General features: G+C 60.9%; 53 protein-coding genes and 1 other RNA gene (1 of these 54 running past the window's edge). 15 read left to right on the top strand and 39 right to left on the bottom strand.

Translation table 11 applies throughout. From position 1 onward, the window contains the following. A protein-coding gene (gene glyA / locus C9411_RS20385; protein WP_107227809.1) for a serine hydroxymethyltransferase crosses the window boundary here: on the bottom strand, positions 1-469 show its start. 785 nt of this gene lie to the left of the window's left edge; 469 of the gene's 1,254 nt are visible here — the first part of the coding sequence; it begins with the start codon at positions 467-469; its stop codon lies beyond the left edge, outside the window. A 357-nt stretch (positions 470-826) separates the two neighbouring features. Between glyA and hmpA the strand changes: the two genes are divergently transcribed. After that, positions 827-2,017 (top strand): NO-inducible flavohemoprotein, encoded by a 1,191-nt coding sequence (gene hmpA, locus C9411_RS20375; RefSeq protein WP_107227808.1) that lies wholly within the window; start codon positions 827-829, stop codon positions 2,015-2,017. 37 nt (positions 2,018-2,054) lie between these two features. Here hmpA and C9411_RS20370 read toward each other — a convergent pair whose 3' ends face one another. The 15 genes from C9411_RS20370 to purL form a co-directional block, all read right to left on the bottom strand. Further along, positions 2,055-3,239, bottom strand: a complete 1,185-nt coding sequence (locus C9411_RS20370; RefSeq protein WP_107227807.1) for a cytochrome c — start codon at positions 3,237-3,239, stop codon at positions 2,055-2,057. After that, a complete protein-coding gene (locus tag C9411_RS20365; RefSeq protein ID WP_107227806.1) occupies positions 3,236-5,146 on the bottom strand; it encodes an FAD/NAD(P)-binding protein in 1,911 nt (636 codons plus the stop codon). Before C9411_RS20365 ends, C9411_RS20370 begins: the two co-directional genes overlap by 4 nt. An 80-nt stretch (positions 5,147-5,226) precedes the next feature. Beyond that, complete coding sequence (patD, locus tag C9411_RS20360; protein ID WP_063990549.1) at positions 5,227-6,651, bottom strand: aminobutyraldehyde dehydrogenase; 1,425 nt, start codon at positions 6,649-6,651, stop codon at positions 5,227-5,229. Between the two features lie 35 nt (positions 6,652-6,686). After that, positions 6,687-7,493 (bottom strand): ABC transporter permease, encoded by an 807-nt coding sequence (locus tag C9411_RS20355; RefSeq protein ID WP_033648928.1) that lies wholly within the window; start codon positions 7,491-7,493, stop codon positions 6,687-6,689. Beyond that, positions 7,483-8,427, bottom strand: coding sequence for an ABC transporter permease (locus tag C9411_RS20350; RefSeq protein ID WP_025303927.1), 945 nt, complete (start codon positions 8,425-8,427; stop codon positions 7,483-7,485). The genes C9411_RS20355 and C9411_RS20350 overlap by 11 nt, the downstream gene beginning before the upstream one ends. Before the next feature lies 1 nt (position 8,428). Then, on the bottom strand, positions 8,429-9,457 hold the full coding sequence (locus C9411_RS20345) for an ABC transporter ATP-binding protein (protein WP_063990551.1): 1,029 nt from the start codon (positions 9,455-9,457) through the stop codon (positions 8,429-8,431). Between the two features lie 53 nt (positions 9,458-9,510). After that, complete coding sequence (ydcS, locus tag C9411_RS20340; protein ID WP_033635611.1) at positions 9,511-10,665, bottom strand: putative ABC transporter substrate-binding protein YdcS; 1,155 nt, start codon at positions 10,663-10,665, stop codon at positions 9,511-9,513. A gap of 73 nt (positions 10,666-10,738) precedes the next feature. Continuing rightward, complete coding sequence (locus C9411_RS20335) at positions 10,739-12,202, bottom strand: gamma-aminobutyraldehyde dehydrogenase (protein ID WP_107227805.1); 1,464 nt, start codon at positions 12,200-12,202, stop codon at positions 10,739-10,741. A gap of 115 nt (positions 12,203-12,317) precedes the next feature. Further along, on the bottom strand, positions 12,318-13,241 hold the full coding sequence (locus C9411_RS20330) for a LysR substrate-binding domain-containing protein (RefSeq protein WP_094141987.1): 924 nt from the start codon (positions 13,239-13,241) through the stop codon (positions 12,318-12,320). Between the two features lie 331 nt (positions 13,242-13,572). Beyond that, positions 13,573-13,911, bottom strand: coding sequence for a nitrogen regulatory protein P-II (glnB, locus tag C9411_RS20320; protein WP_004847623.1), 339 nt, complete (start codon positions 13,909-13,911; stop codon positions 13,573-13,575). A gap of 11 nt (positions 13,912-13,922) precedes the next feature. Then, positions 13,923-15,545 carry an NAD+ synthase gene (locus tag C9411_RS20315; RefSeq protein WP_107227804.1) on the bottom strand — a complete coding sequence of 541 codons (1,623 nt, stop codon included), beginning with the start codon at positions 15,543-15,545 and terminating at the stop codon, positions 13,923-13,925. 130 nt (positions 15,546-15,675) lie between these two features. Continuing rightward, positions 15,676-17,016 (bottom strand): two-component system response regulator GlrR, encoded by a 1,341-nt coding sequence (gene glrR / locus C9411_RS20310; RefSeq protein ID WP_107227803.1) that lies wholly within the window; start codon positions 17,014-17,016, stop codon positions 15,676-15,678. Then, positions 17,013-17,885: a two-component system QseEF-associated lipoprotein QseG gene (qseG, locus tag C9411_RS20305; RefSeq protein WP_107227802.1), complete on the bottom strand. Its 873-nt coding sequence runs from the start codon at positions 17,883-17,885 to the stop codon at positions 17,013-17,015. Before qseG ends, glrR begins: the two co-directional genes overlap by 4 nt. Before the next feature lie 3 nt (positions 17,886-17,888). Further along, entirely contained in the window at positions 17,889-19,325 is a 1,437-nt protein-coding gene (locus C9411_RS20300; RefSeq protein WP_107227801.1) for a HAMP domain-containing sensor histidine kinase, read from the bottom strand. A gap of 887 nt (positions 19,326-20,212) precedes the next feature. Continuing rightward, positions 20,213-24,106, bottom strand: coding sequence for a phosphoribosylformylglycinamidine synthase (gene purL, locus C9411_RS20295; protein WP_199200146.1), 3,894 nt, complete (start codon positions 24,104-24,106; stop codon positions 20,213-20,215). 274 nt (positions 24,107-24,380) lie between these two features. Here purL and mltF point away from each other — a divergent pair, with 274 nt between their 5' ends. After that, positions 24,381-25,841 carry a membrane-bound lytic murein transglycosylase MltF gene (mltF, locus tag C9411_RS20290; protein WP_063990557.1) on the top strand — a complete coding sequence of 487 codons (1,461 nt, stop codon included), beginning with the start codon at positions 24,381-24,383 and terminating at the stop codon, positions 25,839-25,841. Here mltF and tadA read toward each other — a convergent pair whose 3' ends face one another. Next, positions 25,842-26,348 (bottom strand): tRNA adenosine(34) deaminase TadA, encoded by a 507-nt coding sequence (tadA, locus tag C9411_RS20285; RefSeq protein ID WP_063990558.1) that lies wholly within the window; start codon positions 26,346-26,348, stop codon positions 25,842-25,844. 117 nt (positions 26,349-26,465) lie between these two features. Between tadA and C9411_RS20280 the strand changes: the two genes are divergently transcribed. Then, complete coding sequence (locus C9411_RS20280) at positions 26,466-27,518, top strand: DUF2157 domain-containing protein (protein ID WP_063990559.1); 1,053 nt, start codon at positions 26,466-26,468, stop codon at positions 27,516-27,518. Positions 27,519-27,565: 47 nt separating this feature from the next. Here the strand turns inward: C9411_RS20280 and yfhb are convergent, their stop codons facing one another. Genes yfhb through murQ form a run of 3 tightly spaced genes read right to left on the bottom strand, consistent with a single transcriptional unit; the run spans position 27,566 to position 30,505 of the window. After that, positions 27,566-28,222, bottom strand: coding sequence for a phosphatidylglycerophosphatase C (gene yfhb, locus C9411_RS20275; RefSeq protein WP_063990560.1), 657 nt, complete (start codon positions 28,220-28,222; stop codon positions 27,566-27,568). 3 nt (positions 28,223-28,225) lie between these two features. Further along, complete coding sequence (locus C9411_RS20270) at positions 28,226-29,593, bottom strand: PTS transporter subunit EIIC (protein WP_107227800.1); 1,368 nt, start codon at positions 29,591-29,593, stop codon at positions 28,226-28,228. Positions 29,594-29,611: 18 nt separating this feature from the next. Continuing rightward, positions 29,612-30,505, bottom strand: a complete 894-nt coding sequence (murQ, locus tag C9411_RS20265) for an N-acetylmuramic acid 6-phosphate etherase (protein WP_107227799.1) — start codon at positions 30,503-30,505, stop codon at positions 29,612-29,614. 167 nt (positions 30,506-30,672) lie between these two features. On the opposite strand from murQ, the gene C9411_RS20260 reads away from it, so the two are divergent. The 3 genes from C9411_RS20260 to C9411_RS20250 all read left to right on the top strand — a co-directional run bounded on the left by C9411_RS20260 (position 30,673) and on the right by C9411_RS20250 (position 33,561). Then, positions 30,673-31,521, top strand: coding sequence for a MurR/RpiR family transcriptional regulator (locus C9411_RS20260; protein WP_016929788.1), 849 nt, complete (start codon positions 30,673-30,675; stop codon positions 31,519-31,521). Positions 31,522-31,664: 143 nt separating this feature from the next. Beyond that, positions 31,665-33,209, top strand: coding sequence for a phosphoethanolamine transferase (locus tag C9411_RS20255; protein WP_199200145.1), 1,545 nt, complete (start codon positions 31,665-31,667; stop codon positions 33,207-33,209). Positions 33,210-33,300: 91 nt separating this feature from the next. Continuing rightward, positions 33,301-33,561, top strand: coding sequence for a YfhL family 4Fe-4S dicluster ferredoxin (locus C9411_RS20250; RefSeq protein WP_033648939.1), 261 nt, complete (start codon positions 33,301-33,303; stop codon positions 33,559-33,561). 45 nt (positions 33,562-33,606) lie between these two features. Here the strand turns inward: C9411_RS20250 and acpS are convergent, their stop codons facing one another. From acpS to lepA, 7 genes are all read right to left on the bottom strand, one after another. After that, positions 33,607-33,987, bottom strand: coding sequence for a holo-ACP synthase (gene acpS / locus C9411_RS20245; protein ID WP_004929169.1), 381 nt, complete (start codon positions 33,985-33,987; stop codon positions 33,607-33,609). Next, entirely contained in the window at positions 33,987-34,718 is a 732-nt protein-coding gene (pdxJ, locus tag C9411_RS20240) for a pyridoxine 5'-phosphate synthase (RefSeq protein ID WP_025303943.1), read from the bottom strand. The genes acpS and pdxJ overlap by 1 nt, the downstream gene beginning before the upstream one ends. Positions 34,719-34,789: 71 nt before the next feature. Then, on the bottom strand, positions 34,790-35,521 hold the full coding sequence (gene recO, locus C9411_RS20235; protein WP_004929165.1) for a DNA repair protein RecO: 732 nt from the start codon (positions 35,519-35,521) through the stop codon (positions 34,790-34,792). 6 nt (positions 35,522-35,527) lie between these two features. Further along, entirely contained in the window at positions 35,528-36,436 is a 909-nt protein-coding gene (era, locus tag C9411_RS20230; protein ID WP_025303944.1) for a GTPase Era, read from the bottom strand. Then, complete coding sequence (rnc, locus tag C9411_RS20225) at positions 36,433-37,113, bottom strand: ribonuclease III (RefSeq protein WP_004929158.1); 681 nt, start codon at positions 37,111-37,113, stop codon at positions 36,433-36,435. Before rnc ends, era begins: the two co-directional genes overlap by 4 nt. Positions 37,114-37,348: 235 nt before the next feature. Beyond that, positions 37,349-38,326 (bottom strand): signal peptidase I, encoded by a 978-nt coding sequence (lepB, locus tag C9411_RS20220; RefSeq protein WP_063990602.1) that lies wholly within the window; start codon positions 38,324-38,326, stop codon positions 37,349-37,351. Between the two features lie 32 nt (positions 38,327-38,358). Beyond that, a complete protein-coding gene (lepA, locus tag C9411_RS20215; protein WP_060423862.1) occupies positions 38,359-40,158 on the bottom strand; it encodes a translation elongation factor 4 in 1,800 nt (599 codons plus the stop codon). Positions 40,159-40,676: 518 nt separating this feature from the next. On the opposite strand from lepA, the gene C9411_RS20210 reads away from it, so the two are divergent. After that, positions 40,677-41,513, top strand: coding sequence for a hypothetical protein (locus C9411_RS20210; RefSeq protein ID WP_107227798.1), 837 nt, complete (start codon positions 40,677-40,679; stop codon positions 41,511-41,513). Here the strand turns inward: C9411_RS20210 and rseC are convergent. Genes rseC through rpoE form a run of 4 tightly spaced genes read right to left on the bottom strand, consistent with a single transcriptional unit; the run spans position 41,510 to position 44,201 of the window. Next, positions 41,510-41,986: a SoxR-reducing system protein RseC gene (rseC, locus tag C9411_RS20205; RefSeq protein ID WP_004929144.1), complete on the bottom strand. Its 477-nt coding sequence runs from the start codon at positions 41,984-41,986 to the stop codon at positions 41,510-41,512. The genes C9411_RS20210 and rseC overlap by 4 nt on opposite strands. Continuing rightward, positions 41,986-42,942 (bottom strand): sigma-E factor regulatory protein RseB, encoded by a 957-nt coding sequence (rseB, locus tag C9411_RS20200; RefSeq protein ID WP_107227797.1) that lies wholly within the window; start codon positions 42,940-42,942, stop codon positions 41,986-41,988. The genes rseC and rseB overlap by 1 nt, the downstream gene beginning before the upstream one ends. Then, positions 42,942-43,595, bottom strand: coding sequence for an anti-sigma-E factor RseA (gene rseA, locus C9411_RS20195; RefSeq protein ID WP_107227796.1), 654 nt, complete (start codon positions 43,593-43,595; stop codon positions 42,942-42,944). The genes rseB and rseA overlap by 1 nt, the downstream gene beginning before the upstream one ends. 30 nt (positions 43,596-43,625) lie before the next feature. Continuing rightward, entirely contained in the window at positions 43,626-44,201 is a 576-nt protein-coding gene (gene rpoE, locus C9411_RS20190; RefSeq protein WP_004929136.1) for an RNA polymerase sigma factor RpoE, read from the bottom strand. Positions 44,202-44,415: 214 nt separating this feature from the next. On the opposite strand from rpoE, the gene nadB reads away from it, so the two are divergent. Further along, positions 44,416-46,017, top strand: coding sequence for an L-aspartate oxidase (nadB, locus tag C9411_RS20185; protein WP_199200144.1), 1,602 nt, complete (start codon positions 44,416-44,418; stop codon positions 46,015-46,017). A 38-nt stretch (positions 46,018-46,055) separates the two neighbouring features. Here nadB and C9411_RS20180 read toward each other — a convergent pair whose 3' ends face one another. Then, entirely contained in the window at positions 46,056-46,835 is a 780-nt protein-coding gene (locus C9411_RS20180) for a tRNA1(Val) (adenine(37)-N6)-methyltransferase (protein WP_107227794.1), read from the bottom strand. A 99-nt stretch (positions 46,836-46,934) separates the two neighbouring features. Here C9411_RS20180 and srmB point away from each other — a divergent pair, with 99 nt between their 5' ends. Next, entirely contained in the window at positions 46,935-48,257 is a 1,323-nt protein-coding gene (gene srmB, locus C9411_RS20175; protein ID WP_025303951.1) for an ATP-dependent RNA helicase SrmB, read from the top strand. A 52-nt stretch (positions 48,258-48,309) separates the two neighbouring features. Here srmB and C9411_RS20170 read toward each other — a convergent pair whose 3' ends face one another. The 3 genes from C9411_RS20170 to grcA form a co-directional block, all read right to left on the bottom strand. After that, positions 48,310-49,065: an ankyrin repeat domain-containing protein gene (locus C9411_RS20170; RefSeq protein WP_107227793.1), complete on the bottom strand. Its 756-nt coding sequence runs from the start codon at positions 49,063-49,065 to the stop codon at positions 48,310-48,312. Beyond that, complete coding sequence (locus tag C9411_RS20165) at positions 49,058-50,023, bottom strand: DUF2974 domain-containing protein (RefSeq protein WP_107227792.1); 966 nt, start codon at positions 50,021-50,023, stop codon at positions 49,058-49,060. Before C9411_RS20165 ends, C9411_RS20170 begins: the two co-directional genes overlap by 8 nt. Positions 50,024-50,206: 183 nt before the next feature. Continuing rightward, positions 50,207-50,590, bottom strand: a complete 384-nt coding sequence (grcA, locus tag C9411_RS20160) for an autonomous glycyl radical cofactor GrcA (protein ID WP_063990610.1) — start codon at positions 50,588-50,590, stop codon at positions 50,207-50,209. Positions 50,591-50,936: 346 nt separating this feature from the next. Here grcA and ung point away from each other — a divergent pair, with 346 nt between their 5' ends. Continuing rightward, a complete protein-coding gene (gene ung / locus C9411_RS20155; protein ID WP_033635636.1) occupies positions 50,937-51,620 on the top strand; it encodes a uracil-DNA glycosylase in 684 nt (227 codons plus the stop codon). Between the two features lie 56 nt (positions 51,621-51,676). On the opposite strand, the gene grpE is transcribed toward ung, so the two are convergent. Then, entirely contained in the window at positions 51,677-52,261 is a 585-nt protein-coding gene (gene grpE, locus C9411_RS20150; protein WP_025303955.1) for a nucleotide exchange factor GrpE, read from the bottom strand. A 125-nt stretch (positions 52,262-52,386) separates the two neighbouring features. On the opposite strand from grpE, the gene nadK reads away from it, so the two are divergent. From nadK to bamE, 3 genes are all read left to right on the top strand, one after another. Next, positions 52,387-53,265, top strand: a complete 879-nt coding sequence (gene nadK / locus C9411_RS20140) for an NAD(+) kinase (RefSeq protein WP_107227791.1) — start codon at positions 52,387-52,389, stop codon at positions 53,263-53,265. 86 nt (positions 53,266-53,351) lie between these two features. Continuing rightward, entirely contained in the window at positions 53,352-55,013 is a 1,662-nt protein-coding gene (gene recN, locus C9411_RS20135; protein WP_107227790.1) for a DNA repair protein RecN, read from the top strand. Positions 55,014-55,253: 240 nt separating this feature from the next. Continuing rightward, a complete protein-coding gene (bamE, locus tag C9411_RS20130; protein WP_004929101.1) occupies positions 55,254-55,592 on the top strand; it encodes an outer membrane protein assembly factor BamE in 339 nt (112 codons plus the stop codon). A gap of 117 nt (positions 55,593-55,709) precedes the next feature. Here bamE and C9411_RS20125 read toward each other — a convergent pair whose 3' ends face one another. Both C9411_RS20125 and C9411_RS20120 read right to left on the bottom strand, forming a co-directional pair. Continuing rightward, on the bottom strand, positions 55,710-55,994 hold the full coding sequence (locus tag C9411_RS20125; protein ID WP_063990612.1) for an RnfH family protein: 285 nt from the start codon (positions 55,992-55,994) through the stop codon (positions 55,710-55,712). Then, positions 55,987-56,421, bottom strand: a complete 435-nt coding sequence (locus C9411_RS20120) for a type II toxin-antitoxin system RatA family toxin (RefSeq protein WP_063990613.1) — start codon at positions 56,419-56,421, stop codon at positions 55,987-55,989. The genes C9411_RS20125 and C9411_RS20120 overlap by 8 nt, the downstream gene beginning before the upstream one ends. Positions 56,422-56,582: 161 nt before the next feature. Between C9411_RS20120 and smpB the strand changes: the two genes are divergently transcribed. Further along, positions 56,583-57,065 (top strand): SsrA-binding protein SmpB, encoded by a 483-nt coding sequence (gene smpB, locus C9411_RS20115; RefSeq protein ID WP_033654311.1) that lies wholly within the window; start codon positions 56,583-56,585, stop codon positions 57,063-57,065. A 49-nt stretch (positions 57,066-57,114) separates the two neighbouring features. Continuing rightward, positions 57,115-57,478: a transfer-messenger RNA gene (gene ssrA / locus C9411_RS20110) on the top strand. On the opposite strand, the gene C9411_RS26090 is transcribed toward ssrA, so the two are convergent. Next, a partial coding sequence (locus tag C9411_RS26090; RefSeq protein WP_233221935.1) for a hypothetical protein occupies positions 57,457-57,671 on the bottom strand: 215 nt, incomplete at its 5' end. The genes ssrA and C9411_RS26090 overlap by 22 nt on opposite strands.

Raw genomic sequence — 57,671 nt, 5'->3', positions numbered from 1 at the left:
CGTCATAGTCGATTTGACCTTTGTCGTCGATGCCGTAAGGCACCACGTTATACAGTTTGCCGGACAGGTTGACCGGGGAACCGTGGGTCAGGTGGCCGCCGTGCGCCAGGTTCATGCCCAGAATGGTGTCGCCCGGCTGCAGCAGCGCGGTGTACACGGCGAAGTTAGCCTGGGAGCCGGAGTGCGGCTGCACGTTGGCGTAATCGGCGCCGAACAATTCTTTGGCGCGATCGATAGCCAGCTGCTCAACGATATCCACGTATTCGCAGCCGCCGTAGTAACGCTTGCCCGGATAGCCTTCAGCGTATTTGTTGGTCAGCTGGGAACCCTGAGCCTGCATCACGCGCGGGCTGGTGTAGTTCTCAGACGCGATCAGCTCGATGTGCTCTTCCTGACGCACCACTTCCTGCTCCATGGCACGCCACAGTTCCGCATCGTAATCGGCAATGTTCATTTCACGCTTTAACATCCGGCATCTCCTGACTTAAATCAGCTAACTAAAAAATCACCAAATAACTACCCGTTTGGGTTCTGGGCCACAGTGTAAACCGTTTCGCCCCACCGAAGATAGGTCTTGACAGAGGTTTTTACGCAAACGATTGGCATAAGGTGGCGCAAGGCTTTGATCCGCGAAACACCGCCGTTTATCAACGGACATTTCCTCATGCGAACAATGCGCTTTTTTCATGTTCTGTGAGCGCGATCGACGCCCGAAGAACACCGCAACGAAAACAAGGGTATTTACAAGCGACGCGGAACCCAATAAGATGCATTTAAAATACATCATTAAAATTATCGTCAAGATCCCAACCCAAGGAGCGCTTCCATGCTGGATAGCCAAACCATCGCCACCGTGAAATCCACCATTCCCCTGCTGGCTGCGACCGGGCCGAAGCTGACCGCCCACTTTTACGATCGCATGTTCGCGCACAACCCGGAATTGAAAGACATTTTCAACATGAGCAACCAGCGCAACGGCGATCAGCGTCAGGCGCTGTTCGACGCCATCTGCGCCTATGCCGCCAACATCGAGAACCTGGCGGCGCTGCTGCCGGCGGTGGAGCGCATCGCGCAGAAGCATACCAGCTTCAATATCCAGCCGGAGCAGTACAACATCGTCGGCGGTCACCTGCTGGCGACGCTGGACGAAATGTTCAGCCCGGGTCAGGAAGTCCTGGACGCCTGGGGCAAGGCCTACGGCGTGCTGGCCAACGTATTTATCCAGCGTGAAGAGCAAATTTATCAGCAGAGCGAAACCGACAACGGCGGCTGGCGCGATCTGCGCGCGTTCCGCATCCTGAAGAAACAGCCGCAGAGCGACGTGATCTGCAGCTTCGTGCTGGCGCCGGTGGACGGCGGCCGGGTAGCGGACTTCAAACCGGGGCAATACCTGGCGGTCTACATCAAGCACGACAGCCTGGAACATCAGGAAATTCGCCAGTACTCGCTGACCACCTCGCCGAACGGCGAGTTCTACCGCATCGCGGTGAAGCGTGAAGATCAGGGGAAAGTGTCCAACTACCTGCACCAGCAGGCGCAGGAAGGCGACGTGATCTACATCGCCCCGCCGCACGGCGACTTCTTCCTCGACGTGGCGCCGACCACGCCGGTGGCGCTGATCTCCGCCGGCGTCGGCCAAACCCCGATGCTCGGCATGCTCAACACCCTGCACGACAACCAGCATCAGGCGCAGGTCCACTGGCTGCACGCGGCGGAAAACGGCAGCGTGCACGCCTTTGCCGATGAGGTGGCGGATATTGCCGGGCGCATGCCGAATCTGAGCCGCCATGTGTGGTACCGCGAGCCGGGTGCCGATGACGTGGAAGGCCGCGACTATCACAGCCGCGGATTGATGGATTTGAGCGCGCTGCAAAGCAGCCTGGCCGATCCGCAGATGCACTATTACTTCTGCGGCCCGGTGGCCTTCATGCAGTTCGTGGGCAAACAGCTGCTGGAAATGGGCGTAGAGGCCGAACGCATCCACTACGAATGCTTCGGCCCGCATAAGGTGCTGTAATGCTTGCGGAGCGCGGCCGTCAGACCGCGCTCCCCCTTCATTTCGCCTGCAGCTGACGCGCGTCCTGCACCTGCTGCACCGTCACCGGCGCCGCCTGGTTGCCCCAGCTTCCCCGCAGATAGCTCATCAGATCCGCCGCCTGTCGATCGTTCAACGCCCAGCCGTAAGCCGGCATGTCAAACGCCATCGCCTGCTGCGTGATCGGCGTATGCGCCCCCTCCAACACTACCCGCAGCGCGGTCAGCGGATTATCCGCCGTTACCGTGGCATTGCCCGCCAGCGCCGGTATGGCAAAGTCAGTGCCTTCGCCCTTGTTGCCGTGGCAAGTCGAGCAGTACATCGCGTAGGTCGCCTTGCCGCCCAGGTTATCTCCCTGCACGGCAGGCGCAGTGGCTTTGGCGGCGGTTTCCGGCGCCAGGCTGCGCAGGTACACCGCGATGGCGTTCAGATCGCCGTCGCTGAGATACTGCGTACTGTGGGTCACCACCTCGCTCATCGGCCCGGCGACCGCCGCATGGCGGCTGCGGCCGGTTTTCAGCAGCGCCGTCACCTCTTCCGGCGGCAGGCCGCGCAGATTGGAGGCGTACCAGCCGTCCAGCTCGGCGCCGCTCAGGAACACCGGCTCCTTACCGTCCAGCCCCTTCTCCTGCATCGCCCAGCCGCGCGGCGTGTGGCAACTGCCGCAATGGCCCGCGCCCTGCACCAGGTAGGCGCCGCGGTTCCACTCGGCGCTTTGCTGCGGATCTGCCTGATACGGCTGGTCGTCGTGGAACAGCTGGTTCCACACCGCCAGCGGCCAGCGCATCGACAATGGCCAGCTGATGTCGCTGTCACGGTTGGCGACGTTCTGCGCCGGCACCTCATTCATCAGATAGTTATACAGCGCGCGCATGTCTTCCGCGCTCATTTTGGCGTACGAGGTATACGGCATCGCCGGGTAGAGCCGGTGGCCGTCTTTGGCCACCCCCTGGCGCATGGCGCGATCGAACTCCTCGAACGAATAGGCGCCGATGCCGTGCAGCTTGTCCGGCGTGATGTTGGTGGCGTAGATAGCCCCGAGCGGCGTCGGGAACTTCATGCCTCCCGCCAGTTCAGCGCCGCCCGGCGCGGTGTGGCAGGCGGTGCAATCGCCGGCTTTGGCGACGTATTCCCCGGCCGACATCGCCTGGGCCGAGCCGCCGGCCGCCAGCAGGCTCAACAGGTACAGCGAACGCAGACTCATGCTCCCTCCTTGGCGGCAACCTTGCCGTAGGCCAGTTCGTTCACCGCACGCCACGCCTGATCGATCGCCGAGTTGGCGTACGGGCTCCAGTCAGAATCGGAGTTGGCGATAACGATCTTACCGATCGGCTGCCGCGCCGTTTCGATGATTTTCTTGGCTTCTTCTTCGTCGTCAAACAGCCCGTTAAGGAAGTAGGAATAACCGTGCGACCAGCGGTTGACGGTGATCGCCTGAATATCGCGCTGATGGTCGAAACCCGCCTCGCCCAGCATGCCCTGCAGCTGTTCGCGGATCATCTGCTCATGCACCTCGAACGGCGTGCCCAGCAGCAGCGCGCGCCCTTTACGCGACTGCTCGCGCGGGCTGAGGCCGCTGCCCGGCAGCGTCGGCACGTACACCATATGCAGACCGATTGGCCGATCCGGATCGCGCGGGTGCTGATAACCGCCCATGCTCACCGGGTAGTCCAGCTTCACGCGGCTGTACGGCGCGGCCGGCGAATAAATTTCGTGCACGCCCAGCTTGATGAACGGCTGCCAGTTGCGGATCACCACCTTGCTGTACACCAGCGGCGCCTTGACGTTCTGCTTCAGCGCCTCCTGCTGCTCGTGCGACATCTCCGGCACCAGGTACGGGATCATCATGTTGTAGCCGGCCATCACCACCTGCCCGGCGCGCACTTTGGTCATCTTCTCGCCGGTCATGTAGGTGACTTCCACCTTGTCGCCGACGTTGGCCGCGTGCAGCCCGGTGCTGTTCAAACGCAGCTTCACCGGCGACTCCGGCCGATCGAGCTGGCTGTAGTCGAATTTGGCCAGCACCACGTCGTTCATGTCTTTGCCGGCCGGCGCCACCGCCGGGATCAGCTTGCGCACCATCAGGCGCGTCAGCGTGGCGTTGCCGTCCGGGAAGTGGAACACGTAAGGATCGTCGAGATCCGCCTGCGACTCTTCATCCAGCGGCGGCAGATTCATGCCGCCGAGGCCCGGCAGATCGCAGATGCGCGCATCGCTGCACGACGTGCCGTCGATGCCCACCGCCTGGAAGTCGTTGGTGGTCTGCTGGAAATAACGGATCGCCAGCTCGCTCAGACCCACTTTTTCACGCAGGAACTGGGTGTAGCTGTGGGTATCGAGCCATTCGACCTTCTGCTCCAGCGTCATCTCCGGCAGATAATCTTTCTCCACCGTATGCAGCGCGATCAGCGCCTGGCGATCGCTTTCCGGCAGCGGGAAATCACCGATGAACGCTTCATAAGAGCGGCCGTTGAGACGATCGCGCGGAATATCGTCTGCCACCGTGCGGCCCGGATCGCCGCTCACCACCTTGTCGACGCCGAAGTTCTTGCGATCGAAGTAAACCCCGCGGCTCAGGTTCAGATCCGGGTAGAAGGTAGTGTCAAACGCCTGCTCCAGCCGATCGATATCGACGCCGAGCTTGCGCAGCAGCCCCATCGCCACCGGGCTGAAGTTGGAGCGCGGCGACTGCAGCGATTCGCTGCCGCCGTAGCCGAGCAGCATGCCGTCGTCGGTGTTGAATTCGTTGCGCTTGGCGTGGCCGCCGAAGTCGTCATGGTTGTCGATCAGCAAAATGCGCTGCTGCTCGCCTTTCAGCTGCTGCCAGAAACAGGCGGCCGCCAGCCCGCTGATGCCGGCGCCGACCACCACCAGATCGAACTCTTCAACGGCGGGCACGCTGCCGAAATCAAAGGTTTTACCGTCGCGCCCCAGTTGGTGCGCATGCTCGAACGAGCCCGGATGGTTGCCCCGCAGCCCGGTCAGCGCCGGCGGGTAGTACAGGGTTTGATTGGCGGTTTGCGGCGACGCGCGCAAGATTTGCAGCGGCGTCAACCCGGCGGCGATGGTGATCGCCACCCCGTTGAGAAAATCGCGTCGGGTGATACCCATATAGGCTTCCTTTTTTATTATCATCGGCCGGCCGGGGCCGGCCCGAAGGCCGCGCTATTGTGCGGATAATTATTGTAAAATCAATGTTTGAACATCACATGACGAATGGCGGTGTAATCCTCCAGCCCGTACATCGACATGTCCTTGCCGTAACCGGACAGTTTCTGGCCGCCGTGCGGCATTTCGCTCACCAACATGAAGTGGGTGTTCACCCAGGTGCAGCCGTATTGCAGGCGGGCGCTCAAGCGATGCGCGCGGCCCACGTCGCGGGTCCACACGGACGACGCCAGCCCGTAGTTGGATTCGTTCGCCCAGGCCAGCACCTGCTCTTCGTCGTCGAACGGCGTCACCGTCACCACCGGGCCGAACACCTCGCGCTGCACGATCTCATCCTCCTGGCGCGCGCCGGCCAGCAGCGTCGGCTGGAAGTAGTAACCCGGCCCCTTCACCTTCTCGCCGCCGGTCACCACCTGCACGTGCGGCAACGCTTTGGCGCGCTCGACAAAACCGGCGACCCGCTCCAGATGCTGGGCGGTAATCAATGGCCCCAGCTCGGTGCTCTCGTCGTCCGGCGCACCGACCTTCAGGCTGGCCACCGCCTCACCCAGCCGCTTCACCAGCTCGGGATAAATGCTTTTCTGCGCGTAGATGCGGCAGGCAGCGGTGCAATCCTGCCCGGCGTTGTAGAAACCGAAGCCGCGAATACCGTCCACCACCTGCTGCAGATCGGCATCGTCGAACACCAGCACCGGTGCCTTGCCGCCCAGCTCCATATGGGTGCGCTTAATGCCGGCGGCGGTGTGGGCGATGATGTGCTCGCCGGTGGCGATCGAGCCGGTCAGCGACACCATGCGCACCTTGTCATGCCCGGTCAGCCGATCGCCGACGCCGGCACCGCGGCCGAACAGCACGTTGAGTACCCCCGGCGGGAACAGCCCGGCGGCCAGTTCGGCCAGTTTAAAGGTGGTCAGCGGCGTCTGCTCCGACGGCTTGATCACCACGCAGTTGCCCGCCGCCAGCGCCGGCGCCAGTTTCCAGGCCGCCATCATCAGCGGGTAGTTCCACGGCGCGATCGAAGCCACCACGCCGAGCGGATCGCGGCGGATCATCGAGGTATGCCCGGCCAGATACTCGCCGGCCGCCATGCCGGTCAGGCAGCGGCTGGCCCCGGCGAAGAAGCGAAACACGTCGGCCACCGCCGGCAGTTCGTCGTTCAACACGCAATGATAAGGCTTGCCGCAGTTGAGCGATTCCAGCCTGGCGAAGGTCTCGGCATGCTCGTCGATCAGATCCGCCAGCTTGAGCAGATGCTCGGCACGCGCCTTCGGCGTGGTTTGCCCCCAGGCGGCGAACGCGGCGTCCGCCGCCAGCACCGCGCGATCGACCTGCTCCGGGCTGGCCTCCGCCACCTGCGCGATCACTTCGCCGGTCGCCGGGTTATACACCGGCTGGGTCGCGCCCTGGCCATTCACCAGGTGGCCATCAATCAACAGTTGGCTTTGCATAGGGTTATCCTTTTATCAGAGGTCGGGTAAGGAAATTATTTGCCGCTGCCGGCGACGCTTTCCCCACCTTTGGTCAGGTAGTAAGCGCCGAGGATCGGCAGCATGGTCAACAGCATCACCGACAGCGCCACCACGTTGGTGATCGGCACGTCGCGCGGGCGACCGAGCTGGTTCAGCAGCCACAGCGGCAGCGTGCGCTCGTGGCCGGCGGTAAAGGTAGTCACGATGATTTCATCGAACGACAGCGCGAACGCCAGCATGCCCCCGGCCAGCAGCGCCGAGCCGAGGTTCGGCAAGATCACGTAACGGAAGGTTTGCCAGCCGTCGGCGCCGAGATCCATCGACGCTTCGATCAGGCTGTACGAGGTGCGGCGGAACCGGGCGATGACGTTGTTGAACACGATCACCACGCAGAACGTCGCATGGCCGACGACGATAGTCAGGATGCCCGGCTCGATGTTCAGCGCCTTGAATGCCGCCAGCAGCGCCAGGCCGGTGACGATCCCCGGCAGCGCGATCGGCAGCAGCAACAGCAGCGAAATGCTATCCTTGCCGAAGAAATCGCGCCGATACAGCGCCGCCGCCGCCAGGGTGCCGAGCACCAGCGCGATGGCAGTCGCCAGGCAGGCGATCTGCGCCGACAGCAGCACCGCATCGAGGATATCCTGCCGCCCGGCGGCAACGTTGAACCAGTGCAGCGTGAAGCCCTTCGGCGGGAAGCTGAAGGCCGCGTCCTCGGTGTTGAAGGCGTAGATGGCGATGATCGCCAACGGGAAATGCAGGAAGATCAGTCCGCCCCAGGCGGCCAGCTTCAGCCCTAAGGGCGCGCGTTCAGAGTGCATCGAAAGCCCCCAGACGTTTGACGATGGAAAGGTAAATGGCGATCAGGACGATCGGCACCAGCGTAAAGGCCGCGGCCATCGGCATATTGCCGATCGCGCCCTGCTGGGCGTACACCATGCTGCCGATGAAATAGCCCGGCGGCCCCACCAGCTGCGGCACGATAAAGTCGCCCAGCGTCAGCGAGAAGGTGAAGATCGATCCGGCGGCGATGCCCGGTACCGCCAGCGGCAAAATGACGTGGCGGAAGGTCTGCGCCGGTCGCGCGCCCAGATCCGCCGAGGCATGCAGCAGCGAGGGCGGCAGGCGCTCCAGCGCCGCCTGGATCGGCAGGATCATGAACGGCAGCCAGATATAGACGAACACCAGAAAGCGCCCCAGCCCCGAGGTCGACAGCGTGTTGCCGCCGACGCCGGGCACCGTCAGCAGCGAAGCCAACAGCGGCTCCAGCCCCAGGTGCTGCAGGAACCACTGCGCCACGCCGTCTTTCGCCAGCAGCAGGGTCCAGGCGTAGGCTTTAACGATATAGCTGGCCCACATCGGCATCATCACCGCGATGTAAAAGAACGCCTTGACGCGGCCGCTGGTGTAGCGCGCCATGTAATAGGCGATCGGGAACGCCAGTACCGCGCTGGCCAGCGACACCAGCACCGCCATGGTCAGCGTGCGCAGGATGATGTCGTAGTTGGCCGGGTTGAACAGCGCCGCCAGGTTGGCGAAGGTCAGATCCGGCGTCACCGCCATGGTGAAATCGTCGAAGGTGTAAAACCCTTGCCACAGCAGCGTCAGCAGCGAACCGAGGTACACCGCGCCGAACCACAGCAGCGGCGGCACCAGCAGCAAAAGCAGATACAGCGTCGGCCGGCGATAAAGCCAGGTTGACAGCGCGCGCACGGTACCGCCGCGCGCCGAGGGGGAATCGATGCTCATGTCCATCTCACCTCTCCTCCAGCAGCGGCACCATCGCCGCGCGCGGCCAGCAGGCGACGATCGGCTGGCCGATCTGCCGCTGTTGCCCTTCGGCGAGCCACTGCGGATTGGCCTGGCTGACCAGCAGCTTCTCGCCGCCGTTCAGCGTGATTTCATATCGCGTGGCCGCGCCCTGGTAATGGATTTCCTGCAGCGTGCCCTGCACCTGGATCTCGTCCTGCGCCGCGCCGCCGTGCTCCAGCAGGCGGATATGTTCCGGCCGGATCGAGAAGGTTCGGCTTTCGCCGAGCAGGCGCTGCGCCAACTCGCTGCGCACCACGTTGGAGGTGCCGACGAACTCGGCGACGAACGGCGTTTTCGGCCGCATGTAAAGCTCACGCGGCGTATCCACCTGTTCGATGCGGCCGTTATTGAACACCGCCACCCGATCGGACATCGACAGCGCTTCGCTTTGATCGTGGGTGACGAAGATAAAGGTGATGCCCAGCTGGCGCTGCAGCTTCTTCAGCTCCCCCTGCATCTGCTCGCGCAGCTTGAGATCCAGCGCGCCGAGCGGTTCGTCCAGCAGCAGCACCCGCGGCCGATTGACCAGCGCGCGCGCCAACGCCACGCGCTGCCGCTGGCCGCCCGACAGGTGCGCCGGCTTGCGTTCGGCAACGAAACCGAGCGCCACGCTCTCCAGCGCCTCTTGCGCCCGCGCCAGCCGCTCGCGTTTGGCGACGCCCTTCACCATCAGGCCGTAGGCGACGTTTTCCAGCACCGACATGTGCGGGAACAGCGCGTAATCCTGAAACACGGTGTTCACATCGCGCTGATACGGCGGCAGGCTGGCGGCTTCCTGGCCGTGGATGCGAATCGAGCCGGAAGTGAGCTGTTCAAAGCCGGCGATCAGGCGCAAGCAAGTGGTTTTGCCCGAGCCGGACGGCCCGAGCATGGAGAAGAATTCCCCATCCTGAATGTCGATGGATACCCGATCCACGGCGCGAACATCGCCGAAAGTCCGCGAAACATCGATGAATTGCACGGCAATGGTCATTTTCTGTGCTCCATACTGATGTAGTTCGGGCGCAGCGGGCTGCGCCCTGCGGCTTAGCGGCCGCCCATGATGGCGATGTAATCCTGGGTCCAGCGGCTGTACGGCACGAACTTGCCGCCCTGCGCCTGCGGCGTTTTCCAGAAGGCGATTTTGTCGAACTGGTTGAAGCCGTTGGTTTCGCAGCCCTTCTCACCCAGCAGCGCGCTGGCCTTGCAGCCCGCCGGTGACGCCGGCACCGACCCGAACCAGGCCGCCACATCGCCCTGCACCTTCGGCTCCAGCGACCAGTTCATCCACTGGTAGGCACAGCTCGGGTGTTTGGCGTCGGCATGCAGCATGGTGGTGTCCGCCCAGCCGGTCACGCCCTCTTTCGGGAACACGGTGGCGATCGGCTGCCCCTCGCCCTTCAGGGCGTTGGCCTGATATGGCCAGGCGCTGGAGGCCACCACGCCTTCGTTTTTAAAGTCGCTCATCTGCACCGAGGTGTCGTGCCAGTAGCGGTGGATCAGCGCGTGCTGGCTGCGCAGCAGCTTCAGCGCCGCCTGATACTGCTCTTCGTTGAGCTGATAAGGATCGCTGATGCCAAGCTGCGGCTGGGTGGCCTTCAGGAACAGCGCCGCATCGGCGATGTAGATCGGGCCGTCGTAAGCCTGCACCCGGCCCTGATTGCTCTTGCCGTCCGGCAGATTCTGCTGCTGGAAGATCACCGCCCAGCTGTCCGGCGGCGTCGGGAAGGTTTTGGTGTTGTACATCAGCAGGTTCGGCCCCCACTGGTACGGCGTGCCATAGGTTTTGCCGTCCACGGTGTACCAGGCGCCGTTCAGCAGGCGCGGATCGATGTTCTTCCAGTTCGGGATCAGCGCGGTGTTGATCGGCTGCACCCGCTTGCCGAAGATAAGGCGCAGCGAGGCGTCGCCGGAAGCGGTCACCAGATCGTAGCCGCCCTTGGCCATCAGGCTGACCATTTCATCGGAGGTGGCGGCTGTCTTCACGTTCACCGCGCAGCCGGTTTGCTTTTCAAACTGGGTGACCCAGTCGTAGTTTTTGTCGGACTGGCCGCGTTCGATGTAGCCGGGCCAGGCGATGATATCCAGCCGGCCTTCGCCTTTGCCCAGCGACTGCGGCAGATCGGCCGCCTGGGCCAGGCCGCACAGCACGGTGAGACAGAGCGCGGAGACGGTGGTGGTGACTGCGGTAGTTTTTCTCATCGTAATTACCCCTGTGTTGCGTATCTGTGTGCGGCGGGGAACGGCTGCCGCCCGATTTTGCTTTATAGAACCGCTAGAAGCTGGCTTTGAACTTCGCCATTACGTGCCTGACAACGCTGTAATCCTGCAGCGAATCGCTGGACAGATCCTTGCCGTAGCCTGAGCGTTTCAGGCCGCCGTGCGGCATCTCGCTCGCCAAGGTGAAATGGGTGTTGATCCAGGTGCTGCCGTACTGCAGATGGGCAGCGATGTGTAGCGCCCGGTCGATATTTTGCGTCCACACCGACGAAGCCAGCCCGTATTCCGAATCGTTGGCCCACGCGACCGCCTGTTCCAGGTGCTCGAAGCGCGTGACGCTGACCACCGGGCCAAACACCTCGCGCTGCACGATTTCGTCGCTTTGCAGGCAGCCCGCCAGCAGGGTCGGCTGGTAATAGAACCCCGGCCCGGAGTGGGCCGCGGCGCCGGTGATCAATTCGATATGCGGTTGGCTGAGCGCCCGCTCGACGAAGCTGGCGACGCGATCGCGCTGACGGCTACTTATCAACGGGCCGATCTCGTTGTCCTGATCGCGCTTGCGGGCGAAGCGCAGGCTGGCGACCGCCTCGCCCAGCGCGTCCACCAGTTTGGGATAGATGCCCGCCTGCGCGTAGATGCGGCAGGCGGCGGTGCAATCCTGGCCGGCGTTGTAATAGCCGTAGGTGCGGATGCCGTTGACCACCTCGTCGAGATCGGCGTCGTCGCAGACGATCACCGGCGCCTTGCCCCCCAGTTCCAGGTGGGTACGCTTGACGCTTTTGGCCGCCGCCTGAAGAATTTTTTGCCCGGTGACGATATCGCCGGTGACCGACACCAGCCGCACCTGCGGATGCCCCACCAGCTGGCTGCCGACCCCTTCCCCGCCGCCGTAGACGATATTCAGCACGCCCGGCGGCAGGATATCCTGCAGCGCCGGCACCAGCGCCAGAATGGTCAGCGGCGTATGCTCGGAGGGTTTAAACACCACGGTATTGCCCGCCGCCAACGCCGGCGCAATCTTCCACGCCGCCATCATCAGCGGATAGTTCCAGGGGGCGATCGAGGCCACCACGCCGATCGGATCGCGGCGGATCATCGAGGTGTGACCCGGCACATACTCGCCGGCCAGCTGCCCTTGCTGCGTGCGCACCGCGCCGGCGAAGAAGCGGAACACGTCGACCGCCGCCGGCAGATCGTCATTGAGCGCCTGATGCAGCGGTTTGCCGCAGTTGAGGGCTTCCAGCTGCGCCAGCTGCGGCGCCTGCAGCTCGATGGCGTCGGCGATGCGCAGCAATAGAGCGGCGCGCTGGGCCGGCGTGGTGCGCGACCAGTGGCCGAACGCCTGCTGCGCGGCTTTCACCGCGCCGCCGACCTGCGCCGAAGAGGCTTCGGTCAGGGCGATCAGCGTCTCGCCGTTGGCCGGATTGACGATGCACTCCTGCTGGCCTTCGCCGTCGACCATCTGACCGTTAATGAACTGCTGACAGGACAAACCTGAGAGAACCTGCACATCTGCCATCGCCTGACGCCTCTAAGTGACAAAAACGTTAACCAAATGTGAATAAGTTAGTTTTAATCAGCCTAAGCGAGCCTCTGGCGGGCAACAAATTCTAAATACTGAACGCCGCGTTCGATTAAATCGAATGCTTAAGCCCGGCGGCGTGTTTGCTGCCGTTCTCGCGCGCGATGGTAAGGAACGGCGTCACCAGCTCCGGCCGCGCGCTGCCGCGCCGCCACGCCAGCCCGATATCCAGCGGCTCCAGCAGATCGTCCAGCTTGCGCGCCTCGATCATGTTTCCCTCCAGCGACCAGGCGCGGTACGCCATGTCCGGTTGGATGGAGACTCCCATTCCCGCCGCCACCAGGCTGCGCACCGCCTCGGTCGAGGCGGTCTTCATGGCGATCTCCGGCTTCAGCCCGGCACGCGACCAAATGCGCCGCGCGTGCACGTCCATTTCATCGGCGTTGAGCTGGATCAACGGCTGTTTGGCCACGTCCGCCAGGCTGATGCTCTCGTGATCCAGCAGCGGGTGCAGCGGCGGCAGCCACAGGCGATACGGCGAGTGCATCAGCACCTCGGTCTGCAGCGCGTCGCGGTCTTCGATGTTAGACAGGATCAGCACACCGATGTCGATCTCGCCGCTGACCAGCAGATGCTCGATATACGGGCGCTCGTCTTCAACCACCTGCACGGTGACGTTGGGATAGGCCGATTTAAAGCGCGTGAGCAGCTCCACCAGAAAGTAGCCGGCCACCAGGCTGGTGACGCCGATGGTCAGCTTGCCGGTCAGGCTTTCGGTGCCGATCTGCAGGCTGCGCTTGGCGTTGTCCACCGTCGCCAGGATCAGATACGACTGGCGCAGGAACTGATGCCCCTGATGGGTCAGCGTCATGCCCTTGGCGTGGCGATCGAACAGCCGTACGCCGATCTCGGTTTCCAACTGCTGGATCGCCAGCGTCAGCGAAGACTGGGAGACAAACACCGCCTGGGCGCCGGCGGAGATCGACCCGGTTTCCGCCACCGCGATGAAGTGGCGGATTTGGCGTAACGTCATCATCCCCATCGCCTTTCAAGCCGCTGCGTTGTTGTCTGCGTGCGCTTACCCCAGTCACTTACTTGAGTAAGCTCCTGGGGATGCACGCCCTTGCCGCCTAGCCGCAACTTGAAATTCATTGGGGATCACCTCAATCAAGATAGTTAGATTGATTGTAGATCCCGCGAGAAAAGCGATCGGGAAAAGTATCAAAAACGCGATAGCGTTCGCTTTTTTAGAATACCTACGGACAAAAAGGGGGAAACGGCGAGGCAAAGAAGTGCGATGTGCGGGGGACAGAAATGACAAGAGCGCAGCACGCTGCGCCCTGGATAGCCGATGATCCTGCGGAGGATCAGATCGCTTCTTCGTCCTGCTCGCCGGTACGGATTCGCACCACGCGCGCCACGTCGAAGACAAAGATTTTGCCGTCGCCGATCTTGCCGGTCTGCGCGGTCTGCATGATGGTTTCCACGCAGGTGTCGACGATATCGTCGGCAACCACGATCTCGATCTTCACCTTAGGCAGAAAGTCGACCATGTACTCGGCACCGCGGTACAGCTCGGTGTGGCCCTTTTGGCGGCCGAAGCCTTTCACTTCGGTGACCGTCATGCCGGTGATGCCCACTTCGGCCAGCGCTTCGCGGACGTCATCCAGTTTGAACGGCTTGATAATCGCGTCGATCTTTTTCATCTTCTTTCCTTTTACCAATTTTTGCGGCCAAAACCGGATGTGATGGGGTAGCGGCGGTCTTTGCCGAAGTTACGGGCGGTGATACGCGGCCCGACGGCGGCCTGACGCCGCTTGTATTCGTTGATGTCCACCAGGCGGATTACCTTGCGCACGATCGCTTCGTCGAAGCCTTCGGCCACCAGATCGGCAACCGACTTGTCGCGCTCAACGTAGCCTTCCAGGATCGCGTCCAGGATATCGTACGGCGGTAGGCTGTCCTGATCGACCTGATCCGGCGCCAGCTCGGCGGACGGCGGACGATCGATCACCCGCTGCGGGATCACGTAGGAGACGGTGTTACGGTATTCGGACAGCTTGAACACCAGCGTTTTCGGCACGTCCTTCAGCACGTCGAAACCGCCGGCCATATCGCCGTACAGCGTGGCGTAACCCACCGCCATTTCGCTCTTGTTGCCGGTGGTCAGCACGATGCTGCGGCGTTTGTTGGACAGCGCCATCAGCACCACCCCGCGGCAACGCGCCTGCAGGTTTTCTTCGGTAGTGTCGCGCTCGGTGCCAGCGAACATCGGCGACAGCTGGCCCATAAAGGCGTCGAACATCGGTTCGATGGAGACGATATCGAACTCCACGCCGAGGATTTCCGCCTCTTCCTTGGCGTCGGCGATGCTGATATCCGCGGTATAGCGGAACGGCATCATCAGCGCCTGCACCTTGTCTTTGCCCAGCGCATCCACGGCGATCGCCAGCGTCAGCGCCGAGTCGATGCCGCCGGACAGGCCCAGCACAGCGCCTTTAAAGCCGTTTTTGGTCACGTAGTCGCGCACCGCCAACACCAGCGCCTGGTACACCTGCGCCAGCTGCGGCAGCTCAGCGGCCGGATCGGCCATCGGCACCACGGCCAGCTCGTTGAATTCCAAACGAGTCACCTGCTCGTCGAAGGCCGCCAGACGGTGAGTCAGGGTGCCGGCGGCGTCGAATACCTTGGAGCAGCCGTCGAAGATCAGCTCATCCTGGCCGCCGACCTGATTGAGGTACACCAGCGGCAGCTGGGTGCGCTGGCAGTGGCCGGCCATCAGCGTTTTGCGGATATACGGCTTTTCGCGGTTATACGGCGAAGCATTGATCGACAGGATAATTTCCGCGCCCGCCGCCTTGGCGGCGTCGATCGGCTCAGGGAACCACAGATCTTCGCAAATCAGCAGACCCAGACGGTAGCCTTTCAGCTCCACCACGCAGGTGTCGTTGCCGGCGTGGAAATAGCGCTTCTCATCGAACACGCCGTAGTTCGGCAACTGCTGCTTGAAGTAGCGGGTCAGCAGGCGGCCTTCGGCAAACAGCGACAGCGCGTTATACAGCTTGCCGCCTTCGCGCCACGGGTGGCCGACCAGGATCGCCGTCTCGGCGGAGGCCTGCTGCAGGCGCAGCAGCTGCGCGTCGCAGCGCTGATAGAAGTCATTGCGATACAGCAGATCTTCCGGCGGGTAGCCGGACAGCGCCAGTTCGCTGAACATGACCAGATCGGCTCCCGCCTTCTGCTGCTCCTGCACGATTTGCAACATGCGTTCGGTGTTGCCTTCAATGTCGCCGACCAGCAGGTTCAGCTGGGCCAGGGCGATGGAAAGTGATCTGCTCATTTGTGTACGATCCCGCTTAATACGTTCCATGGTGCTCTACGCCGGGGCGCGCCGCGGCAAAGAGAACGGAGTGTAAATCATTCCGCCGGATTTGTTGAGAACCTGCGTGGCAGGCGCCGGCGGCAAACTGTCATTCTTTAAAATCGTTGGCGTCCAGCTCGTGGCGCGACAGCAATTTGTAAAACTCGGTGCGGTTGCGGCCCGCCATGCGCGCGGCCTGGGTCACGTTGCCCTTGGTGATCTGCAGCAGCTTGCGCAGGTAGTGCAACTCGAACTGGTTGCGCGCTTCGGCGAAGGTCGGCAGCGCGGTGTTTTCCCCTTCCAGCGCCTGCTCCACCAGCGCTTCGCCGATCACCGGCGCCGAGGTCAGCGCCACGCACTGCTCGATGACGTTGACCAGCTGACGCACGTTGCCCGGCCAGCTGGCGGTCATCAGCCGCTTCATGGCATCGGTCGAGAAGCTGCGCACGAACGGCTTGTGCCGCTGAGCCGCCTCGCGCAACAGGTGGTTGGCCAGCAGCGGGATATCTTCGGCGCGTTCGTTGAGCGCCGGGATCTTTAGGTTCACCACGTTGAGGCGATAGTAGAGATCCTCGCGGAACTCGTTCTTCGCCATCGCCTTTTGCAGATCGCGGTGGGTGGCGGAAATGATGCGCACGTCAATGTCCAGATCGCGGTTGCTGCCCAGCGGCCGCACCTTGCGCTCCTGCAACACGCGCAGCAACTTCACCTGCAGCGACAGCGGCATATCGCCGATCTCGTCGAGGAACAGCGTGCCGCCCGCCGCCGCCTGGAACAGCCCTTCGCGGCTGCTGACCGCGCCGGTAAAGGCGCCCTTGGCGTGGCCAAACAGTTCGGACTCCAGCAGCTGCTCCGGCAGCGCGCCGCAGTTGATGGCGATGAACGCCTTGCCGGCGCGCGGGCTGGCCGCGTGAATAGCCTGCGCCACCACCTCTTTACCGGTGCCGCTCTGACCGTTGATCAAGACGCTGACGTCGGACTGCGCCACCATTTTCACCTGCTCCAGCAGGCGCAGCATCAGCGGGCTGCGGGTGACGATGTCTTCGCGCCAGGCCTCGTCGCCGGCCGGGGTGGCCGACAGCGCGAGCGCCTCGTCGATGGCCTTGTACAGCGCATCGCGATCCACCGGCTTGGTCAGGAAGCTAAACACCCCCTGCTGGGTAGCGGCCACCGCATCGGGAATCGAACCGTGCGCGGTGAGAATGATTACCGGCATGCCCGGCTGATGTTTTTGGATCTCGGCGAACAGCGCCATGCCGTCCATCTCGTCCATACGCAGATCGCTGATCACCAGATCGATCTGTTCGCGCGCCAGCAGGCGCAGCGCTTCCTGGCCGCTTTCGGCGGTGGTGACGTGAAAACCTTCGCTGGTCAGACGCATGCCCAGCAGCTTCAGCAGGCTGGGATCATCGTCAACCAAAAGTAGATTGGCCGGTTTGCGTGCGGTCATTGCGCGTGGGACTCCTTATTGGCAGGGGGCGGCGTATAAGTGTCTTCCGGTTCAACCGGCAGCGCGGTGCCCTTTTCCGGTTCGTCCTGCGGCTCAGCCCCTTTGGCGGCCGCGCCGCTTTTACCGGCGGCTTCGCCCTTTTGCGAGCCTGCCCCGTTGTCCGGGATTTCCCCTTGCAGCTGCTTGCGCGAAGAGAGCTGGCGCTCGATGTCGGTCAGATTTTCCAGCTTGCGCGAGGTGTCCTGCAGCTGCGATTGCAAACGCGCCTGGCTCTGGCGCAGCGAATCGATCTGGCTGTCGCTGCTCTCCTGCAGATGCTGATAGCGCGCTTTCTCATCGAACAGCGTGATCTGCAGCATCTGCTGCTGGCGCCACAGCTGCGTCAGCGGACGCAGTGAACCCGGGAATTCCATCCGGTAGCTGTTGATCCTGTCGATGATCTGGCGGCGTTCGCCGGAGGTCGGCTGTGCGCTGCCCAGCAGGATGCTCTGTTTGAAAACGCCGGACCAGCTGTCGCCAGGCACCGTTTTCGCCAGCGCGCGCGCCTGGGTCGAGCCGATACGGTCGGCGCAGTCCATCGCGCGCAGCCAGTAGAGCGCGTTATCCACCGCGTCCTTGTCGTCCAACTGCCACAGGGTATCGCAAGCCGCGGTGCGGTAATCGATCACCTTGGTATCCGGGATCGCCTCTTGCTGCTGAGGGTTCAGGCCGCCGCTGACGGCGCGATCGACGCAGCCCGCCAGCAACAGCGGCATAAAGAAGACGGCGCCCAACCAGCTGATCGGGCGTTTGCCGAGCGGCGCTCTGTGCGTGGCACGCGGTGAACGTTCGGTCTGTGCAAGACGAAGGCGTTTAGACCATGTGTACATTATTTATTCATTCTCGGCGGTTAACGGCAGTTCAATGCGGAAGCAGACGTCTGCACCGGCGACCGTCGCCAGTTGCAGCTCACCGCGCATGCGACGGATACAGTCCTGAGCGATGCTCAACCCCAGTCCGCTTCCTTTTACCGCCCCTTTTCGCTGGTGACTACCCTGGAAAAAAGGCTCGAAAATCATGGCTCTTTCAGCCTCGGGGATCGGCGTGCCGGTATTGGCGACGTCGATTTGCACCCGTTGTCCAACCTGACGGCTGCGGATCCAAATGTTACCGGATTCCTTGCCGTAGTGCACCGCATTGGAGTAGAGATTATCCAGCACGCGCATTAATAGCGTAGGCTCTGCCCAGCAGATTTCCGCCTCCAGCGTAATTTCGGTGGAAATCATCTTCGCCCGCGCAGGCAAACTGTGTGCGGCGACCACCAAGTCGACCATTTCGCGCAGCTCGACGTTCTCGTGTTCCGCCGGGCCATCGGCCAGTTTGCGGTTGTAATCCAGCAGCTGTTCGATCAGCTGCTGCAGATGGCGGCTGCTGTTGTCGAGGATCGCCACCACCTCTTTCTGATCGGAGGTCAGCGGCCCCGCTACCTCGTCGGCCAGCAGTTCAGTGCCTTCACGCATGCTGGCCAGCGGCGTTTTCAGCTCGTGCGAAATATGGCGCAAGAATTCGTGGCGCTGCGACTCCAGCCACGCCAGCCGCTCACTCAGCCAGATGATGCGCTGCGCCAGCGAACGCAGCTCGCGCGGCCCTTTGAACGATGCGGTACTGCCCAGCGCGCGCCCTTCCCCCAGGCGGTTGATCATCCGCTCCACGGCCTTGACCGGCCCGATGATCATGCGGGTAAACAGCACCACCAGCAGCACGCTGACCAGGAACAGTAGCAGCGCCTGCCAGCCGAAGAACTGGCCCCGTTCGGCGATGGCCTGCTGCAGCTGCTGACCGCGCGAGAACACCACCGCGCGCGTGGCCTGCACCATTTCGGCATTGGAACGGGAGAACGACTCGAGCAAGGCGGAAGCCTCTTGGTCCGGCCCGCTGTTATGGCATTTGATCGCCGCCAGCTGGGTCAGCAACTGGCGCAGCGTTTGGTAGTAACGCTCGTCCGGAAGAATCGGCGCGTGGGCGTCCAGCATCTGCGAATACTGCTTGCGCTGGTTCTGATACAGCTTTTGCAGCGTGGGATCGACCAGCACGCAGTACTGACGATAGCTACGCTCCATTTCCAGCGCCACGCTGGTCATTGCCTCGCTGCGCCGCGCGTCCACCAGCGTGGTGCGGTTGATGTCCGCCGCCTGCGCGCTGAGGTGATCCAGACTCTGGTAGGCCTGATAGGCCAGCACCAACAGCGGCAACAGCACCAACAGGAAGGCCAGCAGCACCAATTGCCGCAGCGAACGGGGGAATAAACGCCATCTTTTCAACGAAATCATCTCATTCTCTCAGCTCTGTCACGATGCTAACTGACTCGCCGGAAAGAGAAAAGCCCGGCAAGGGAGAATCCTGAACGCGCAAGGAAAAAGCTACGGGATCGGTGAACCGCGCCCATAGGCCTGGCCTGTCGACCGCATACGGCCCCGGTAACATCAACCGGTGCGAAAATGAGAGTGTGGGGATAGCATCTGCGTTCGAGGGCATAGGCAACGAAACAGGGATAAGCGCAGCGTTGAGAAATGACATCGGGGCAAGAAACTTGCCCCAACGCAAGGAAAGTGTGGATGCCCTTGAACCTCGTCCCCAGGGAGATGTAGCGCAGCGGCTGGCATCGAACAGGACGAATAGCATCCGTAAGTATCCAGAATTGATGAACCCTTCATCACAGTTGGATACAGGCGGTGCCTCACTCCACGTGTCGCCCGATGCTTGATAAAGCCGCTTGCACGGTCTGTTATCGGTTTGGTTGGACGATAGGCACCATTTCTTTGGCATCATTCGGAGGCTTATGAGGCGATTTGCCGTCTAATTACGGCGCCGTCATAAAAAGGTGAATGAGCAGCCGCTGAGAATAATGCACGTTACGTGCCAACTTTGCAATATAAATCATAACATAATGATTTTATTTAAAAATAAAATCACACCAGCAACTTCCCTCGCCCATTACGCTCTGATGAGCGATGAAAAAAACGCCGCGCTGTCGCCAAATGCCGACAACTAAAGCCAAACCCATTTACTACCAATAAAATCAAACAGTTAAATGTCTCCATTTAGCGACATGAAAAATAGCGCCTGTCGCAAAATGCAGACACTGCTGCCAGACGGCGAACGTCGGCCATAAAAAAGGGCGCAATTGCTTGCGCCCTCTGCACGGTAGTGGCCGTTTTTAGCCCAGTTGCTTACGGGCGTTGCGGAACATGCGCATCCACGGGCTGTCCTCGCCCCACTCTTCCGGGTGCCAGGAGTTGCTGACCGTGCGGAACACGCGTTCCGGGTGCGGCATCATCACCGTGGCACGCCCGCTGGCGCTGGTCACGGCGGTAATGCCGTTCGGCGAACCGTTCGGGTTAGCCGGGTAAGCTTCCGTCACCTGACCGGCGTTGTTGACGAAACGCAGCGCCACCAAACCGTGGCTTTCCAGCGCCGCCAGGTGCGCCGCATCGCGCACTTCGACATGCCCCTCGCCGTGGGAAACGGCGATCGGCATACACGAACCGGTCATGCCCTGCATGAACAGCGACGGGCTGGCCGCCACTTCCACCAGGCTGAAGCGCGCCTCGAAACGATCCGACAGGTTGCGCACAAAGCGCGGCCAGTGTTCTGCGCCTGGGATCAGCTCGCGCAGGTTGGACATCATCTGACAGCCGTTGCACACGCCCAGCGCCAGCGTCTGCGGACGGTGGAAGAACGCTTCGAACTCGTCGCGTACCCGCTCGTTGAACAAGATAGACTTCGCCCAACCTTCGCCGGCGCCCAGGACGTCGCCGTAAGAGAAGCCGCCGCAGGCCACCAGCGTATGGAAGTCCTGCAGATCGCGGCGCCCCGCCAGCAGATCGCTCATGTGCACGTCCACCGCGTCAAAGCCGGCGCGGTGGAACGCCGCCGCCATTTCAACGTGGGAGTTCACCCCCTGCTCGCGCAGCACCGCCACTTTCGGGCGAGCGCCCTTGGCGATGTATGGCGCGGCGATGTCTTCCTCCGGTGCGAAGGTCAGCTTCACGTTCAGGCCGGGATCTTGTTCATCCTGCTTGGCCTGATGTTCCTGATCGGCGCACGCCGGGTTGTCGCGCAGGCGCTGCATCTGCCAGGTGGTTTCCGCCCACCAGGTGCGCAGCGTATTGCGGCTTTCGCTGTACAGCGCCTTGCCGTGTTGGGTGATGACGAAACGATCGCCGGCCTGCACGCTGCCGATGTGATGCACGTTGTCGGTCAGTCCGTGCTGAGCAAACGCCTGCTTCACGTCGTCAAGACGTTCGGCGCTCACCTGGATCACCGCGCCCAACTCTTCGTTGAACAGCACCGCCAGCGCGTCGTCGCCGAGGCCGTCGAGATTGACGTCCACACCGCAGTGACCAGCGAAGGCCATCTCCGCCAGCGTCACCAGCAGGCCGCCGTCGGCGCGGTCATGGTAAGCCAACAGCGCTTGATCAGCCACCAGCTGCTGCATGGCGTTGAAGAAGCCCGCCAGCTGCGCAACGTTGCGCACGTCGGCCGGTTTGTCGCCCAGTTGGCGGTAAACCTGCGCCAGCGCGGTGGCACCCAGCGCGTTATGGCCGTTGCCCAGGTCGATCAACAGCAGCGCGCTGTCGCCCTTATCGGTGCGCAGCTGCGGCGTCACGGTGTGGCGCACGTCCTCTACGCGGGCGAAGGCGGTGATGACCAGCGACAGCGGCGAGGTCATTTCGCGCTGTTCGTTGCCTTCCTGCCAGCGGGTTTTCATCGACATGGAGTCTTTGCCCACCGGGATGGTGATGCCCAGCGCCGGGCACAGCTCTTCGCCCACCGCTTTCACCGCTTCGTACAGGCCGGCGTCTTCGCCCGGGTGGCCGGCGGCGGCCATCCAGTTGGCGGACAGCTTCACGCGCTTCAGGCTGCCTATCTCGGTGGCGGCCAGGTTGGTCAGCGCTTCCCCGACCGCCAGGCGACCGGAAGCGGCGAAGTCCAGCAGCGCCACCGGCGCACGTTCGCCGAGCGACATCGCTTCGCCGTAGTAGCTGTCCAGGCTGGCGGTGGTGACCGCGCAGTCGGCAACCGGGATCTGCCACGGGCCGACCATTTGGTCACGCGCCACCATGCCGGTAACGGTGCGATCGCCGATGGTGATCAGGAAGGTTTTCTCCGCAACGGCCGGCAGGTGCAGCACGCGTTTCACCGCATCGGCCAGCGTGATGTTCTCGCGCTGCACCGCCTGGCCACTCGCCTGCAGACGGGTAACGTCGCGGGTCATCTTCGGCGTTTTGCCGAGCAGCACGTCCAGCGGCATGTCGATCGGCTGGTTGTCGAAGTGGCGGTCGTTCAGCGTCAGGTGCTGTTCTTCGGTCGCTTCGCCGATCACCGCGTAAGGCGCGCGCTCGCGGCGGCAGATCTCGTCGAACTGCGCCATCTGCGCCGGGGCGATCGCCATCACGTAACGTTCCTGCGATTCGTTGCACCACACTTCCAGCGGGCTCATGCCCGGCTCGTCGTTGAGGATGTCGCGCAGTTCAAAGCGGCCGCCGCGGCCGCCGTCACTCACCAGCTCCGGCATGGCGTTGGACAGCCCGCCGGCGCCGACGTCATGGATAAACAGGATCGGGTTCTGGTCGCCCAGCTGCCAACAGCGGTCGATCACTTCCTGACAGCGGCGCTCCATTTCCGGGTTGTCGCGCTGTACCGAAGCGAAGTCCAGATCGGCATCGGACTGGCCTGACGCCATCGACGAGGCCGCGCCGCCGCCCAGGCCGATATTCATCGCCGGGCCGCCCAGTACCACCAGCTTGGCGCCGACGGTGATTTCCCCTTTCTGCACGTGATCGGCGCGGATGTTGCCGATGCCGCCCGCCAGCATGATCGGTTTGTGGTAGCCGCGCAGCTCGACGCCGTTGTGGCTGTTGACGCGCTCTTCATAGGTACGGAAGTAGCCCAGCAGCGCCGGACGACCGAATTCGTTGTTGAACGCCGCGCCGCCCAGCGGGCCTTCGGTCATGATATCCAGCGCGGTGACGATGCGTTCCGGCTTGCCGAAATCCTGCTCCCACGGCTGTTCAAAACCGGGAATACGCAGGTTGGACACCGAGAAGCCCACCAGGCCGGCTTTCGGCTTGGCGCCGCGGCCGGTAGCCCCCTCGTCGCGGATCTCGCCGCCGGAGCCGGTCGCGGCGCCCGGCCACGGCGAGATCGCCGTCGGGTGGTTGTGGGTTTCTACCTTCATCAGGATATGCGCGTCTTCCTGATGGTAATCGTACTTGCCGTTTTCCGGCGCAGCGAAGAAGCGGCCGACCTGAGAGCCTTCCATCACCGCGGCGTTGTCTTTATACGCCGACAGCACATAGTCCGGCGTCTGCTCATAGGTGTTCTTGATCATTTTGAACAGCGATTTAGGCTGCTGTTCGCCGTCGATGATCCAATCGGCGTTGAAAATCTTGTGGCGGCAGTGCTCGGAGTTGGCCTGCGCGAACATATAAAGTTCGATATCCGTCGGGTTGCGCCCCAAATCGGTAAAGGCATTCAGCAGGTAGTCGATCTCGTCCTGCGCCAGCGCCAGGCCGAGCCGGACGTTAGCCTGCTCCAGCGCGGTGCGCCCTGCGCCCAACACATCGATCGACTGATACGGCGCCGGCTGATGGTGCGCGAACAGCTGTTCGGCCTGTTGCAGCTCGCTGAAGACGATTTCCATCATGCGATCGTGCAGCAGCGCGGCGAGCTGGCCCCACTGGGTTTCCGTCAGCTCGGGCGCCTTGACGTAGAACGCCAGGCCGCGTTCCAACCGCAGCACCTGTTGCAAACCGCAGTTGTGGGCGATGTCGGTGGCTTTGGAAGACCAGGGAGAAATGGTGCCCGGACGTGGCGTAACCAGCAGCAACCGGCCTTCGGGAGCGTGTTCGGCGAGAGAAGGACCGTACTTGAGCAGCCGTTGAAGTTTGGCGTGTTCTTCGGCACTGAGCGGTGCGCTAACATCGGCAAAGTGGACGTACTCGGCGTAGATATCACTGATGGGCAGGTGAGCGTCCTGGCAGCGGGACAGCAGTTTGGTAATGCGAAAAGCCGATAAAGCGGGCGAACCACGCAGAATTTCCATAATCAAAGTTCTCTCGTCTTCGAAGCGACGGATAAGACGCTTCATTGGGCGCAACAGGGGAAAACGCGCGTCATTATAGAGAATCCTCGCCGCCGACGAAACCGTTTGCGTAGGGATTATTGATAAAAGCGTGCCGCACCGTCGAATTGTCATAACGTGTCAATAAAGTTGCACACTGGCGTTTTGTTGCGCAAAATGCCCCCGCACTGGTGATTTAACCATGAGAAAATTCGCGGTTATTGTCGCCGGCGTACCTGTGCCACCACTGGATAACTATTTGAAACGTCTTAAAATAAACTACATCCTCATCGGCGTTGTCACCCTGCTTCTGGCTCTCGCCCTGTGGCCCAATATCACCTGGCGCAGCGGCCAGGGCGGGCAACTCCAGGAGATCATTTCCCGCGGCGAGTTGCGTATCAGCACGCTGAACTCCCCGCTGACCTATTTCAACACCAAGCAAGGGCCGGGTGGGCTCGACTACGAACTGGCCAAGCGCTTCGCCAACTACCTCGGGGTGAAGCTGGTGGTGATCCCCCATCAGAACATCAATGACCTGTTCGACGATCTGGACGACGACGACGCCGATCTGCTGGCGGCGGGCCTTATCTACAACCAGGAGCGCCTCAGCCGCGCGCGCACCGGCCCCGCCTACTACTCCGTTTCCCAACAGCTGGTGTACCGGCTGGGCACCCCGCGGCCAAAAGGCTTCGCCGACATTAAAGGCAAGCTGGCGGTCGCCTCCGGTTCCGCGCACGTCAGCACGCTAAAGCAGCTCAAACAGGATAAATACCCGGATCTCGCCTGGGAGTCCTCCAGCGATCTCACCTCCAAAGAGCTGCTGGAGCGGGTGGCCGACGGCAAGCTGGACTACACCCTCGGCGATTCGGTCACCATCGCGCTGCTGCAGCGCATCCATCCGCAGCTGGCGGTGGCGTTCGACGTCACCGACGAAGAACCGGTCACCTGGTATCTGAAACGCGACGGCGACGACAGCCTGTACGCGGCGATGCTGGACTTCTACAGCCAGATGGTGGACGACGGCACCCTGGCGCGGCTCGAAGAAAAATACCTCGGCCACGTCGGCAGCTTTGACTATGTGGACACCAAAACCTTCCTGTCGGCCATCGACTCGGTGCTGCCCAACTTCCGCCCACTGTTCGAGAAGCACGCCAACGAGATCGACTGGAAGCTGCTGGCGGCCATCGCCTATCAGGAATCGCACTGGAATCCGCAGGCCACCTCACCCACCGGCGTGCGCGGCCTGATGATGCTGACCCGCGCCACCGCCGACGGCCTGGGGGTCAACGACCGCCTCGATCCGGAAGAGAGCATTCAGGGCGGCGCGCTCTACCTGCAGCGGCTAATGGCCAAGGTGCCGGACAGCGTGCCGGAAGACGAGCGCATCTGGTTCTCGCTGGCGGCCTACAACATGGGCTGGGGCCACATGCTGGACGCGCGCAAGTTGACCAAAACGCAAAAAGGCAATCCGGACAGCTGGGTCGACGTCAAGCAGCGCCTGCCGATGCTCAGCCAGAAGCGCTACTACCCGCAGCTGACCTACGGCTATGCGCGCGGGCGTGAAGCCTACAACTATGTAGAAAACATCCGCCGCTACCAGGTCAGCCTGGTGGGCTATCTGCAGGAAAAAGAGAGAAAGGCGGCGCAAGCGGCCGCCGAGCAGGAGGCGTTGGGGAAAGGCTATCCGACGGTGATGCCGGAACTGGCGCTCAACCACTGATTATTCCGGCTTATCCACCGCCCGCTGCGCCAGCCTGAGCGCTTTTTTCTGTTCGCGGCGCAGGCGGAAGAAATTGCTCAAGGTGGCGGCGCATTCGTCCGCCAACACACCGGAGACGATCTCCACCTGATGGTTCATGCCCGGATGGCGCAAAATATCCACCAGCGAACCGGCCGCGCCGGTTTTCTCGTCGGCGGCGCCATACACCAACCGGCGGATACGGCTGTGCACCATCGCACCGGCGCACATCACGCAGGGCTCCAGCGTGACGTACAGCGTGGCGTTCAGCAGGCGGTAGTTTTGCAGCACCGCGCCGCCCTGGCGCAGCGCCATGATCTCGGCGTGTGCGGTAGGATCGTGTCGGCCGATCGGGCGGTTCCAGCCCTCGCCGATGACCTGATTGTCCAGCACCAGCAGCGCACCCACCGGCACCTCGCCCTCTTCCTGCGCGCGCAGGGCCAGCTGCAATGCCTGACGCATCCAGTACTCATCGTTATATTCAGTCATCGCATAATTCCTCGTGCGCTTTTGCGGCGGGCATTATACACACTAGCCTCCCTTTGTCGTAGCCGCCCGCCAATGGCTATACTGGCCGAATCAGCGTGTGATTCAGGGACAAGAAGCATGAAACTCAGTAAAAAGAACGCGGTCGTGGTGCGCAAGGCGCTGGACGGCTGGGTGGGGGAAGGCGCCTTGACGCCCGAACAACGGCAGCAACTGCTGCAGCATGTGGCCGTACAGCCTTTCGACTGGCGGCGGCTGGCGCGCTATGCGTTTCTCGCCGCGCTGGCCTCTCTGCTGATCGCCGTCACCAGCCTGTTCGCCGACAGCGAACTGCTTGCATGGCTCAGCGGACTGTTCCGCTTCGACGCGCCGGTACGCATGGCGATCGCCGGCGTACTGGCGGCGCTGGCCTACGTCTGGGCGCTGCGTCGCCGCCGGCGCCACCCGGAAAAACGCTACGGCAACGAAGCGGCGCTGTTTGTCGCCGTGTTGCTTACCGCCTGCGCCTTATGGCAGTTGGGGGTCTGGCTGGATAACGGCAGCGGCCGGGTTTCCGTGCTGCTGCTGTTCGCCGCGCTGCTGTACGGCGGGATCGGCTGGTTCAGCCGCTCCGGGCTGGTGTGGTGGTTCGCCCTGCTGTCGCTCGGCAACGCCTTCGGCGCCGAGACCGGCTACCTGTCCGGCTGGGGCGCCTACTGGCTCGGCATGAGCTACCCGATTCGCTTTATCGCCTTTGGCGCGGTGCTGATCGCCGCCGCGCTGCTGTTGCGGCCGCTGTTGGCGCAGCGCGGTCTGCAGCGGGTGTCGCTGGCGATGGGCCTGCTGTACCTGTTTATCGCCCTGTGGCTGCTGTCTATCTTCGGCAACTACGGCGATCTCGACAGCTGGTACAGCGCGCGCCAGATTGAGCTGTTCCACTGGAGCCTGCTGTTCGGGCTGGCCGCCCTCGCCGCCATTTGGCTGGGGTTGAAGCATGACGACGCCATGCTGCGCGGCTTCGGGTTGACCTTCCTCGGCATTAACCTGTATACCCGTCTGTTCGAGTTTTTCTGGGACAGCATGCCGAAGGCGGTTTTCTTCGTGCTGCTCGGCCTGAGCCTGTGGGCGTTGGGGCATTATGCGGAGAAGATTTGGCAGTTGGGGCGCAAGCCGCACGATGTGACCGACGACTGATCGCGGTACCGATAAAAACAATAAGGGCGGAATTCTCCGCCCTTGATTTATTCCAGCTGCTGCAGCTCGCCCTGCTTGCTTACCCGCCAACGGTGCTCGCAAAAGAACAGCAGCGGATTATCCTGCTTGCTGTCGCTGTAACCGCTGTACAGCTTCAGCGGCGCACCAAGTCGCTGCTCGAGCTGCACTACTTTCTGCGCCCCCAGGCAGCGCAAGGTCAAGACCCATCCGCCGCAGCGGCGCGTGATGCGGCTGCCAATCAACCGCACCCGCGGCAGAAATGCCGAATCGCGATACACCTGCTCCACCAGCCGTTCCGGCGAGCCGGTAATTAACCACACCTCGGCATCGTGCTCCTCCAGGTACTGCCGCAGCCGCATTTGCACCACCGGAAATGCGGTCACCTTCTGGCGGAAAGCCTCGATAAACTGCCGTTCCAGCACCTTCAGCGTCGCTTCGGCACGCCCGAAGGTAATTGCCCACAGCAGCAGGCTCATCGGCCAACGCGCGGCTCGCCCCAGCAGCAGTAACGCCAACCCGATCGGCAGCAGCAGCGGTATCACCAGCAGCAGGTTCAGCGGCAAACGGCGCAGCAGAAAACGCAAGAAACTGCCGAACATATCCTCCTGATGCAGGGTGCCGTCCAGATCGAAAAAGACCACGCGGCGCCCCTCTGCGGCCGGTTGTTGCTGCTTGTCGCTCAAACGCTACTCCTCGGGATCGTCGAACCCCATCATCCAGGTGAAGAGAAAACCGGCGATAATCGTAATCAGCATCCCCGCCAGATACAACATCACCTTACCTGAGACAATGGTCAACGCCAAAGGCAGCCCCGAAATGCCGAAGGTGATTACCGTCGCCACCTTCCAGTAGCTGATGAGCGCACCGCCGACCGCCCCGCCGAGGCAGGCGCCGATAAACGGCCGCCCCAGCGGCAGCGTAACCCCGAAGATCAGCGGCTCGCCGATGCCGAGAATGCCGACCGGCAACGCCCCTTTGATCACCTTCTTCAGCCGTGCGTTGCGGGTTTTCAACAGCACCGCCAGCGCCGCCCCCACCTGACCGACGCCGGCCATCGCCAGGATCGGCAGCAGCGGGTTGGAACCGTGCGCCTGCACCAGCTCGACGTGGATCGGCACCAGTCCCTGATGCAGGCCGGAGAGCACCAGCGGCAGGAACAGCCCCGAGAGCAGCGCTCCCACCAGCAGCCCGCCCTTGTCGATCGCCAGATTGGCACCGTGGGCGATGGCGTCGGAGATAATGCCGCCGATCGGCTGCAGAATCAGGATCGCCAGCGAGGCGGTGACCAGTGTGGTCAGCAGTGGATTGAGGATCAGTTCGACCGACTCCGGCAACAGCGTGCGCAGGCGTTTCTCCACCCAGCACATTAACGCCACCACCAGCAGCACGGCGATCACCCCGCCGCGCCCCGGCTGCAGCGCCTCGCCGAACAAGGTGATCTGCGCCAACGCCGGGCTGGAGAGAATGCCGGCCATGACGCCGCCCATCGCCTGAGAGCCGCCGAACACCCGTGCGGCGTTAACCCCGACCAAAATGTTCATGATGGCGAATACCGCGCTGCCGAAGATCGCCAACAGCCCCAGCACGTTCGGGTAGTCCACCGCCAGCTGGCCGGCGATGTCTGGCCGTTTCAGCAGGTTGATGATGCCAGTGATCAGGCCCGAGGCGATAAACGCCGGGATCAGCGGAATAAAGACATCGGCCAGCTTTTTCAGCGCGCCGCTCATCGGCGCAGCGTATTTTTGCTTGGCCTGCACCTTGGTGCGGGCCGCGTCACCGACGGCGACGACGGGCTGCGCGCTGCCGCCCAGCAATTCGCGCATGGCGTCCACCACCTTGGCGGCGGCGCCCGGGCCGACGATAAACTGATGCTGCTCACCCTGTTTGATATAGCCCTTCACGCCGGGCAGCTGCCTGAGGGCGGCCAGATCCAGGCGCTGCTCGTCGCTGACCTCGACGCGCACTCGCGTCATGCAGTTCTCCAGTTTGAGGATATTGCCCTCGCCCCCCACACCCGCCAGGATCTGTGTCGCCAATGCCGTTGTCTTGTCCATCGCCGCCCCCACAGTGAATTAACGCGCCAGCGCTGCGCGCAGATAGCCGTCGTGCCGCTGCAGCCGCTGCTGCGCCTCTTCGGCGTTGACGCCGGCTAAAATCATCAGGATCGCCGGTTTGACTTCGAAGCCGGTCTGCGCCAGCGCCGCCTCTGCCTGAGCGCGTTCGGCGCCGGTCGCCTCCACCACGATGCGGCAGGCGCGATCCACCAGTTTGACGTTGGTGGCCTTCACGTCCACCATCAGGTTCTGGTAAACCTTACCCAGCTTGACCATCGCACCGGTCGACAGCATGTTGAGCACCAGCTTCTGCGCAGTGCCGGATTTCAGGCGCGTCGAGCCGGTCAGGGCCTCTGGCCCCACCACCGGCGAAATCGCCACCTGCGCTTCGTGCGCGATCGGCGAATCCGGGTTGCAGGAGATGGCCGCCGTCGGGCAGCCCAGCCCGCGCGCATAGCGCAGTGCGCCAATCACATAAGGCGTGCGCCCGGAGGCCGCCAACCCCACCACCATATCGATGGCGCTGAGGTTCAGCGCCCGGAGATCGGCTTCGCCCAAAGCTTCGTCGTCTTCCGCCCCTTCCACCGCTTTGAGCAGCGCGCCCGGCCCGCCGGCGATCAGCCCCACTACCACGCCGTGCGGCACGCCGAAGGTCGGCGGGCACTCGGAGGCATCAAGCACGCCCAGGCGGCCGCTGGTGCCGGCGCCCAAATAAATCAGCCGCCCACCGGCCTTCAACGCCGCCGCAGCCAAATCGACCGCCAGCGCAATCGCCGGCAGCACCTTTTCAATCGCCTCCGGCACCTTGCGGTCTTCCTGGTTAAAGCAGCGGACCATCTCCAGCGTCGACATCTCATCCAGCCCCATGGTGGCCGGGTTGCGGGTTTCCGATACCAGTGCGCCTAAGTTCATCTGTTCACCTTTGAATTTTTAATTCACAAAATTAAATCAATATTTGAATATTTTATTCAACAAAGCGAGCGCTATTTGCTATTTTAACGACGAGCTCACAAAAATTTTCACCGCGCGTTTTCGCCCTCTGCGTGGCAAAATGGCCGCTGGTTTCCAGGGAAAGAACAATGAGTACCCTTCTGCGCATTCGCCAGATGTATCCGACACTGGCGCAAAACGACCGCAAGCTGGCGGATTTTTTGCTGAACAACGCCGAGCAGGCGCGCCATCTCAGCTCGCAAAAGCTGGCCCAGCTGGCCGGCATCAGCCAGTCGAGCGTGGTGAAGTTCGCCCAAAAGCTGGGCTATAAAGGTTTCCCGGCGTTGAAGCTGGCGCTGAGCGAGACGCTGGCCCAGCCGCAGGCCGAACCGGTAGTGACCGTTCACAACCACATCCTCAGCAGCGACACGCTGAAAACCGTTGGTGAAAAGCTATTGGCGGAAAAGCAGGCGGCGCTGCGCGCGACGCTGGACATCAACAGCGAAGAGCGGCTTCATCAGGCGCTGGACATGCTGCGCCAGGCGCGCCGGGTGATGCTGATCGGCATCGGCGCTTCCGGGCTGGTGGCCAAGGATTTTTCCTTCAAGCTGCTGAAGATCGGCGTGATGGCGGTGGCCGAAGCGGACATGCACGTTCAGCTGGCGGCGGTGCAGGCGCTGGACAAACGCGATCTGCTGCTGGCTATCTCCTTCAGCGGCGAACGGCGTGAAATCAATCTGGCGGCGGAAGAGGCGCGCCAGGCCGGCGCCAGGGTGTTGGCGCTGACCAGCTTCTCTCCCAACGGTCTGCAGCAACGCGCCGATCACTGCCTCTATACCATCGCCGAAGAGCCCCACACCCGCAGTGCGGCCATCTCCTCCAGCACGGCCCAGTTCGCCCTCACCGACTTGTTGTTTATGGCCCTGATCCAGCACGATCTCGATCATGCCCGCGATCGCATCAAACACAGCGAACAGTTAATGAAAAAGTTAGTTTGAGGCGTATAATGGCGGCCGATAAAACGCCGCCAGCTCAATTATTTCCCTTCTCTGCATTCGAAAAATAGTGTGCGAGCGGTGACTCGCTCAATTATCGATCAATAATTGAGCATGCATGGACAGCATTATTTAACGATACCATTATGAATACACACACTGTTATTTTAGATAAGTTACGGCACTCCGTGGCTCATCCGACCCTGCGCACTTTTTTATTTTATGTCATTATTGCTTTGATATTAATCAAAGCGATGGGATACAGCGGCGGAAAAGGCATTGATATTCTTTTTATTGCACTTACCTTGTTATTATTATCTATCCATTCACTTACCCGTTACGGCCTGATTATTCCGTTTATTCTGCTATGCGCGCTGTATGCGCCGGTCGGGGCCATATACGGTTCCCCATCAGCCGTCGTGGTGTCCGCCCTGCTGCAATCCAACCCGATAGAGGCAAGGGAGTTTTTGCAAACCCTCCCGGTCAGCTGTTATCTGTTACCTGTCGCCATTCTGGTTACGCCGGTCATTCTCGGTCGATTTATTTGGCGATACCCCCTGTCAAAGAAAACAATATTGACCGCATTGGCCCTGCTTACGGTGATTATTATCGCCAGAGCATTCAGCGGTGGGTTGAGTAATCTTCGATTGCCTGATTTCTTTTTATCCACTTATTCAGCTTACCATCAATACCAACAGCAGATTGATGAATTAAACACCGACGCTTCAGCACCAAACCGCTGGTCGCTTTCCGCCGGCGCACCAACGAATGAGAACTATGTCATTATCGTCGGCGAAAGTATGCGCAGGGATCATATGTCCTTATTTGGTTATCCGGTGTCCACTACACCGTTTCTGGATAATGCCAAGGGACGGTTTTACAGCAATTATATTTCCACCGCGCCGAATACGTTCGAATCGCTCCCCCGCACGCTGGCTTTAAGCAACGGCCACAACATTGCCCTCGGGGATAACCTTATCACCCTGGCAAAAGCCGCCGGCCTCAATACCCACTGGCTGTCCAATCAGGGCATGTTCGGGCAATTCGATACGCCGGTATCAAAAATCGCCATGTTCAGCGATAGCCATTACTTCCTGAAGAAAGGCGACTATCAATCGCGCAACACCGATGATGATGCACTGCTGCCGATATTTGACCAATTATTGAGCCGCCAGGGGCAAGGCAACCTGTATGTGCTGCATCTGATGGGCTCGCACGCCGACTTTTGCGAGCGGCTTAACGGCGAAACGCCGAGCGTCGAGTCGCCGAATAAGGAGCTGGCCTGCTACCTCTCTACCTATCGCAAGACTGACCGTTTTATCGAGCAGGTTTATCAAAGTCTGAAACAGACCGGCGCGCCGTTTAAACTGTTCTATTTCTCCGATCACGGCCTTTCCCACAAGGATATCGGCGGCACGCGTTCTCTGCGCCACAGCGGCGATACCCGGCAGAATTATCAGGTGCCGTTGCTGGTGCTGAGCGATCGCGACCAACAGCACCAAATCATTGATGATCCCATGAGCGCGTTCGATTTTATCGGGTTGTTTGCTCAAGAGGCGGGAATACGGGTTGCCCATCCGGAGGTGATGCCTACGATGCGTATGGCGGATACCGATAAGCGCTGGGTGTTTGACGGGCAGAGAAGAGTTGATTTCGATCAGTTGGCTGATGACCCACCTGAGTTACCCTAAGCGGTAAGATGACGAAAAAACGCCCGCCGCGCGGCGATTCTATGATAGATTGCGCGCCAGCCCGAGCACACCGATGGAAAGATAACTGACAATGGCACTGCTGATTACCAAGAAATGTATCAACTGCGACATGTGCGAGCCGGAATGCCCAAACCAGGCGATTTCGATGGGCGATGAGATTTATCAGATCGATACCGATCGCTGCACCGAGTGCATCGGCCATTACGATACGCCGACCTGCCAGCAGGTTTGCCCAATCGACAACACCATCATCACCGATCCGCAGCATCGCGAGACCAACGAACAGCTGTGGGACAAGTTTGTGGTGCTGCACCACGCCGATCGCATTTAATCCGCCGCAGGACTGACAAGGGCGCCACAGGCGCCCTTGCTATTTTCAGCTTTCTACGATCACCGTCGCGCAGGCATAGCGCCGTTCGTCGGCCAGCGAAACGTGGATCGCGGTGACCCCCATCTCCCCCGCCAGCTCGGCGGCGCGGCCGTGCAAACGAATATTCGGCTTGCCCAACGCATCGTTGAACACTTCGAACTGATTGAACGCCAGGCCGTTGCGAATGCCGGTGCCGAACGCCTTGGCGGCGGCCTCTTTCACCGCGAAGCGTTTGGCCAGAAAGCGAATCGGCTGCTGGTGCTGCTGATACAGCGCCCACTCGGCATCGCTCAGCACGCGGCGCGCCAGACGATCGCCGCTGCGCTCCACCACCGCTTCGATACGCGCCATCTCGACGATGTCGGTACCCAGCCCGAGCACCGCCATTACCGGCGCGCTTCCCGCATCAGTACTTTCATGTCGGCAACCGCGGCCGGCAGCCCGCTCATCACCGCCTGGCCGATAATCGCATGGCCGATGTTCAGCTCGTGCATTTCCGGCAGCGCGGCAATCGGCTGCACGTTGTGATAGGTCAGGCCGTGGCCGGCGTTGACCTTCAGCCCCTTCTCGGCCGCGTAGGCGGCGGCTACCGCGATGCGGCGCAGTTCGGCCTGTACCGCCAGCTCGCCCTGCGCTTCGGCGTAGGCGCCGGTGTGGATCTCGATATAGGGTGCGCCCACCGCCACCGCCGCGTCGATCTGGCGATGATCGGGATCGATGAACAGCGAGACCAGAATGCCCGCCTGCGCCAGGCGCTCAACCGCCACGCTCATTTTGTCCAGCTGGCCGGCGACGTCCAGGCCGCCTTCGGTGGTCACTTCTTCGCGCTTTTCCGGCACCAGGCAGCAGAAATGCGGCTTCAGCTCAATGGCGATATCCAGCATCTCGTCGGTCACCGCCATCTCCAGATTCATGCGCGTCTGGATGGTCTGGCGCAGCAGGCGCACGTCGCGGTCGGTGATGTGGCGGCGATCTTCGCGCAGATGCACGGTAATGCCGTCGGCCCCTGCCTGTTCGGCAATGAATGCCGCCTGAACCGGATCCGGGTATTGGGTTCCGCGCGCGTTACGTAACGTGGCGATGTGATCGATATTGACGCCCAGCAGCAAATCAGCCATGACAACCTCTAAATACGATTTTCAGTGCCAGCAGTTTACACGCGGGCGCAGGGCGGCAAAAGGGGAAAAGGTCAGGCGTCGTCGACCGGCGTATTCGGCTGTTTGCGCACGAACTGGCGGAACAGTTCGCGGCTCTTCAACGGCTTGCCGCCGAGGTAGGGTTTCAGCGCCATGCGGGTGAAACGCTTGGCGGCACGCAGCGTCTCGGCATCGGGAAACTGACGCTCTGCCAGCGCGCGCAGTTCGCGCCCGGTGAAGCTGTAGTGATCCACCACCAGGCTGGCGATAAAGCCTTTCTCTTCGCGGTAACGATAGGTCATGGCGTCATCCACCGGCAGGCCGCTGCCGGCGCAGTGCAGGAAATCGAGGCCGTAGCCCAGGTGGTGCAGCAAGGCCAGCTCGAACTGACGCAGCGCCTGTTCGGGCGAGCTGTCTTCCGCCGCCAGCGCCTGCAGGCATTGCAGATAGTCGAAGAACAGCACCGAGTAGTTGGTTTCCTGCTCGAGCACGCGCGCCAGCAGTTCGTTCACGTACAGCCCGCTGTAAAGCATCATGCCGCTGAGGGGTAAACCGAGGGAGACCGCTTCGGCATTGCGCAGCGTTTTCACTTCGCCGCGGCCGCCCCAGCGCACTAACAGGGGGGTAAAGGGCTGCAGGCAACCCTTCAGATTGGAGCGGCGGCTGCGCGCGCCTTTCGCCAGCAAGCGCACCCGCCCATGACCTTCGGTAAACAGATCCAGCATCAGACTGGTTTCACTGTACGGCCGCCCATGCAGGACGAAAGCGCGCTCCCAGCCGTCCACGGATCGTTACTTCAGATCGTCAACATAGCCCAGACTGCGCAGCGCACGTTCGTCGTCCGCCCAACCGGATTTCACTTTCACCCACAGCTCCAGATGCACTTTGGCGTCGAACATCTTTTCCATGTCCTGCCGCGCTTCGATGCCGATGGTTTTGATCTTGGCGCCTTTGTTGCCGATGACCATTTTCTTCTGGCCTTCGCGCTCGACCAGGATCAGGCCGTGCACATCGTAGCCGCCGCGATCGTTAGCCACGAACTGTTCGATTTCTACCGTCACCGAATAGGGCAGCTCTTCGCCCAGGAAACGCATCAGCTTCTCGCGGATGATCTCGGACGCCATAAAACGCTGGGAGCGATCGGTGATGTAGTCTTCCGGGAAGTGGTGTTCCGCTTCCGGCAGCAGCTTGCGCACGATGCCGGCGATGGTGTCGACGTTCATCCCTTTCTCGGCGGAGATAGGCACCACGTCGAGGAAATTCATCTGCTGGCTGAGGAACGCGATGTGCGGCAACAGCTTGGATTTGTCGGTGACGTTATCGACCTTGTTGATCGCCAGCAATACCGGGCAGCGCAGGCTGCGCAGCTTGTTGACCACCATTTCGTCGTCGGCGGTCCAGTTGGTGCCTTCGACCACGAAGATCACCAGTTCGACGTCGCCGATCGAGCTGCTGGCCGCGCGGTTCATCAAGCGGTTGATGGCGCGTTTTTCTTCGATGTGCAGCCCTGGGGTGTCGACGTAGATCGCCTGATAGGCGCCATCGGTGTCGATGCCCATGATACGGTGACGGGTCGTCTGCGGCTTACGCGACGTAATGGAAACCTTCTGCCCCAGCAGTTGGTTCAGCAACGTCGATTTGCCCACGTTCGGGCGGCCGACAATGGCGATAAACCCACAGTGTTGTTTTACTTCGCTCATTCAAGCTCCAGCTTTTTCAGCGCTTGTTCCGCTGCCGCCTGCTCGGCTTTACGGCGGCTCGAGCCGGTGCCCACTACGGGCTCGCTCAAACCACTCACCTGGCAGTGGATGGTAAACTCCTGGTCGTGCGCTTCTCCGCGAACCTGCACCACCAAATAAGAAGGCAACGGCAGATGACGCCCCTGCAAAAACTCCTGCAAACGGGTTTTCGGGTCTTTCTGCTTATCACCGGGGCTGATTTCGTCCAACCGGCTGCGATACCAGTCCAAAATCAGACGCTCGACGGTCTGGATGTCGCTGTCCAGGAACACGCCGCCGATCAATGCCTCCACCGTATCCGCCAGGATTGACTCGCGGCGGAACCCACCACTTTTCAATTCGCCCGGCCCAAGCCGCAGACATTCGCCCAGATCAAACTCGCGCGCCATCTCCGCCAACGTATTGCCGCGCACCAGCGTGGCGCGCATGCGGCTCATGTCGCCCTCGTCTACGCGAGGAAAGCGGTGATAGAGCGCATTGGCGATGACAAAGCTCAGAATCGAGTCACCCAGAAACTCAAGACGTTCATTGTGTTTACTGCTGGCACTGCGGTGAGTCAAAGCCTGCAGTAAAAGCTCCTGCTGTTGAAAAGTGTAGCCCAGCTTCCGCTGCAGCCTGTTTATTACGATGGGGTTCATGAGTTACCAATAGATCAAGAATGCGTCAAAAACTTGCAGCATACGGAACAGGCCTGCTTCGCCGAAAGCCGATCCAAAGCTGTTTCGTTTGCAGTGGCTCCCAGCAGGGGCCAACTTTTTATCGCTCGAGAAAGTATTCTACAACGAGTGGAAACATAATGCTGTGTTTATATCCCCTTAATCTTTCACGCCGCAGTAGGCTGCGGCGTGAAATTAACAGGGAATCAGTCAGCGATTAATGAATACCGCCGATCCGGCTGAAACGCACGCCGGTAGGCCACTCACCTTCCTGCTTTTCAAAGCTCATCCAGATGGCCGTGGCTTTACCCACCAGATTCTTCTCCGGCACAAAGCCCCAGTAACGGCTGTCCGCACTGTTGTCGCGGTTGTCGCCCATCATGAAGTAATGCCCAGCCGGCACCACCCACTCCGCCAGCGGTTTGCCCGGCTGTTGGTAGTAAGCGCCCACCCGATCCTGCGCGTCCGGCACGGTCAGGATGCGATGCGTGACGTTGCCGAGGCTTTCCTGGCGCTCACGCATGCGAATGCCGCCGGGCGGCACGTTATCGCTCAGCGGGATTTGGTAGAAGCCGTTGCTGGCCTCGCCCATGCCGCTGCGGCTGAACAACTGCACGAAGTCGCTCGGCTGCGCGTCGGCGTAAGTCACGGCCAGTGCGGTATCGCAGGACTGACCGCTGTTGCAGGACGGCTGCACCGTAACGCGCTTATTCACCGGATCGTAAGTAATACGGTCGCCCGGCAGGCCAATCACGCGCTTGATATAATCCAGTTTCGGATCCAGCGGATATTTAAATACCGCAATATCGCCGCGCTTCGGATGACCGGTTTCAATGAGCGTGGTCTGGGTAATCGGATCTTTAATGCCGTAGGCATATTTCTCCACCAGAATGAAATCGCCAATCAACAGCGTCGGCATCATTGAGCCGGACGGGATCTGGAACGGTTCATAAATAAACGAACGCACCACAAAGACCAGCAACAGCACCGGGAACACCGATGCGCCAGTCTCTACCCAACCAGGCTGCTTCGCCACTTTCGCCAGCGTTTTATCGTCTACGGCGCCCGCGGTCTGCTCGTTGACCGCCGCGATCTTCGCGCGGCGGGCCGGCGCCCATTTAAAGCGCTCGAAGCACCAGATGATCCCGGTGACCAGGGTGGCCAACGCCAGGATCAGGGCAAACATATTCGCCATGCAAACTCCCTCGTTTCGCGAACTCGTCGCGGTTACTTGCCGTCTTTACCGACGTGCAGAATGGCCAGGAACGCTTCCTGCGGCAGCTCGACGTTGCCGACCTGCTTCATGCGTTTCTTACCGTCTTTCTGTTTCTGCAGCAGCTTTTTCTTACGGCTGACGTCACCGCCGTAGCATTTCGCCAGCACGTTTTTACGCAACTGCTTCACGGTGGAACGCGCGATGATGTGCGTGCCGATCGCCGCCTGAATCGCGATGTCGAACTGCTGACGCGGGATCAGCTCTTTCATCTTCTCCACCAATTCACGGCCTCGGTACTGCGAGTTGTCGCGGTGGGTGATCAGCGCCAGCGCATCCACGCGCTCGTTGTTGATCAGTACGTCCACGCGCACCATGTCGGAGGCCTGGAAGCGCTTGAAGTTGTAATCCAGCGACGCATAACCGCGCGACGTGGACTTCAGACGGTCGAAGAAGTCGAGCACCACTTCCGCCATCGGGATTTCATAGGTCAACGCCACCTGGTTGCCGTGGTAAACCATGTTGGTCTGCACGCCGCGCTTCTCAACGCACAGGGTGATGACGTTACCCAGGTATTCCTGCGGCATCAGCATGTGACATTCGGCGATCGGCTCGCGCAGTTCCTGGATGTTGTTCAACGGCGGTAGCTTGGACGGGCTGTCGACGTAGATCACTTCTTTGCCGGTGGTTTCCACTTCGTAGACTACCGTCGGCGCAGTGGTGATCAGATCCAGATCGTATTCACGCTCCAGACGCTCCTGAATGATCTCCATGTGCAGCAGGCCGAGGAAGCCGCAGCGGAAACCAAAGCCCAACGCGGTGGAGCTTTCCGGCTCGTAGAACAGGGAGGCGTCGTTGAGGCTCAGTTTGCCCAGCGCATCGCGGAAGGATTCATAGTCGTCGGAGCTGATCGGGAACAGACCGGCGTACACCTGCGGCTTCACTTTCTTGAAGCCCGGCAGCGCTTTATCCGCAGGCTGACGCGCCTGGGTCAGGGTATCGCCCACCGGCGCGCCGAGGATGTCTTTGATCGCACAGACCAACCAGCCCACTTCGCCGCAGTTCAGCACGTCGCGATCGACCTGCTTCGGCGTGAAGATGCCCAAACGATCGGCGTTGTATACCTGGCCGGTGCTCATGACCTTGATCTTGTCGCCCTTGCGCAGCGTCCCGTTCTTGACGCGCACCAGAGACACGACGCCCAGGTAGTTATCGAACCAGGAGTCGATGATCAGCGCCTGCAGCGGCGCATCCGGATCGCCCTGCGGCGGCGGGATGTCGCGCACCAGGCGCTCCAGCACCTCGGGCACGCCGACGCCGGTTTTGGCCGAGCAGCGCACCGCATCGGTAGCGTCGATGCCGACGATGTCTTCGATTTCCTGCGCGGCGCGATCCGGATCGGCGGCCGGCAGGTCAATCTTGTTCAGTACCGGCACCACTTCCAGATCCATTTCGATCGCGGTGTAGCAGTTGGCCAGCGTCTGGGCTTCTACGCCCTGACCGGCATCCACCACCAGCAGCGCGCCTTCGCAGGCCGCCAGCGAGCGGGAAACTTCATAGGAGAAGTCAACGTGGCCGGGGGTGTCGATAAAGTTGAGCTGATAGGTCTGCCCATCCAGCGCTTTATAATCCAGCGTCACGCTCTGCGCTTTGATGGTGATGCCGCGCTCGCGCTCCAGATCCATGGAATCGAGCACCTGCGCGGCCATTTCACGGTCGGACAAGCCACCGCAGATTTGGATAATGCGGTCAGACAGCGTCGACTTACCGTGGTCAATATGGGCAATAATGGAGAAATTTCGTATATGCTTCATTATAAAAGTTTTTCTGCCTTGGTATTTCTGAATTACTCGCCTATAGAAACCCGCATGGACCTAAAGCGACAGTGAATGGGTGAGGCCGTCTTGCACCTGAATCGCTGCATTCTACATGCCACACCACTGAAAACCTAGCGATCGGTGCAGTGAAGGCATTCTATTATGCGCCGCTAAATGTTACAGGGCACCCCGGCGGGTGAAAACAGATGTTAACACGGGAGATACGGCCTGAACCCAAGGCTTGCAGGCGCTCCGTGGCCATGAAACTCCGGCGCTAATACATAACCGACCGCCGCGCAATAAACCCCTTCTGAAATTATAGAAAAAGAATATTTGGATCAATCTCTTAGAATTCAATTTTGCCTCACTCCCTTTAGGAAAAACCCCATATACGCCACCACCGCCCCTCGGATAGAAAGGGCATGAACTCCGCGACAAAACATTATTCCGGGCACTACATCGGCAGCCCACCGGGGTTCGGCAGCATATCTGCGTACGTTGATTGGAAGGTGCATATGATCGATAAAGGGCAAATGCTGAGCCGGCACGATTTTTCAAAGGTCAACTGGGGCATTCTGGCGGCGGCGGCGCTGCTGTTTAGCGTGGGGGCGGCGCTGTTGGTTCTGCCGCTGCTGAGCAGCATTGACGAGAGCGAGGTCATCACGCTGTTGCAGGCCGGCGCGGGCACGGTTTTACTCGGCTGTACGCTGCTGGCGCTACGGCATTATCTGCGTCCGACGCTGACCTATCGCCTGTACGAGCACGGCGTGCGAGTCTTTGACGGCCACCATCACAAAGAGCGCTTCATCCCGTTTGAGAAGATCGGCGACATCTATCGCTTTCGCGGCGGCAAGGCTTTTGGCGGGCTGTTTGACGTCACGGCATTCCGCGCCGGCGCGGATCAGCCCTGGTGCACGGTTTTCAGCAATATAGCCCATTCGTGGCGGCTGGCGGACGTGATCGTCGACCAACAGCTGCAGCAGCGCGGGCCGCTGGCGTTGAATGCGCTCTATCAAGGGGAGACGGTGTCGTTTCACACCGTTGAGGGCGACGCGCGCTGGCTATGGCAGCTGCTGCTGGGCAAGCGGCAAGGCACACCGACCGAAACGCTGCGGCTGAGCGCCACCTTGCTGACCACGGAACGGGGAAACGTGCCGATCGAGCAGATCCGCGCGTTGGAAAACCATCCGCAACGCGGCATCCGTTTGCTCGACGGCCAGGGAAATGTACTGTTCGCGATTAACTACGATTCGCTGCTCAGCGCCGATCTGTTCATCGCGCTGCTGGAGCATATGATCCACAACCGCATCCCCGCCTATCACAACCCGGCGATGACGCGGCCGTCGGTTTAAATCAGCGGGGAGTTTTCCGCCTGCATGCGCATCGCGGTAGGCGGCAACCCAATCTGCAGCACCACCGGCTGGTAATCGGCCTGCTCGCCCAGGCGCCGGGCCAACCGGCGCGCCAGCATAAAGGCCGCCCCGCCGCCCAGTACGGCACCGACTGCCGCCGAGGCGTCGCTGCCGAAACAATATTGCAGCAACGTGCCGCCCAGCATCATGCCCAGCAGTGGCGTCAGGTAAACCAACATGGCGGAGCGCAGCAGGCTGCCTTCCGCAATGCCGACTTCAACGCGCTGCCCCGGTTCGAGCGGCTGATCGATATGCACCTGCAGCTGATGCTCGGTTTCCGGCACCAGCTCGTTCAGCGCACGCGCGCCGCAACCGGAGCGCGCAGTGCAGCTGCCGCAGCCGGCCTTGGGTTCACAGCGCAGCAGCGCTACGCCCTGTTGCCACGAAACCACCGTGGCCCACTCTTTCATCATTACGGCGATACCTTGAAAGAAATGCTGTCGGCGATGCGCTTGGCCGTAGCCGGCGGCAATTCGCCCACGATAGTGATTTCGTTGCCCGCTCGCACTTCGGTCTGAATGGTGCGGCGCCCCTGACGATAATACTGCTGCCCGGCTCCGCTGCCCGCCGGGCTGACGTTGACCGAGAAGCTGAACAGGCCGTCACTGTAGAGCCGGGATTCAACCGGCACGGCGACGTTCGGCAATTTGCGGCGATTGCGCGCCACCTCGTCCACCCCGGCCGGCAACCAGCCGGTGCTCCAGCTGAGCTGGACGTTTTCTACCGCCGGCAGCGACAGCAGCGGCGGCAGGTTGGCTTTGAGCAGCCCCTGCATCGCGCCCTGCACGTCGGCGCCGACCGCGAAGGAGATCACCCGATATTGCTCCAGCGTTTCGCCGTCGCGATCGAGCAGATCCACCCGCAGCGGCAGCTTGGTGTCCTCGTCCATCCAGACGATGTAGCTGTAGCGGGAACCGTCGCGCGCCACCACGCGCAGCACTTCACACGGCCGATCGGCGATGCGGGTGCTGCCCACGGAGATAAAGTCGTAGTACTTGGCCAGGCGGGTGAAATCGGCATAGACGATCGCCGGCAGCGCATCGACGATGTGATCGCCGGTGAGCGTGAACGGCTCCAGGCCAGGTTCGAAGTAGCTGATCCCGCCGCCGCGCTGCAACACTTCGCGGCGCGGGCCGTCCATATGCAACAGCTGGCCGAGCAGCACGTTGCCGATCACCGCATGGCGATAGCGCAACGACTCGATTCCCTGCTTGCTGATGCTGATGTAGGCGAGCTCGTAATTGAGAGAACGGCTGGCGCTGCTCATCTGTTGCAATAACGCCCCGGACGCAGTTGGCTGCGCCGGGGCGATGCTGGAATAGAGCAGGCTGCCCGTCAATAAACAAACGGAGAACCAGATTTGCTTCATTACTGCTGTTGCGTTCCTAAAGACTGAGTTCCGGGAACCTGAATGGCAGCCTGTTGTGGGTTGCCTTGCTCAAGCTGCAGCTGATCCGAATGCAGGCGACGTTGCAGTTCATAGTCCTGCAGCATGGCGTTGATACGCTTGCGCTGTTCCTGCACCTGCTGCTGTTGGCCGCTGCCGGTAGAGAAACTGTCGGCAGGCACGCCCAGGCTGACCGGCGAGGCCTGGCCCATGATCGGCAGCGTGGTGAAGGCCGGCGATTCGGACGCGTTCGATGGCATAGCAGGCTGGTTATAGTGCTGTACGCCGACGATCACCGCCAGAGACACGCAGGCAGCCATACCGATTTGCGTAATCTGGCTCGCCCAAGGACGCACTTTGTCCCAGAACGGCATTTTCTGCCAGGTGTGAGGCTGCGGCTGAGATTCCTGAACGGCGGAAGGCACCAGCCGGGCGGGTTCTTTCTCAAGTGCAGCGGCTACGCGATCGGCGATGTCGAGATGCATCACTTGCCCGACATCACCTCGCAGTGTGTCACGTATCAGGTGATAGCTCTGCCAGCTTTGTTGAAGCGTTCGATCTTGCGACAGAGAACTCAACAGCTCGCTGTCGAACGATTCACCATCCATCAGAGCGGAAAGCTTTTCTTTCTGCATGCCTAAGTACCCTTCCTGTGCCCGCCATTGCTAACGCTGGATCAGCGGTTGAACTTTATTATCGATAGCTTCCCGGGCGCGGAAAATACGCGAACGTACGGTTCCGACCGGGCAATCCATGATGGCGGCTATCTCTTCGTAGCTTAGACCATCCAACTCCCGCAGGGTAATCGCCATGCGAAGATCCTCAGGGAGAGACTCAATGGTACGGAAAACTATCTGTCTCAACTCTTCTGACAACATTAAGTTCTCAGGGTTCGAAATTTCTTTCAGTGCGCCCGCACTTTCGTAATTTTCCGCATCGTTGGCGTCCACATCACTGGATGGCGGACGGCGCCCCTGAGCAACCAGATAATTCTTTGCCGTGTTCACGGCGATTCGATACAACCAGGTATAAAAAGCGCTGTCGCCACGGAACGATTCCAGTGCGCGATAGGCCTTGATAAACGACTCCTGCACCACATCGGGCACATCGCCCTGCGGCACATAGCGGGAAACGAGACTCGCCACCTTATGCTGATAGCGCACTACCAGTAGGTTAAACGATTTCTGATCGCCCTTTTGGACCCGCTCGACCAGAACTTGATCCGTTAACTGCTCGCTCATCCGAGGTAAACTCTCCCCAAATCCGTCTCCACGCGTAAAATTGTACTGCCAGCCATACATTATTTTCCTGAGCAAGCACTCGCTTGGAGTTCATATAGAACACGAAGTTCCATATCGCCATTGTTTTTTCTGTTGATGTCGCCCTATCCGTGGCTTTTGCCCGGACAGTTAGGCTAACATGAAATTCACTCTTCTTCTGCACACATCATACGTTATGCAACCATCATCTGAACATGTTAGCGATGTACTGATCGTCGGCAGCGGCGCTGCGGGCCTGTCACTGGCGCTGCGCCTGGCGCAGCATTGCAAGGTTACCGTTCTCAGCAAGGGGCCGCTCAGCGAGGGCGCCACCTTTTACGCCCAGGGCGGGATCGCCGCGGTGTTCGATGAGACGGACAGCATTGCCTCACACGTTGATGACACTTTGATTGCCGGCGCCGGCCTGTGCGACAAAGAGGCCGTTGAATTCATCGCCGGCAACGCGCGCCACTGCGTGCAGTGGCTGATCGATCAGGGCGTGCTGTTCGACACCGAGGTCAACGCGCAGGGCGAGGAGCATTACCACCTCACGCGCGAAGGCGGCCACAGCCATCGCCGCATCCTGCACGCCGCGGACGCTACCGGTAAGGAAGTAGAGACCACGCTGGTGGGGAAAGCAAGCGCTCACCCCAATATTTGCGTGATGGAGCGCCGCAACGCGGTTGACCTTATTACCTCGAACAAAATCGGCCTGCCGGGCACCCGCCGAGTGGTGGGCGCTTACGTCTGGAACCGCGAGCTGGAGCGGGTGGAAACCTATCGCGCCAAAACGGTGGTGCTGGCGACCGGCGGCGCGGCCAAGGTATACCAATACACCACCAACCCGGACATCTCCTCCGGCGACGGCATCGCCATGGCCTGGCGCGCCGGCTGCCGGGTCGCCAACCTGGAGTTCAACCAGTTCCACCCGACCTGCCTGTTCCATCTGCAGGCGCGCAACTTCCTGCTGACCGAAGCGCTGCGCGGTGAAGGGGCATACCTGAAACGCCCGGACGGCAGCCGCTTTATGCCCGATTTTGACCCGCGCGGCGAATTGGCTCCGCGCGATATCGTTGCCCGCGCCATCGACCATGAAATGAAGCGCCTGGGCGCCGACTGCATGTACCTGGACATCAGCCACAAGCCGGCGGAGTTCATTACCCAGCACTTCCCGATGATCCACGAGAAGCTGCTGACGCTGGGCTTCGATCTGACCCGGCAGCCGATCCCCATCGTCCCGGCGGCGCACTACACCTGCGGCGGCGTGATGGTCGATCAGCACGGCCGGACCGATCTCGACGGGCTGTACGCCATCGGCGAGGTCAGCTATACCGGCCTGCACGGCGCCAACCGCATGGCGTCGAATTCGCTGCTGGAGTGCCTGGTGTACGGTTGGTCAGCGGCGGAAGACATTCTGCAGCGCCTGCCGTTCATTCAGCAGGCCAAACAGGTGCCGCACTGGGATGAAAGCCGGGTGGACGATGCGGACGAACGGGTGGTGATCCAGCACAACTGGCACGAGCTGCGGCTGTTCATGTGGGATTACGTCGGCATCGTGCGCACCACCAAGCGGTTGGAACGCGCCCTGCGCCGCATCAACACCCTGCAGGTGGAAATCGACGAGTACTACGCTCACTTCCGCATCTCCAACAACCTGCTGGAGCTGCGCAATCTGGTGCAGGTGGCCGAGCTTATCGTGCGCAGCGCCATGGCGCGTAAAGAGAGCCGCGGCCTGCATTACACGCTGGACTATCCGGATCTGCTGCCGGAAGCGCTGCCGACCATTTTGCAGCCTTAAACTCTGCGACAGGGCGCCTAATCGGCGCCCTTTTCTTTTCAGTAGAACAGGTAGAAGTCGGTGATCAACCGGCGGAAATCGGCGGTGTAGCTGCCATCAGCCTGTTTGATCACCAACGCCTGCTCCTGCAGAGGCATTTCCCGCCGCGTCAGCGCCAGCAGCACCCGGTGCAGCGGCGTATCGGCCCGATCGCTGACGTTCACTTTCACCGCCGTGTGCCAGCCGCTTTGCTGTGCCAGACGTTCGAATTCGGCGCCGATGTCGTGCGGCAGCACCACGCAGAACGTCCCCTGCGCCGCCAGCAGCTGTGCCGCACAGGCCAACAGCGCATCGTGTGTCAGGGTTTCGGTATAACGCGCGTTGTGGCGCGCCTGGTCGCGGCAAGCCACCGCCGGCTCGAAATAAGGCGGATTACTGACGATCAGATCATACTCAGCGGCATGCCGCTGCGCATAATGGTGAATATCCTGCGCATGCACGCGGATCCGCTGCGGCCACGGCGATTCCGCCGCGTTTTCGCGCGCCTGGCCGGCGGCGGCTTCATCCAGCTCCACCGCGTCAATGGTCACTTCGTCGCCGCTGCGCTGCGCCAGCATCAGCGCGATCAGCCCGCTGCCGCTGCCGATGTCCAGCACCCGACGCGCCTGCCCCAGCGGCGCCCAGGCGCCGAGCAGCACCCCGTCGGTGCCCACTTTCATGGCACAACGATCGTGGGCGACAAAGAATTGTTTAAAGGTAAAACCCCCGCGGCGCGGGGTAAAATCGGCTTTCGATCGCTTGCTCACACTCACCACCTGGCTATAAAACTGGCGTAGCATAAGGCAATCTGATCGGCGGGAAAAGAGCGGCTTTCCGCTTAAATAGGTGAAGATCGCGGCCAACCCGTCTATAATCGGCGCCCCAAGTAGAGGTAGACCATGACAGCAACCACTTTTTCCGAACTCGAACTCGATGACCGCCTGATCGACGCGCTGCGCGACAAAGGCTACGATCGCCCCACCGCCATTCAGGCCGCTGCGATCCCGCCGGCGATGGACGGGCGCGACGTCTTAGGTTCGGCTCCGACCGGCACCGGCAAAACCGCCGCCTTCCTGCTGCCCGTGTTGCAGCACCTGCTGGACTTTCCACGCAAAAAATCCGGCCCGCCGCGCGTACTGATCCTGACGCCAACGCGTGAACTGGCGATGCAGGTCGCCGATCAGGCGCGTGAATTGGCTGCTCATACCTCGCTGGATATCGCCACCATCACCGGCGGCGTCGCTTACATGAACCACGCGGAAGTGTTCAGCGAAAACCAGGACGTGGTGGTCGCCACCACCGGCCGTTTGCTGCAATACATTAAAGAAGAGAACTTCGACTGCCGCGCGGTGGAAACCCTGATCCTCGACGAAGCCGACCGCATGCTCGATATGGGCTTCGCGCAGGACATCGAAACCATCTCCGCCGAAACCCGCTGGCGCAACCAGACGCTGCTGTTCTCCGCCACGCTGGAAGGCGAAGCGATCCGCGAATTCGCCGAGCGCATCCTGAAAGAACCGGTGGAAGTGGAAGCCGATCCGTCGCGCCGCGAACGCAAAAAAATCCTGCAGTGGTATTACCGCGCCGATGACGTGCAGCACAAAACCGCGCTGCTGATCCACCTGCTGCAACAACCGGACGTGCAGAAATCGGTGATCTTCGTGCGCAAACGCGAGCGCGTGCACGAGCTGGCCACCTGGCTGCGCGAAGCGGGCATCAACACCTGCTATCTCGAAGGCGAAATGGTGCAGGCCAAACGCAACGAAGCGGTCAAACGCATGATGGATGGCCGGGTTAACGTGCTGGTCGCCACCGACGTTGCCGCACGCGGTCTGGATATCCTCGATATCACCCACGTGTTCAACTTCGACATGCCGCGCACGGCGGATACTTACCTGCACCGCATTGGCCGTACCGGCCGCGCCGGGCGCAAAGGCACCGCCATTTCGCTGGTGGAAGCGCACGACCATCTGCTGCTGGGCAAAGTGGGCCGTTACCTGAACGAGCCGCTGAAAGCGCGCGTGATCGACGAACTGCGGCCGAAAACCAAGGTGCCGAACGAGAAGAGCAACGGCAAGCCATCGAAGAAAGTACTGGCCAAACGCGCGGAAGATAAAGCGAAGAACAAAGAAAAGGCCAAGGTGAAAGTGCGCCACCGCGACGCCAAAAACGTCGGCAAACGCCGTCAGGCGAAGGCCAAACCGGCCGGCGACGCGGAATAACCCCCGCTGCCTAAGAAAAAACCGCCTTTACAGGCGGTTTTTTTATGGGCGTTTACGGCTGCCCGTAGTGCGTGGCCAGGCGGTGCCCCTGCAGCCATTTATCCAGTTCGCGGAACTGCGCCTTCAGCTCGTCATTCTGCAAATGCGCCGGCGTTTGCGAGAAATAAAACTGGAACGCGACGCCCTGCTGGTTGCGCGCCCGGGCATCGGCCCCGGCCTGCAACAGCAGCAGCGCCAGGTGCGGCGCGTTGATCTTCGCCGCCAGATGCAGCGGGGTATCCCCCAGCCGATCGCTCAAGGTGGTGTCCGCCCCGGCCGCCAGCAACAGCCGCAGTTGCTCCTCACGCCCGGCCAGCACCGCCGCCGCAAGCGGCGTGGCGCCGGTAACGGCATTGCGCACGTTCACCTGCGCCCCTTTGGCCAGCAACAACCGCAGGTACTGCGCGTCTTGCAGCATCGCCGCGGTGTGCAGCGCGCTGTTGCCGTCCAGCCCCGCCGCCGCCGGGTCGGCGCCGAGATCCAGCAACGCCTGCACGCTATCCGGCTGCTGCGAAAGCACCGCCCACTGCAACAGCGTGACCTGCCGTTCGCCCCGCTCGCGCAAGCGATCCTGCGTGGCCTGCGCATGGATACCCTGCGTATCGCCGCGCGCCACCGCCTGAGCCAGCGCCAGATTGCTGTGGCCGTCAAACGGCGAAATCTCCTGCCCCATCTGTTGCCCCTTAGCCATCATCAGTAAACCGGTCACTGCGACCAGCGCCAGTAAGGCTATCGCCAGCGCCCGCCGCAAGCGACGCCCTTCAGGCATTGGCCTTCGCCTCCCACGGCTTTTGTTCCGCCATCGAACTTATCACCTTGTCGATACCGTGCGCCGTCAGGCTGCGATCCAGATGCTTGCTCGGCCGCCAGTCATCGATGCCGGTCAGGGTATCGTTGTTGGCCAGGGTGATGTTGTGGCCAATGGCGTCCGGGATCAGCGAAGTCGATTCCTGGGTGCTGGTCAGCATGTCATATTGCTCGCTGTAGCGGCGAATGCCGCCGGCTTCGGCATCTTTCTTCGCCGCCGCCGGATCGATACCCAGGCGATTCAGGGTGTAATCCGACACTCCGGCCGCGTTGAAGGTGACCGCGACGGTGCCGGTCGCCAGCGCGGCGGTGGCCGCCAGACCACCGCCGAGCGAATGGCCGGCGATCACCAGCGCATCGCCGAAGGCCGCCTTGGCGCTTTTGGCAGCGGCAACCGCCTGATTGTACTGCACATCGTCATAGCCCGTCGCCTGCCGCACGTTGCTCAGCCAGTCGCGCCAGTCGTTGGTGCCGGCGAACGCCAACACATACTGCTTGTCGTTGCTGTAAATCCCGGCCTGGAAACCGCTGCCCGCGTCGTGCAGGCTGGCGGGATCGATGCCGAAACCGAGCAGCGCGCTGTCGCTCAGGCGGTTGAACCCGGCGGTGCCTTGACCGTTCAGTGAATAAACGTCCTTGGCCAACAGCGCCAACGCATAATCCCCCTCCTGCGATTGCTGCCCCCGGGTCACGCCCGGAGCTGCCGCCGCCGCCGTCGGCGCCGCCGCGGAGATATCGCCGACCAGCGTATTCAACAGAGCCTGCGCATTGAGCGTGTTCTGAGAGGGAGAGGCCACCGGCGCCGGATTTGCCGGCGCTGCCGCGGGCTGCGCCGCCGTCGCCGTCTCGGCAGCGGCGCGAGGCGTAGGGATCGCGGCCACCGGGGATACTGCAGAGGTAAAACTTAAAGGCATACTCATGCCGACTCCTTGTCGATAGACTTTTTATTGAGCACCTGAATAGGTGCTGATTTAGCTATCGGCAGGTCGGATGAGTTCTGTATCAGGAATGCTTATCTTTGTGCAGAATGTGATCCGCGTTCGGTTTTCGGCCGCCAAACGCCAGAAAGGGAGCCGAAGCTCCCTGATTGACTGCGCCGCAAATTACAGGCTTTCGGTAAAGGTGCGGGCGATAACGTCGCGCTGCTGTTCCGGCGTCAGGGAGTTGAAGCGCACCGCATAGCCGGACACGCGGATGGTCAGCTGCGGGTATTTTTCCGGGTGCTTGACCGCGTCTTCCAGGGTTTCGCGACGCAGCACGTTGACGTTCAGGTGCTGACCGCCTTCCACGCGCACGGTCGGCTGCAGTTCCAGCGGCACTTCACGGTATTCGATCTGACCCAGGTCGCTGACTGCGACAACCTGATCTTCCGCGTAGTTGGCCTTGGCGCACACGCAGCGAGCTTCCGCTTTTTCATCGTCCAGCAGCCAGAAAGAATTCACCAGCGCCTGGTCGTTCGCTTTGGTAATTTGAATACCGGTAATCATTATGTTGCCTCCGTACAAGGGCGTAAAAATTCACGTCGTGAGAAAACCCAATTCTGGTTTCGGCCATTTGGTAAAACCATTGTTGTCTTGTTGTTCTGTATACCAGCCTGACCGGGCCAGTTCCTTGATTAAAGTCAATTTTTACCGGGTGAGCACAGGGCGTGAAGGGGCAAATTTATGTTTTATATCAATTTTCCCACTGCGGCAAAAACCAATTATTTTTGTAAATTTTCAAAAATAATTGCATAAGGCTCGGCGGCGAGAAATGAAAAGCGGGTTTCGCTGCGCGTGCCGAAACGGTAAGCTATAGCCCATGAATTGCTAAAGAAAACAAAGGAGAGCGTTTATGGCCACCTCCCTCACCTGGCATGACGTGATCGGCAAAGAGAAAGAGCAGCCCTATTTTGTTGAAACGCTCGCCTTTGTTGCCGCTGAACGCCAGGCCGGTAAGACCATTTATCCACCGCAGAAGGACGTGTTCAACGCTTTCCGCTATACCGAGCTGGCGGACGTCAAGGTCGTCATCCTCGGCCAGGATCCGTATCACGGCCCCAATCAGGCGCACGGCCTCTCTTTCTCGGTGCGCCCCGGCGTGCCGGCGCCGCCGTCGCTGGTAAACATGTATAAAGAGTTGGCGACCGACATTCCCGGCTTCGAACGCCCGGATCACGGCTACCTGCAAAGCTGGGCCGAACAGGGGGTGCTGCTGCTCAACACCGTGCTGACGGTGGAAGGCGGCCGCGCGCACTCGCACGCCAACCTGGGCTGGGAAACCTTTACCGACAAAGTGATCGCCGCCCTGAACGAGAACCGTGAAGGCGTGGTGTTCCTGCTGTGGGGCTCGCACGCGCAGAAGAAAGGCAACTTTATCGACCGCAACCGCCACCATGTGCTGAAGGCGCCGCACCCGTCGCCGCTCTCCGCCCACCGCGGTTTCCTCGGCTGCCGTCACTTCTCGCAGGCCAATCAGCTGCTGGAGCAGCAAGGGCTCACGCCGATCGATTGGATGCCGCGCCTGCCGCAGGCGTAGTACAGAGACAAAAAAGGCACCCTCGGGTGCCTTTCTTTATGCCGTTGCCGGGGCGATTACGCCTTGGCTTTGGAGACTGCAACCATCGCCGGACGCAGCAGGCGGCCGTTCAGCGTATAGCCTTTCTGCATCACCATCATCACGTGATTCGGTTGGTGATCGGCGGATTCCATCATGCTCATCGCCTGATGCACTTCCGGGTTGAACGGCACGTTGACGTCGCCGACGATTTCGATGCCGTACTTGCGCACCACGTCCAGCAGCGATTTCAGCGTCAGCTCGATGCCTTCGATCATTGCGGCCAGTTCCGGATTGTTTTTATCCGCCAGATCCAGCGCGCGCTCCAGGTTGTCGATCACCGGCAGCAGATCGCCGGAGAATTTCTCCAGGGCGAACTTGTGCGCTTTCTCGACGTCCAGTTCAGCGCGGCGGCGGATGTTTTCCGCTTCCGCTTTGGCGCGCAGCAGGCTGTCGCGCTCGTGCTGCTGAGCTTCCGCCAGTTGGGCTTCCAGTTCGGCGATACGCGCATCGCGCAGATCGACGCCTTCCGCCGCTTCCGGCAGCGTATCATCGTGATGAGCGTGTTGTTCCATTTCTTCCGAGACTTGCTCGTTTGGCGTCTTCTGTTCTTTACTACTCATGAATATCTCCGCGTTTTAGCATTAATCTCGCAACTTGGCTTATTATGGGGATCAAAACTGGGGTTTCAAGTCAACCGGTCACAATGTGGGGCATAAACGGGTCCCGGTGAGGAAAATCACAACAAATGAATAAAAAATTCGCCTGTATTGGCATTGTTGGCCACCCGCGTCACCCTTCAGCGCTGGCAACCCACGAGATGCTGTTCCACTGGCTGGTCGCCCGCGGCTATTCGGTGATGGTCGAACGCCAGATCGCCCATGATTTGGGGCTGAAAGACGCCGTGACCGGCGGCCTGGCGGATATCGGCCAGCGCGCCGATCTGGCGGTGGTGGTCGGCGGCGACGGCAACATGCTCGGCGCCGCGCGCGTGCTGGCGCGTTACGACATCAAGGTGATCGGGGTCAACCGCGGCAACCTCGGCTTCCTCACCGATCTCGATCCCGACAACGCCCTGCAGCAGTTGGCGGACGTGTTGGAAGGCGAGTATATCGACGAACAGCGTTTCCTGCTGGAAACCATCGTGCATAAAGAGCACCAGCAGTGCCGCATCAGCACCGCCATCAACGAAGTGGTGCTGCACCCCGGCAAAGTGGCGCACATGATCGAATTCGAGGTGTACATCGACGATCGCTTCGCCTTCTCGCAGCGCTCCGATGGCCTGATCATCGCCACGCCGACCGGCTCCACCGCCTACTCGCTCTCCGCCGGCGGGCCGATCCTCACCCCGTCGCTGGAGGCGATCGCGCTGGTGCCGATGTTCCCGCACACCCTCTCCGCCCGGCCGCTGGTGATCAACGGCGACAGCACCATCCGTCTGAAGTTTTCGCAGATCGGCAGCGATCTGGAGATCAGTTGCGACAGCCAGATCGCGCTGCCGATCCAGGAAGGCGAAGAAGTGCTGATCCGCCGCAGCGATTTCCACCTGAATCTGATTCACCCGAAGGACTACAGCTATTTCAACACGTTAAGCACCAAGCTGGGCTGGTCGAAAAAATTGTTCTAAAATCTTCGCCGGCCACTTTACTGTATATAAAACCAGTTTATACTGTATGAAACTACAGTTATGTGTTTATACACAGGAAGGTTCCCATGCTGGCGCAATTAACCATCAGCAACTTTGCTATCGTTCGTGAGTTGGAAATCGATTTTCAACCGGGTATGACGGCGATCACCGGTGAAACCGGCGCCGGCAAATCCATCGCCATCGATGCGCTGGGGCTGTGCCTCGGCAACCGCGCCGACGGCAACGTGGTGCGCCAGGGAGCCGCCCGCGCCGACATCTGCGCCCGCTTCTCGCTGGCGGACACCCCGTCTGCGCGCGAGTGGCTGGAACAGAACCAGCTGGACGACAGCAACGAATGCCTGCTGCGCCGGGTGATCAACGCCGACGGCCGTTCGCGCGGCTTTATCAACGGCACAGCCGTGCCGCTGTCGCAGCTGCGCGAGCTGGGGCAACGCCTGATCCAAATCCACGGCCAACACGCCCATCAGCTGCTGCTCAAACCGGAGCACCAAAAAGCGCTGCTCGACGCCTACGCCGACGAACCCGCCCTGCTGGCGGCGATGGGCCAGGCCTACCAACGCTGGCACCAGAGCTGCCGCGAGCTGGCGCACCATCAGCAGCAGTCCATCGAGCGCGAAGCGCGCAAGCAGCTGCTGCAATACCAATTGAAAGAGCTGAACGAATTCGCGCCGCAGGCTGGCGAGTTCGAGCAGACCGACGCCGAGTACAAGCGCCTGGCCAACAGCGGCCAGCTGCTGACCCTCAGCCAGCAGACGCTGCAGCTGCTGGCCGACAGCGACGAGAACAACATGCTCAGCCAGCTCTACAGCGCCAAGCACCTGCTGCTCGAGCTGGCCGGGCTGGACGATAAGCTCAGCGGCCTGCTGGACATGCTGGAAGAGGCTTCTATCCAGATCAGCGAAGCCAGCGACGAGCTGCGCCACTACGCCGATCGCATGGATCTCGATCCCAATCGTCTGCACGAGCTGGAACAGCGCCTGTCGCGCCAAATCAGCCTGGCGCGCAAACACCAGGTTGCACCGGAAGAGCTGCCGCAGCTGCATCAGCAGTTGCTGGATGAACAACAGCTGCTTTCGCAGCAGGAAAGCGACCATGAGCACCTGAACGAGGCGGTCACCCTACATCACCACCAGGCGCTGGCGCTGGCGGAGCAGCTGCATCAGAAACGCCTACATTACGCCGCCGAGCTGACCACGCTCATCACCGACAGCATGCAGGCGCTCTCCATGCCGCACGGCAAGTTCAACATCGATGTGCGTTTCGAGCCGCAGCATCTGAGCGCCGAAGGGGCCAGCCGCACCGAGTTCTGCGTCTCCACCAACCCGGGGCAACCGCTGCAGCCGCTGGCGAAGGTCGCCTCCGGCGGTGAGCTGTCGCGCATCGCGCTGGCCATTCAGGTGATCACCGCCCGCAAGATGGAAACCCCGGCGCTGATCTTCGATGAGGTGGACGTGGGCATCAGCGGCCCGACCGCCGCCATCGTCGGCCGCCTGCTGCGCCAGCTCGGCGAATCCACCCAGGTGATGTGCGTGACTCACCTGCCGCAGGTGGCCGGATGCGGGCATCAGCACCTGTTCGTCAGCAAGCAGACCGACGGCACGGTCACCGAAACCCAGATGGCGCCGCTGGATAAACGCGCCCGGCTGCAGGAGCTGGCGCGCCTGCTCGGCGGCAGCGAAGTCACCCGCAATACGCTGGCGAACGCCAAAGAACTGCTGGCGGCATAAAAAAGCTCAACTTTTTCACTTTCCTGCGGTCTGACAGTGACGCTGTTGACCCGAAAGATATCTAAAGTGCGGCGCGGCGGCGATTCGAAGCCTCCTCAACGGCCTGAAACAGGCCAAGCGCTTGAGGTGCTGAAAGAAAGCCAACGCGTCGCAACTTGAAAGATGAAGGGTATAAAGGTTTCCAACTGCCGCAAGGTCTATTATCATCGGCATCCTATGCCCTAAAGGAATGTGATTACTATGCGCTGTAAAACGCTGACTGCCGCCGCTGTAGTTCTTGTGATGCTGACTGCAGGCTGTTCTACTTTTGAAAAGGTGGTTTATCGTCCTGACATCAATCAGGGGAACTACCTGACGTCGACCGACGTGGCGAAAATTCAGAAAGGGATGACCCAGCAACAGGTCGCTTACACATTGGGCACCCCAATGCTGCAAGACCCGTTCGGGACTCAGACGTGGTTCTATGTGTTCCGTCAGCAGCCTGGCCATGAAGACATCACCCAGCAGACGCTGACGCTGACCTTCGACAGCGCAGGCGTGTTGACCGATATCCAAAACAAACCGGCGCTGACCAAGTAATCGGCGCCGCCCGCTCTTTCGGCCCATGAGGGGGCATGATGTTCCTCATGACAGTCGCAGGCTGCAACGCGGAAGAGAAAATCCGTTTCAGATAAAAAATAAGGCGCTATAAGCGCCTTATTTTTTTGCCTTTTCTGCCCGTTGCCGGCGCAACTCTTTCGGATCGGCGAGCAAGGGCCGGTAGATCTCCACCCGGTCGCCGTCGCTCAGCGTATCGCCCAGCTTGGCCGGGCGGCTATAGATGCCGATTTTGTTGCTTTTGAGATCGATATCCTGGCGCAGCTCCAGCAGGCCCGAAGCCGCAATCGCCTGCTCAACGCTGCTGCCCTCGGCCAGCTTCACCTTGCGCAGGTACTGGCGCTCCGGCAAGGCGTACACCACCTCGACCTGGATGTCAGACACTGTAGACCTCTTTCGCCCGCTGGGTGAATGCCTGCACCATGTTGCCCGCCAGCTCTTTGAACACCTTGCCGAACGCCAGCTCAATCAGTTTATTGGTGAACTCGAAGTCCAGGTGCAGCTCCACCTTGCAGGCCTCTTCGCTCAGCGGCGTGAATTGCCAGCCGCCCATCAGCTTGCGGAACGGGCCATCGACCAGTTGCATATTGATGCTCTGGTTATCCAACAGCGTATTGCGCGTGGTAAAAGTTTTGCTGATACCGGCCTTGGCGACGTCCACCGCGGCGGTCATTTCATTGTTGGTAGCATTAAGCACCCGGCTGCCGGTGCAGCCTGGCAGAAAATCGGGATAAGAATGAACATCGTTAACCAACTGATACATCTGCTCGGCGCTGAACGGCACTAACGCAGACCGACTGATCTGGGGCATATCATTTCCTGTGAGACATAAAACGTACAGATAATACCATTTATCTGGCGGCAAACAAAAAATCTGCTAAGGGCTGAGGGCGCCAAAAATGCGAAAAATTGCGCAGGTGCTGAACGGGAAAGGATTTCTTTCGCTGAAGCATCCAGTATAATGAACGCACTATGACAAAGAAAAAAGCACACAAACCCGGTTCCGCCACCATTGCTCAAAACAAGCGCGCGCGTTTCGAATACTTCATTGAAGAAGAGTTCGAGGCGGGCCTGTCGCTGCAAGGGTGGGAAGTTAAATCGCTGCGTGCAGGCAAAGCCAACCTCAGCGACAGCTACGTGACGTTCCGTGACGGTGAAGCCTATCTGTTTGGCGCCACCATCACCCCGCTCAACGTGGCTTCGTCGCATGTGGTGTGCGATCCGACGCGTACCCGTAAACTGCTGCTGAAACGACGCGAGCTGGATACCCTGCTCGGCCGCGTCAACCGCGATGGCTACACCGTGGTGGCCTTGTCCCTGTATTGGAAAAATGCCTGGAGCAAGATCAAGATCGGCGTAGCCAAAGGCAAGAAAGAGCACGACAAACGCGATGACATCAAAGATCGCGAATGGCAGACGGCGAAAGCCCGTATCATGAAGCACGCCAATCGTTAAGCCGCTGGCTTATCGAAGTAAACTTCTGGTATACTGCACAAAGTTACTTGGGGCTGATTCTGGATTCGACGGGATTTGCGAAGCCCTAGGAGCATGCCGAGGGGCGGTTGGCCTCGTAAAAAGCCGCAAAAAAATAGTCGCAAACGACGAAAACTACGCTTTAGCAGCTTAATACCCTGCTTAGAGCCCTCTCTCCCTAGCCTCCGCTCTTAGGACGGGGATCAAGAGAGGTCAAACCCAAAAGAGATCGCGTGGACGTCCTGCCTGGGGCTGAAGCGTTAAACTCAATCAGGCTAGTCTGTCAGTAGCGTGTCCATCCGCAGCTGGCCGGCGAATGTAAAGATTGGACTAAGCATGTAGTGCCGACGGTGTAGTAATTTCGGACGGGGGTTCAAATCCCCCCAGCTCCACCAAATACGTCGCCAGTGAACCAGATAGACCCGGCGATAATAGCGAAAAAGCCCACAACTTCGGTTGCGGGCTTTTTTGTTTTTGTATTTGTCCGAGAATACCTAATTAAATCCGGAGAAAGAGTGTCCGCTCGAACCAGTGTGGGATGGGGCCAATGATTAAGAGTATGATGAGCAGCCTGCCTAATCGGCCCCC

The organism is Serratia sp. Nf2 (assembly GCF_003028435.1).
GTDB lineage: Bacteria > Pseudomonadota > Gammaproteobacteria > Enterobacterales > Enterobacteriaceae > Serratia > Serratia marcescens_L.
Note: the sequence above shows the minus strand (reverse complement) of the source record. Positions and strands in the feature narration are given on the sequence as shown.

Excerpts from the sequence above, each read along its gene's own strand:
- bamE (WP_004929101.1), top strand. The coding sequence starts at position 55,254 with ATGCGCTGTAAAACGCTGACTGCCGCCGCTGTAGTTCTTGTGATGCTG.
- grcA (WP_063990610.1), bottom strand. The coding sequence starts at position 50,590 with ATGATTACCGGTATTCAAATTACCAAAGCGAACGACCAGGCGCTGGTG.
- rpoE (WP_004929136.1), bottom strand. The coding sequence starts at position 44,201 with ATGAGCGAGCAGTTAACGGATCAAGTTCTGGTCGAGCGGGTCCAAAAG.
- C9411_RS20180 (WP_107227794.1), bottom strand. The coding sequence starts at position 46,835 with ATGCTACGCCAGTTTTATAGCCAGGTGGTGAGTGTGAGCAAGCGATCG.
- C9411_RS20345 (WP_063990551.1), bottom strand. The coding sequence starts at position 9,457 with ATGACCATTGCCGTGCAATTCATCGATGTTTCGCGGACTTTCGGCGAT.
- C9411_RS20315 (WP_107227804.1), bottom strand. The coding sequence starts at position 15,545 with ATGAGCAGATCACTTTCCATCGCCCTGGCCCAGCTGAACCTGCTGGTC.
- era (WP_025303944.1), bottom strand. The coding sequence starts at position 36,436 with ATGAGCGAAGTAAAACAACACTGTGGGTTTATCGCCATTGTCGGCCGC.
- C9411_RS20260 (WP_016929788.1), top strand. The coding sequence starts at position 30,673 with ATGAGTACCCTTCTGCGCATTCGCCAGATGTATCCGACACTGGCGCAA.
- C9411_RS20300 (WP_107227801.1), bottom strand. The coding sequence starts at position 19,325 with ATGATTTCGTTGAAAAGATGGCGTTTATTCCCCCGTTCGCTGCGGCAA.
- grpE (WP_025303955.1), bottom strand. The coding sequence starts at position 52,261 with ATGAGTAGTAAAGAACAGAAGACGCCAAACGAGCAAGTCTCGGAAGAA.
- nadB (WP_199200144.1), top strand. The coding sequence starts at position 44,416 with ATGCAACCATCATCTGAACATGTTAGCGATGTACTGATCGTCGGCAGC.
- nadK (WP_107227791.1), top strand. The coding sequence starts at position 52,387 with ATGAATAAAAAATTCGCCTGTATTGGCATTGTTGGCCACCCGCGTCAC.
- rseC (WP_004929144.1), bottom strand. The coding sequence starts at position 41,986 with ATGATGAAAGAGTGGGCCACGGTGGTTTCGTGGCAACAGGGCGTAGCG.
- qseG (WP_107227802.1), bottom strand. The coding sequence starts at position 17,885 with ATGTACACATGGTCTAAACGCCTTCGTCTTGCACAGACCGAACGTTCA.
- glnB (WP_004847623.1), bottom strand. The coding sequence starts at position 13,911 with ATGAAAAAGATCGACGCGATTATCAAGCCGTTCAAACTGGATGACGTC.
- C9411_RS20270 (WP_107227800.1), bottom strand. The coding sequence starts at position 29,593 with ATGGACAAGACAACGGCATTGGCGACACAGATCCTGGCGGGTGTGGGG.
- C9411_RS20365 (WP_107227806.1), bottom strand. The coding sequence starts at position 5,146 with ATGGGTATCACCCGACGCGATTTTCTCAACGGGGTGGCGATCACCATC.
- C9411_RS20350 (WP_025303927.1), bottom strand. The coding sequence starts at position 8,427 with ATGGACATGAGCATCGATTCCCCCTCGGCGCGCGGCGGTACCGTGCGC.
- C9411_RS20210 (WP_107227798.1), top strand. The coding sequence starts at position 40,677 with ATGATCGATAAAGGGCAAATGCTGAGCCGGCACGATTTTTCAAAGGTC.
- rnc (WP_004929158.1), bottom strand. The coding sequence starts at position 37,113 with ATGAACCCCATCGTAATAAACAGGCTGCAGCGGAAGCTGGGCTACACT.
- C9411_RS20370 (WP_107227807.1), bottom strand. The coding sequence starts at position 3,239 with ATGAGTCTGCGTTCGCTGTACCTGTTGAGCCTGCTGGCGGCCGGCGGC.
- lepA (WP_060423862.1), bottom strand. The coding sequence starts at position 40,158 with ATGAAGCATATACGAAATTTCTCCATTATTGCCCATATTGACCACGGT.
- recN (WP_107227790.1), top strand. The coding sequence starts at position 53,352 with ATGCTGGCGCAATTAACCATCAGCAACTTTGCTATCGTTCGTGAGTTG.
- pdxJ (WP_025303943.1), bottom strand. The coding sequence starts at position 34,718 with ATGGCTGATTTGCTGCTGGGCGTCAATATCGATCACATCGCCACGTTA.
- tadA (WP_063990558.1), bottom strand. The coding sequence starts at position 26,348 with ATGACTGAATATAACGATGAGTACTGGATGCGTCAGGCATTGCAGCTG.
- C9411_RS20170 (WP_107227793.1), bottom strand. The coding sequence starts at position 49,065 with ATGCCTGAAGGGCGTCGCTTGCGGCGGGCGCTGGCGATAGCCTTACTG.
- C9411_RS20355 (WP_033648928.1), bottom strand. The coding sequence starts at position 7,493 with ATGCACTCTGAACGCGCGCCCTTAGGGCTGAAGCTGGCCGCCTGGGGC.
- C9411_RS20335 (WP_107227805.1), bottom strand. The coding sequence starts at position 12,202 with ATGGCAGATGTGCAGGTTCTCTCAGGTTTGTCCTGTCAGCAGTTCATT.
- C9411_RS20280 (WP_063990559.1), top strand. The coding sequence starts at position 26,466 with ATGAAACTCAGTAAAAAGAACGCGGTCGTGGTGCGCAAGGCGCTGGAC.
- ydcS (WP_033635611.1), bottom strand. The coding sequence starts at position 10,665 with ATGAGAAAAACTACCGCAGTCACCACCACCGTCTCCGCGCTCTGTCTC.
- glrR (WP_107227803.1), bottom strand. The coding sequence starts at position 17,016 with ATGACCGCACGCAAACCGGCCAATCTACTTTTGGTTGACGATGATCCC.
- C9411_RS20165 (WP_107227792.1), bottom strand. The coding sequence starts at position 50,023 with ATGAGTATGCCTTTAAGTTTTACCTCTGCAGTATCCCCGGTGGCCGCG.
- C9411_RS20120 (WP_063990613.1), bottom strand. The coding sequence starts at position 56,421 with ATGCCCCAGATCAGTCGGTCTGCGTTAGTGCCGTTCAGCGCCGAGCAG.
- lepB (WP_063990602.1), bottom strand. The coding sequence starts at position 38,326 with ATGGCGAATATGTTTGCCCTGATCCTGGCGTTGGCCACCCTGGTCACC.
- C9411_RS20255 (WP_199200145.1), top strand. The coding sequence starts at position 31,665 with ATGAATACACACACTGTTATTTTAGATAAGTTACGGCACTCCGTGGCT.
- C9411_RS20330 (WP_094141987.1), bottom strand. The coding sequence starts at position 13,241 with ATGATGACGTTACGCCAAATCCGCCACTTCATCGCGGTGGCGGAAACC.
- murQ (WP_107227799.1), bottom strand. The coding sequence starts at position 30,505 with ATGAACTTAGGCGCACTGGTATCGGAAACCCGCAACCCGGCCACCATG.
- hmpA (WP_107227808.1), top strand. The coding sequence starts at position 827 with ATGCTGGATAGCCAAACCATCGCCACCGTGAAATCCACCATTCCCCTG.
- patD (WP_063990549.1), bottom strand. The coding sequence starts at position 6,651 with ATGCAAAGCCAACTGTTGATTGATGGCCACCTGGTGAATGGCCAGGGC.
- rseA (WP_107227796.1), bottom strand. The coding sequence starts at position 43,595 with ATGCAGAAAGAAAAGCTTTCCGCTCTGATGGATGGTGAATCGTTCGAC.
- rseB (WP_107227797.1), bottom strand. The coding sequence starts at position 42,942 with ATGAAGCAAATCTGGTTCTCCGTTTGTTTATTGACGGGCAGCCTGCTC.
- acpS (WP_004929169.1), bottom strand. The coding sequence starts at position 33,987 with ATGGCGGTGCTCGGGCTGGGTACCGACATCGTCGAGATGGCGCGTATC.
- smpB (WP_033654311.1), top strand. The coding sequence starts at position 56,583 with ATGACAAAGAAAAAAGCACACAAACCCGGTTCCGCCACCATTGCTCAA.
- srmB (WP_025303951.1), top strand. The coding sequence starts at position 46,935 with ATGACAGCAACCACTTTTTCCGAACTCGAACTCGATGACCGCCTGATC.
- ung (WP_033635636.1), top strand. The coding sequence starts at position 50,937 with ATGGCCACCTCCCTCACCTGGCATGACGTGATCGGCAAAGAGAAAGAG.
- C9411_RS20250 (WP_033648939.1), top strand. The coding sequence starts at position 33,301 with ATGGCACTGCTGATTACCAAGAAATGTATCAACTGCGACATGTGCGAG.